General features: G+C 74.3%; 42 protein-coding genes (2 of these 42 only partly in view). 21 read left to right on the top strand and 21 right to left on the bottom strand.

The window, feature by feature from the left end:
* The 3 genes from BLR33_RS16125 to BLR33_RS36140 all read right to left on the bottom strand — a co-directional run.
* On the bottom strand, nucleotides 1-14 hold the start of the coding sequence (locus tag BLR33_RS16125; protein WP_093785134.1) for a vWA domain-containing protein. 1,234 nt of this gene lie to the left of the window's left edge; the window shows 14 of its 1,248 coding nt (coding positions 1-14); its start codon is at nucleotides 12-14; its stop codon lies beyond the left edge, outside the window.
* A complete protein-coding gene (locus BLR33_RS16120) occupies nucleotides 11-1,231 on the bottom strand; it encodes an AAA family ATPase (RefSeq protein WP_093785133.1) in 1,221 nt (406 codons plus the stop codon). The genes BLR33_RS16125 and BLR33_RS16120 overlap by 4 nt, the downstream gene beginning before the upstream one ends.
* 282 nt (nucleotides 1,232-1,513) lie before the next feature.
* Nucleotides 1,514-3,253 carry a hypothetical protein gene (locus tag BLR33_RS36140; RefSeq protein WP_245771435.1) on the bottom strand — a complete coding sequence of 580 codons (1,740 nt, stop codon included), beginning with the start codon at nucleotides 3,251-3,253 and terminating at the stop codon, nucleotides 1,514-1,516.
* A gap of 451 nt (nucleotides 3,254-3,704) precedes the next feature.
* Here BLR33_RS36140 and BLR33_RS16105 point away from each other — a divergent pair, with 451 nt between their 5' ends.
* The 3 genes from BLR33_RS16105 to BLR33_RS16095 all read left to right on the top strand — a co-directional run bounded on the left by BLR33_RS16105 (nucleotide 3,705) and on the right by BLR33_RS16095 (nucleotide 7,313).
* Complete coding sequence (locus tag BLR33_RS16105; protein WP_093785132.1) at nucleotides 3,705-4,136, top strand: DUF7144 family membrane protein; 432 nt, start codon at nucleotides 3,705-3,707, stop codon at nucleotides 4,134-4,136.
* Nucleotides 4,133-5,533 carry a DUF2252 domain-containing protein gene (locus BLR33_RS16100; protein ID WP_093785131.1) on the top strand — a complete coding sequence of 467 codons (1,401 nt, stop codon included), beginning with the start codon at nucleotides 4,133-4,135 and terminating at the stop codon, nucleotides 5,531-5,533. The genes BLR33_RS16105 and BLR33_RS16100 overlap by 4 nt, the downstream gene beginning before the upstream one ends.
* Before the next feature lie 520 nt (nucleotides 5,534-6,053).
* Nucleotides 6,054-7,313 (top strand): chloride channel protein, encoded by a 1,260-nt coding sequence (locus BLR33_RS16095; RefSeq protein WP_245771434.1) that lies wholly within the window; start codon nucleotides 6,054-6,056, stop codon nucleotides 7,311-7,313.
* A 308-nt stretch (nucleotides 7,314-7,621) separates the two neighbouring features.
* Here the strand turns inward: BLR33_RS16095 and BLR33_RS16090 are convergent, their stop codons facing one another.
* The 5 genes from BLR33_RS16090 to BLR33_RS16070 form a co-directional block, all read right to left on the bottom strand.
* The gene (locus BLR33_RS16090) at nucleotides 7,622-8,851 is read right to left on the bottom strand and encodes a helix-turn-helix domain-containing protein (RefSeq protein ID WP_093785130.1); all 1,230 of its coding nucleotides are present in this window, start codon (nucleotides 8,849-8,851) and stop codon (nucleotides 7,622-7,624) included.
* A gap of 456 nt (nucleotides 8,852-9,307) precedes the next feature.
* Complete coding sequence (locus BLR33_RS16085; protein ID WP_093785129.1) at nucleotides 9,308-10,663, bottom strand: MFS transporter; 1,356 nt, start codon at nucleotides 10,661-10,663, stop codon at nucleotides 9,308-9,310.
* A gap of 187 nt (nucleotides 10,664-10,850) precedes the next feature.
* Nucleotides 10,851-11,528, bottom strand: coding sequence for a hypothetical protein (locus BLR33_RS16080; protein WP_093785128.1), 678 nt, complete (start codon nucleotides 11,526-11,528; stop codon nucleotides 10,851-10,853).
* Between the two features lie 409 nt (nucleotides 11,529-11,937).
* Entirely contained in the window at nucleotides 11,938-12,747 is an 810-nt protein-coding gene (locus tag BLR33_RS16075) for a hypothetical protein (RefSeq protein ID WP_093785127.1), read from the bottom strand.
* A gap of 22 nt (nucleotides 12,748-12,769) precedes the next feature.
* The gene (locus BLR33_RS16070; protein WP_143031701.1) at nucleotides 12,770-12,979 is read right to left on the bottom strand and encodes an MbtH family protein; all 210 of its coding nucleotides are present in this window, start codon (nucleotides 12,977-12,979) and stop codon (nucleotides 12,770-12,772) included.
* 378 nt (nucleotides 12,980-13,357) lie between these two features.
* Between BLR33_RS16070 and BLR33_RS16065 the strand changes: the two genes are divergently transcribed.
* The 4 genes from BLR33_RS16065 to vioD all read left to right on the top strand — a co-directional run bounded on the left by BLR33_RS16065 (nucleotide 13,358) and on the right by vioD (nucleotide 31,528).
* A complete protein-coding gene (locus tag BLR33_RS16065; RefSeq protein WP_093785125.1) occupies nucleotides 13,358-21,673 on the top strand; it encodes a non-ribosomal peptide synthetase in 8,316 nt (2,771 codons plus the stop codon).
* Between the two features lie 35 nt (nucleotides 21,674-21,708).
* A complete protein-coding gene (locus BLR33_RS16060; RefSeq protein WP_093785124.1) occupies nucleotides 21,709-29,031 on the top strand; it encodes an amino acid adenylation domain-containing protein in 7,323 nt (2,440 codons plus the stop codon).
* A gap of 168 nt (nucleotides 29,032-29,199) precedes the next feature.
* The gene (gene gntD / locus BLR33_RS16055; RefSeq protein WP_093785123.1) at nucleotides 29,200-30,312 is read left to right on the top strand and encodes a guanitoxin biosynthesis L-enduracididine beta-hydroxylase GntD; all 1,113 of its coding nucleotides are present in this window, start codon (nucleotides 29,200-29,202) and stop codon (nucleotides 30,310-30,312) included.
* Between the two features lie 22 nt (nucleotides 30,313-30,334).
* On the top strand, nucleotides 30,335-31,528 hold the full coding sequence (gene vioD / locus BLR33_RS16050) for a capreomycidine synthase (protein ID WP_093785122.1): 1,194 nt from the start codon (nucleotides 30,335-30,337) through the stop codon (nucleotides 31,526-31,528).
* A 438-nt stretch (nucleotides 31,529-31,966) separates the two neighbouring features.
* Here the strand turns inward: vioD and BLR33_RS16045 are convergent, their stop codons facing one another.
* Nucleotides 31,967-33,256: a helix-turn-helix domain-containing protein gene (locus tag BLR33_RS16045; protein WP_176930282.1), complete on the bottom strand. Its 1,290-nt coding sequence runs from the start codon at nucleotides 33,254-33,256 to the stop codon at nucleotides 31,967-31,969.
* A 13-nt stretch (nucleotides 33,257-33,269) separates the two neighbouring features.
* Here BLR33_RS16045 and BLR33_RS35230 point away from each other — a divergent pair, with 13 nt between their 5' ends.
* The 5 genes from BLR33_RS35230 (at nucleotide 33,270) to BLR33_RS16025 (ending at nucleotide 38,670) form a co-directional block, all read left to right on the top strand.
* Entirely contained in the window at nucleotides 33,270-33,611 is a 342-nt protein-coding gene (locus BLR33_RS35230; RefSeq protein WP_176930281.1) for a hypothetical protein, read from the top strand.
* Between the two features lie 298 nt (nucleotides 33,612-33,909).
* Nucleotides 33,910-35,001 carry a 3,5-dihydroxyphenylacetyl-CoA synthase DpgA gene (gene dpgA, locus BLR33_RS16040; RefSeq protein WP_245771433.1) on the top strand — a complete coding sequence of 364 codons (1,092 nt, stop codon included), beginning with the start codon at nucleotides 33,910-33,912 and terminating at the stop codon, nucleotides 34,999-35,001.
* 189 nt (nucleotides 35,002-35,190) lie between these two features.
* Nucleotides 35,191-35,886 carry an enoyl-CoA-hydratase DpgB gene (dpgB, locus tag BLR33_RS16035; RefSeq protein ID WP_245771432.1) on the top strand — a complete coding sequence of 232 codons (696 nt, stop codon included), beginning with the start codon at nucleotides 35,191-35,193 and terminating at the stop codon, nucleotides 35,884-35,886.
* Between the two features lie 10 nt (nucleotides 35,887-35,896).
* On the top strand, nucleotides 35,897-37,297 hold the full coding sequence (dpgC, locus tag BLR33_RS16030; protein WP_245771431.1) for a (3,5-dihydroxyphenyl)acetyl-CoA 1,2-dioxygenase DpgC: 1,401 nt from the start codon (nucleotides 35,897-35,899) through the stop codon (nucleotides 37,295-37,297).
* Nucleotides 37,298-37,299: 2 nt separating this feature from the next.
* A complete protein-coding gene (locus tag BLR33_RS16025; RefSeq protein ID WP_093785118.1) occupies nucleotides 37,300-38,670 on the top strand; it encodes an aminotransferase-like domain-containing protein in 1,371 nt (456 codons plus the stop codon).
* A gap of 133 nt (nucleotides 38,671-38,803) precedes the next feature.
* On the opposite strand, the gene BLR33_RS16020 is transcribed toward BLR33_RS16025, so the two are convergent.
* From BLR33_RS16020 to BLR33_RS16005, 4 genes are all read right to left on the bottom strand, one after another.
* Nucleotides 38,804-40,495, bottom strand: coding sequence for an MDR family MFS transporter (locus BLR33_RS16020; RefSeq protein ID WP_107408887.1), 1,692 nt, complete (start codon nucleotides 40,493-40,495; stop codon nucleotides 38,804-38,806).
* Nucleotides 40,496-41,125, bottom strand: coding sequence for a MarR family winged helix-turn-helix transcriptional regulator (locus BLR33_RS16015; protein ID WP_245771430.1), 630 nt, complete (start codon nucleotides 41,123-41,125; stop codon nucleotides 40,496-40,498).
* A gap of 616 nt (nucleotides 41,126-41,741) precedes the next feature.
* Complete coding sequence (ligD, locus tag BLR33_RS16010) at nucleotides 41,742-42,755, bottom strand: non-homologous end-joining DNA ligase (RefSeq protein ID WP_407639685.1); 1,014 nt, start codon at nucleotides 42,753-42,755, stop codon at nucleotides 41,742-41,744.
* A gap of 31 nt (nucleotides 42,756-42,786) precedes the next feature.
* Complete coding sequence (locus tag BLR33_RS16005; RefSeq protein ID WP_245771429.1) at nucleotides 42,787-43,611, bottom strand: DNA polymerase ligase N-terminal domain-containing protein; 825 nt, start codon at nucleotides 43,609-43,611, stop codon at nucleotides 42,787-42,789.
* Nucleotides 43,612-43,823: 212 nt separating this feature from the next.
* Here BLR33_RS16005 and BLR33_RS16000 point away from each other — a divergent pair, with 212 nt between their 5' ends.
* From BLR33_RS16000 to BLR33_RS15990, 3 genes are all read left to right on the top strand, one after another.
* The gene (locus BLR33_RS16000) at nucleotides 43,824-45,122 is read left to right on the top strand and encodes an MFS transporter (protein WP_176930280.1); all 1,299 of its coding nucleotides are present in this window, start codon (nucleotides 43,824-43,826) and stop codon (nucleotides 45,120-45,122) included.
* A gap of 131 nt (nucleotides 45,123-45,253) precedes the next feature.
* A complete protein-coding gene (locus tag BLR33_RS15995) occupies nucleotides 45,254-45,874 on the top strand; it encodes a TetR/AcrR family transcriptional regulator (protein ID WP_093785116.1) in 621 nt (206 codons plus the stop codon).
* 155 nt (nucleotides 45,875-46,029) lie between these two features.
* A complete protein-coding gene (locus BLR33_RS15990) occupies nucleotides 46,030-46,491 on the top strand; it encodes an SPW repeat protein (protein WP_176930279.1) in 462 nt (153 codons plus the stop codon).
* A 202-nt stretch (nucleotides 46,492-46,693) separates the two neighbouring features.
* Here BLR33_RS15990 and BLR33_RS15985 read toward each other — a convergent pair whose 3' ends face one another.
* The 3 genes from BLR33_RS15985 to BLR33_RS15975 form a co-directional block, all read right to left on the bottom strand.
* Entirely contained in the window at nucleotides 46,694-47,419 is a 726-nt protein-coding gene (locus BLR33_RS15985; RefSeq protein WP_245771428.1) for a response regulator transcription factor, read from the bottom strand.
* The gene (locus BLR33_RS15980) at nucleotides 47,416-48,588 is read right to left on the bottom strand and encodes a sensor histidine kinase (protein WP_093785115.1); all 1,173 of its coding nucleotides are present in this window, start codon (nucleotides 48,586-48,588) and stop codon (nucleotides 47,416-47,418) included. Before BLR33_RS15980 ends, BLR33_RS15985 begins: the two co-directional genes overlap by 4 nt.
* A 104-nt stretch (nucleotides 48,589-48,692) precedes the next feature.
* Complete coding sequence (locus tag BLR33_RS15975) at nucleotides 48,693-49,409, bottom strand: hypothetical protein (RefSeq protein ID WP_093785114.1); 717 nt, start codon at nucleotides 49,407-49,409, stop codon at nucleotides 48,693-48,695.
* A 423-nt stretch (nucleotides 49,410-49,832) separates the two neighbouring features.
* Between BLR33_RS15975 and BLR33_RS15970 the strand changes: the two genes are divergently transcribed.
* Together BLR33_RS15970 and BLR33_RS15965 are read left to right on the top strand one after the other, a co-directional pair.
* Nucleotides 49,833-50,354: a hypothetical protein gene (locus BLR33_RS15970; RefSeq protein ID WP_093785113.1), complete on the top strand. Its 522-nt coding sequence runs from the start codon at nucleotides 49,833-49,835 to the stop codon at nucleotides 50,352-50,354.
* Nucleotides 50,355-50,517: 163 nt separating this feature from the next.
* On the top strand, nucleotides 50,518-51,414 hold the full coding sequence (locus BLR33_RS15965; protein ID WP_093785112.1) for a sigma-70 family RNA polymerase sigma factor: 897 nt from the start codon (nucleotides 50,518-50,520) through the stop codon (nucleotides 51,412-51,414).
* Between the two features lie 34 nt (nucleotides 51,415-51,448).
* Here the strand turns inward: BLR33_RS15965 and BLR33_RS15960 are convergent, their stop codons facing one another.
* Together BLR33_RS15960 and BLR33_RS15955 are read right to left on the bottom strand one after the other, a co-directional pair.
* A complete protein-coding gene (locus BLR33_RS15960; RefSeq protein ID WP_093785216.1) occupies nucleotides 51,449-53,071 on the bottom strand; it encodes an MFS transporter in 1,623 nt (540 codons plus the stop codon).
* 112 nt (nucleotides 53,072-53,183) lie between these two features.
* The gene (locus tag BLR33_RS15955) at nucleotides 53,184-53,666 is read right to left on the bottom strand and encodes a MarR family winged helix-turn-helix transcriptional regulator (protein WP_093785111.1); all 483 of its coding nucleotides are present in this window, start codon (nucleotides 53,664-53,666) and stop codon (nucleotides 53,184-53,186) included.
* Nucleotides 53,667-53,716: 50 nt separating this feature from the next.
* Here BLR33_RS15955 and BLR33_RS15950 point away from each other — a divergent pair, with 50 nt between their 5' ends.
* The 3 genes from BLR33_RS15950 to tatA all read left to right on the top strand — a co-directional run bounded on the left by BLR33_RS15950 (nucleotide 53,717) and on the right by tatA (nucleotide 55,224).
* Nucleotides 53,717-54,472, top strand: coding sequence for a dienelactone hydrolase family protein (locus BLR33_RS15950; RefSeq protein ID WP_093785110.1), 756 nt, complete (start codon nucleotides 53,717-53,719; stop codon nucleotides 54,470-54,472).
* 2 nt (nucleotides 54,473-54,474) lie between these two features.
* Nucleotides 54,475-54,741, top strand: a complete 267-nt coding sequence (locus tag BLR33_RS15945) for a DUF6295 family protein (protein WP_093785109.1) — start codon at nucleotides 54,475-54,477, stop codon at nucleotides 54,739-54,741.
* A gap of 204 nt (nucleotides 54,742-54,945) precedes the next feature.
* Nucleotides 54,946-55,224: a Sec-independent protein translocase subunit TatA gene (gene tatA, locus BLR33_RS15940; protein WP_093785108.1), complete on the top strand. Its 279-nt coding sequence runs from the start codon at nucleotides 54,946-54,948 to the stop codon at nucleotides 55,222-55,224.
* Between the two features lie 343 nt (nucleotides 55,225-55,567).
* On the opposite strand, the gene BLR33_RS15935 is transcribed toward tatA, so the two are convergent.
* Nucleotides 55,568-56,062 carry a MarR family winged helix-turn-helix transcriptional regulator gene (locus tag BLR33_RS15935; RefSeq protein WP_093785107.1) on the bottom strand — a complete coding sequence of 165 codons (495 nt, stop codon included), beginning with the start codon at nucleotides 56,060-56,062 and terminating at the stop codon, nucleotides 55,568-55,570.
* 102 nt (nucleotides 56,063-56,164) lie between these two features.
* On the opposite strand from BLR33_RS15935, the gene BLR33_RS15930 reads away from it, so the two are divergent.
* Nucleotides 56,165-56,713: a YceI family protein gene (locus BLR33_RS15930; RefSeq protein WP_093785106.1), complete on the top strand. Its 549-nt coding sequence runs from the start codon at nucleotides 56,165-56,167 to the stop codon at nucleotides 56,711-56,713.
* Nucleotides 56,714-56,826: 113 nt separating this feature from the next.
* On the opposite strand, the gene BLR33_RS15925 is transcribed toward BLR33_RS15930, so the two are convergent.
* The gene (locus tag BLR33_RS15925; RefSeq protein ID WP_093785105.1) at nucleotides 56,827-57,210 is read right to left on the bottom strand and encodes a rodlin; all 384 of its coding nucleotides are present in this window, start codon (nucleotides 57,208-57,210) and stop codon (nucleotides 56,827-56,829) included.
* A 319-nt stretch (nucleotides 57,211-57,529) separates the two neighbouring features.
* Nucleotides 57,530-57,671, bottom strand: partial view of a phosphatase PAP2 family protein gene (locus BLR33_RS15920; protein ID WP_093785104.1) — the 3' end only. Its footprint extends 461 nt past the window's final position; only the last 142 of its 603 coding nucleotides appear in the window; the start codon falls outside the window, past its right edge; its stop codon occupies nucleotides 57,530-57,532.

The raw sequence follows: 57,671 nt of genomic DNA, 5'->3' as shown, positions 1-57,671 counted from the left end.
GCGCGGGCGGTCATCGACGGATGCCCCTTCCCGAGCCGGCGAACCGGGCGGTGCCGAGGGTGCGGGCCGCCGCCTCGTCCGCGCGGCGGGACAGCGCGGCCGCGCCCGCGAGGCGGTCGATGGCAGGCGGGACCGTCCAGTCCTGGGTGCGCAGGGCGGCCAGGGTCTGGGCGGGGACGACCACGAGGTCGGGGGCGCCGGTGTCCAATGCCCTTACCAGCACCGCCCATGCGGCTTCCCACCGCTCCCGCGTGGGCCGGGCCCGCACGGCGGCGACCACCGCGTCGAGTACGGCCTGCCGCAGGTCGCCGCGCTCGGGCAGTTCGGCGGCGGCCGGGTCGGCGAGCAGCGCCTCGGGGTCGGGCAGGTCCATCCGGTCCATGCTCGCCAGCAGTTCGAGCCCTGGGCCGTCCCCGACGGTCCCGCGCACCAGCAGCGAGAGCACGTCCCTGGGCACGTCGGCCGCGGTGGCGAAGGCGACCAGCCGCAGCGTCATCTCCCAACTGCGCGGCGACGGCCACGGCCCGCCCCTGCGCGCGTCGTTGCCCGGCAGCCGGTGGACGAGGCCGGGCCGCGCGGCCAACAGCCCCGTCACCGCGCGGCGGGCGAACTCCACAGCGCCGGGGAGCCGTTGGGGATCGAGCCGGGGCAGTTCCGGGCGCGGCCAGACCCCGCCCAGGCCGCGCACCACGACCTGCGGGTCGTGTGCCCACTGGAGGTGGACGAAGCGGTTCGCCAGCGGCGGGCTCAGCTCCCAGCCGTCCGCCGCCGAGGACGGCGGGTTCGCCGCGGCCACGATCCGCACGCCGGGCGGCAGTTGGAGCGCGCCGACCCGGCGCTCCAGGACCAGCCGCAGCAGGGCCGCCTGCACGGCGGGCGGCGCGGTTGACAGTTCGTCCAGGAAGAGCAGGCCCCGGCCGGCCCGGACCAGCCGGACCGCCCAGTCCGGCGGGGCCATCGGTACGCCCTGCGCGGCGGGGTCGTCCCCCACGACGGGCAGGCCGGCGAAGTCCGAGGGTTCGTGCACGCTGGCGATCACGGTGGTGAGCGGCAGGTCCAGCGCTGCCGCGAGATGCGTGAGCGCGGCCGTCTTCCCGATGCCGGGTTCGCCCCACAGCACCACGGGCAGGTCCGCGGCCACCGCCAGGGTCAGAGCGGCCAGTTGCTCGTCCGGGCGGGGCTCGCTCCTGCGCTCCTTGAGCATCCGGCTCAGCTCGTCGGCCAGCGCCATCTGCGAGCTTTCTGCGAATACGGTCACATGTATCACCTTTCGTGTGAGGAGGTTCGGTTCTTCGGTTCGCAAGAGCCCCGGGGTGGTAACGGGGCTTGCTGTGCGCGGCAAGGCAAGTTGAGTAGAGGCGCTGGAGGACCCCCAGGCGAAGCTCTGGGGGTGGGGGTACCTCCCAGGCGAAGCGCTGGGGGAGAACTGCGCGACCAGCGCAACGCCGGGCCTGGCGGCCTGATACAGCCGGGTGGGCGGACGGGACGGAACCCCCGTAGGACGGGGAACCGTTCAGGCGCGGAGGGTCCGCCCCCGTACGTGGCCCGCGCGCGGGCGCGGAGGGGGAGCCGCCCGTAGGGAGCCGGGCGAACCCCCGCGTGAATGCGGCAGCGCGCGTACGGAGCCGGCGGTGCCCGGGGGCGTACGGGGAACCCCCCGTACGGAAAGGCCCGCGCGGAAGAGGCCGTAGGCGACGCGGCCGCGCGCGGCCCCCGCCAAAGCCTCCCGCAGGGACCCGTTCCGCAGCACCGCCCCGCGCCCCAGCAGGGACTCGACCACCGCGAGCGCCCCCGCCACGTCGCCGTGGTCGAGCCGCGCCCGTACGTCGTCGAGCGCTTCCGGCCGCCGGTGGACGGCGTCGATCGCCTGGAGGCAGGGCATCGGCGTCCCCGTCAGCTCGGCCAGCAGCTCCTCGCGGCGGATCTCCTCGGGTGTGTGGTCGAGCGGTACGAGTACGTCGTCGACCAGGCCGATCCGGTGCCGGGCCCCGTGGCATTCCACGAACCGAGGGCCGCCCGGCGGCTTCGGGCCGGGCCGCGGACGAGTCGGCCGGTACCCGGGCACCAGAGCCTCGGCCACCAGCGGATGCAGCTCGCCGGGGGTGAGGAGCCCGGCCCGCAGCAGCTCCAGGTCGGGCAGCACCCAGGTCGCCGCGTCGGGCAGCACCGGCAGGCCGTGCGGGTGGCCTGCGGCGGGAGCGGCCGCCCGTATCCCGCCGGCGTCCACCTCCCGCAGCAACCACCGCCCGGCCCCGAGCCGTACGGCGACGGCCCCCACCGAACTCCCCCCGGCGGCCAGCAGGATGCGAGCCTCGTCGGCCCAACGCCCCACCGCCCAACCCGGATCCGGCAGCGGCAGAGTGCCCTCGCCCCATGGAAGCCACCCGTCGCGCGGCGGGTGCGCCCAACTGCCGTCACCCCGAGCCCCGTCGAGAGCCGGCCCCCCGAGGCCGTCCCCCGCGGCACCGCTCTCGCGGGGGCAGGTGAGTCCCCAACCGTGAGTGAGGCCAGCGGCGTTCGGGGGGAGCGCCCCCAGGCCGAATCCCGCGGCGCCGTTCTCGCGGGGGTGCGAGCCGTCCGGGCCCCACCGCCGGTTCGCCTCCTCACCCCTTCCGCGGGGGATCGCGACGCCCCAACCGGCCTCCCAACCGGCCTCCCCCGACCGCTCGTTCGTCGGCGTACCGCTCTCGTGGGCGCTCCATGTGCCCGCGCGGTCGCGCAGTTCCTGGGTGTGGGAGGCGTCCCACAGGTGGCGGTGGAGGTCGAGGCGGAAGCGGGGGCGGGGGTGCGGGTGGGGGTGGAGCGGCGGGGCGGGTGAAGGGCTCTCGCGGGAGGGGTCCCACAGGGCGAGGCTGATGCGCTGGCCCGCGGCGGCCCACGCGGGTGGGGTCCGGGCGACGAGGTGGACGGTGGCGCGGCCGTCGTAGCCCGCGTCCTCGTACCGCGCCAGCGACACCGTCAGCGCGGGTCGCAGCAGCCCGTCGGCCGCTCTCGGGAAGTGCCAGCGCAGCAACTCGGGTGCCAGCAGGCGGAGATCGGACCGTACCCGGTCGGCCAGGTCGCGGCCGCGTGCGCGGGCGACGGCCCGTGGGGTGAGGTCGGTGTCGACGGCCGCGGCGGCGCAGGCCCCCGCCCAGTCGCCGGCAAGCCGGCGGGCGGTCGCGGTCTCGATCATGGTGGCCGGTACGGCGTAGCGCCGCACACGCAGCCAGGCGGTGAGCCGGGTGTCCCCGTACGCGTCAGGAGTGCTCATCAGCACTCACCTTGCGTGGACGGGTCCCCCAATCTGTTGCCAGAAGGAGTAGTCATCGGCGAGAGCGTAGCTCCCTCGCGGCCACCCGCGCCAGAGCCGACCAGCGGCGTACGGAACGGGACGCGGCGGTGGCCGGCCGACGGATGCGGCCCTTTTCCAGCTGCCGGGATTATCCGGAACCGCACCTGCAAAACCCGCGTACGCGTAATTCCGTATTCGGCTACGGGAAGGGCGTACAAGGGGCGGCGGGGAAGGCGCGCACCGGCAATGACAGGGCCGGAAAACCCTTTGTGTCCGAGGCGTGCAACCGGGTCGGCGGCCGCTCTGACCTGCTGCTTCGCCGACTGTATCGCGTCGCGCTGCCGAACCGGGGCGGCCGTGGCACGCTGGAGGTGGTGAGTCGCCCCGGCCGGTCCAGGCCGGTGCCGTGGGCTCTGCGAGAGGAATCGACATGACCTCCTCCGACGTCCGGCGCAATTCCGGGTACAGTAGCGGTCCCCCGATGTGGCGATCCGGCTGGATACTTTTCGCCGCCGTCATGATGATCTTCGGCGGGGTGATGTCGATCCTGGAGGGGATCGCCGCGATCGCCCATGACGACGTGCTGGTCGTCACGCACGGCTACGCGTACCAGTTCAACGTCACCAGTTGGGGCTGGATCCACCTCGTCCTCGGCTGCCTGGTGGTGCTGGCCGGTCTGTCGCTGATCCGCGGGGCCCTGTGGGCCCGGCTGCTCGGCATCTTCTTCGCGGGCCTGTCGGTCGTCGCCAACTTCATCTGGCTGCCGCACTACCCGCTGTGGGCGATCGTCCTCATCGCCATCGACGTCTTCGTCATCTGGGCGCTGGCGACCGCGGACTCGCACGGGCACCAGACGAGGTGACCACTCAGGCGCCCTCGCGCACCCCGCAGGAGCGGGCCGCCCTCGGGCGGGCGGCCCGCGCCGTCGCGCCCCGCTCCAGCCACGCCGAGTACGCCCCGGGGCCCGGCCGCCGCGACCCGGTCGACCTGCTGGAGGAGCAGTCGGCCAGCCGCGTGCCCGAACTCGTCCCGATCCGCTACGGCCGGATGACCGAGTCGCCCTTCCGCTTCTACCGCGGCGCCGCCGCCCTCATGGCCGCCGATCTCGCGGACACCCCGCGCACCGGTGTCACCGCCCAACTCTGCGGTGACGCCCACATGCTGAACTTCCGGCTGCTCGCCTCCCCGGAGCGCCGGATGATGTTCGACATCAACGACTTCGACGAGACGCTGCCCGGCCCCTGGGAGTGGGACGTCAAGCGCCTCGCCACCAGCCTGGTGATCGCCGGGCGGGCCAACGGCTGGGACACCAAGGAGCGGGCCGCGGTGGTACGGGCCACCGTCCGCTCCTACCGCGAGCAGATGCGGCAGTACGCCGGGATGGGCAACCTCGCGGTCTGGTACGCGCGCTTCGACGAGGAGTGGGTGCGGCAGCGGTTCGCGCCGCGGGTCAGCGCGCGGGCCCGCGGCCGCTGGCAGCGCGAGGTGGACAAGGCGCGCGGCCGCGACACGCTCCAGGCGTTCGGCAAGCTCACCGAAGTCGTGGGCGGCGAGCGGCGGATCGCGGCCGACCCGCCGCTGATCGTGCCGCTGCAGGACCTGCTGCCGGACGTCGAGCGCGGCGACCTGGAGGAGGGCATCCGCCTCCTGCTCGACCGCTACGCCCGTACGCTCCCCTCGGACCGGCGGTTCCTGCTCCGCCAGTACCGGGTGGTGGACATGGCGCGCAAGGTGGTCGGGGTCGGCAGCGTCGGCACCCGCTGCTGGATCGTGCTGCTGCTCGGCCGCGACGACCAGGACCCGCTGCTGCTCCAGGCCAAGGAGGCCGACACCTCGGTGCTCGCCGCCCACCTCGGCGGCGGCGACCACGCGACCGAGGGCGAGCGGGTGGTCTCCGGGCAGCGGCTCATGCAGGCCACCAGCGACATCTTCCTCGGCTGGGAGCGGGCGGACGGGATCGACGGGAAGCGGCGCGACTTCTACGTCCGGCAGTTGCGGGACTGGAAGGGCATTCCGCAGCCGGAGGTCATGGTGCCGGCGGGGATGCGGGCCTTCGGCGAGCTCTGCGGGGCCACTCTGGCGCGCGCGCACGCGCGCTCCGGCGACCGCGTCGCGATCGCCGCCTACCTCGGCGGCGGGGAGGTCTTCGACCGAGCGGTCTCGGCTTTCGCCGAGGCGTACGCGGATCAGAACGAGCGCGACTTCGCTGCGCTCCGCGAAGCGGTGCGCAGCGGAAGGGTCCTCGCAGCTTCTGCTTGAACGGGGGTGGCTTCCCGCCGCGGGGGTTCGCCGCCGTTGCCGCCTGCACCTCGCCGTGGGCTTGTCGCGCAGTTCTCCCCCAGCGCTTCGTCTGGGAGGTACCCCCACCCCCAGAGCTTCGCCTGGGAGGTACCCCCAGCGCCCCTTTCGGGCTCCCGTCTGCCCCACGGGGTTCGATGCCGTCCTGAGGCCGGTGGCCGCTTGCTCGCGCAGTTCCCCGCGCCCCTGAAGAACCTTGCCCTTCGCGCGTGAGGCGAGCCCCGTACAACCCAGGGGCGCTGGGGGAGGAACTGCGCGACCAGCCAAGGTCCCGCCTGCGGCCGGGAACGCGGAGAACCCCCTGCGGCGGGTTGCCGTTTCTTGGGGGCGCGGGGAACTGCTCCCCCGGAGGGCGCGCCCCCAGACGAGGCCACCGGGTGGTGGCCGGGAATGGTGGGGGCCGCGACGGCGAGTGGCCGTTCCCGCAGCAAGCGCAGCGAGGTAGTTTCGGGGGGTGACGCACGGTGAGGGTGGAGTGACTGTGGGTGCGGGGGACCCGCTGGGCGAGGTGGTGCGCAGGAAGCCGTATCAGCGGGGGCTGGTGTTCTGCGGAGTCATCGGCATCCCCGTCTCGCTCGCGGCATTCTGGTTCCTCGCCGGGCTCCACGAGCTGGAGCACCTGTTGTGGCAGGCCTGGCCGAAGTCGCTCGGGTGGGACCAGCCGCCGTGGTGGTGGCCGTTCCCGCTGCTCGGGGTGGGCGGCGTGGTGGTCGCCGCGGTGGTGACGCGGCTGCCGGGGCGCGGCGGCCACGTACCGGCCCAGGGGCTGCAGCCCGGCGGCGCCTCCGTCGCGGCCCTGCCCGGCGTCGCCCTGGCCGCGGTCGCGAGCTTGCCGATGGGCGCCGTCCTCGGCCCGGAGGCCCCGATGATCGCGCTCGGCGGCGGGCTGGCCCTGCTCTTCCGCGACTTGGCCCGCGCCCCCGCCACCGAGCAGGGCAACGCCGTGGTGGGCGCGGCCGGCTCCGCCTCGGCGATCGCCGTGATCTTCGGCAACCCGGTAGTGGCCGCGGTGCTGCTGATGGAGGTCTCGGGGATCGGCGGCCCGCAGCTGCTCGCGGTGATGCTGCCCGCGCTGCTGGCCAGCGGCGTGGGCGCGGTGCTGTTCACCGGGTTCGGGCACTGGACGGGGCTCAAGACCGACAGCCTGGACCTCGGCCTGCCGGCGCCGCCCCTGCTGGACTGGGGCGACGTGGTGTGGGGCATCCTGCTGGCCGCCGCGCTCGGGGTGCTGCTCAACAGGGTCGTGCTCGCCGGACGGTTCACCGCGCGGCTGGTGGAACGACGGCCGTTCCCCGTGATCGTGGGGTGCGCGCTCGCCGCGGCCGCGTGCGGGGCGGTGTACGCGGCGGCGACCGGCCGCTCGCCCGCGGATGTGATGCTCTCCGGGCAGGCCGCGCTCGGCGAACTCGGCACGCACCCGCACGCCTGGTCCGTGGGCGCGCTCGTCGCCGTCCTCGCGTTCAAGGGCTTCGCCTACGCGGTGTGCCTCGGGGGTCTGCGGGGCGGGCCGGTGTTCCCCGCGCTGTTCCTGGGCGGGGCCGCAGGGGTGTTGCTCGCACCCCTCCCGGGGTTCGGCCTCGTCCCGGCGATGGCCGCGGGCATGTCGGCGGCGGTCGTCTCCGTCCTACGGCTCCCCGTCAGCTCCGTGATCCTCGTCGCTCTCCTCCTGGGCCACCCCGGCTCCCTCCCCATCGTCGTCCTGGCCGTGGTCGTCTCCCTGGTCACCACCGAACTCCTCTGACGGGACCCAGCCTTCGCCACGAGGGTTCCTCTACGGTGCCGGGTGCTGCGCCGTCGTGGCTGGTCGCGCAGTCCCCCAGCGCCCCCAAGGTGCTCGCCCTGCGCGCGAAGGGCGAGGTTTTCAGGGGCGCTGGGGGTACCTCCCGGGCGAAGCTCTGGGGGAGGAACGGCGCGCGCAACAGGCCATCCGGCCGGCCATCGGCGACGAGACAGGAACCGCTGCGGCGGGAAGCCGCCCCGTAACGACAGCGGCGCGGCCATCGGCGACGGGCCGGGAACCCCAGCGGCGGGAAGCCGCCCCGTAGCGAATCAGCCCGCGTTGACGAGGGCGTCGGCCAGCGCCTTCCACGCCTCCGTCGCCAGGTCCAGGTTCCCCGAGGACTGCAGCGACTCCGCCACCGAGCGCAGCGCAGCGACCGGCTGCTCCGAGCTGCCGAGCACGATCTCGGCCTGGTGGAGCAGGATCTCCGTGCGCATCCGGTCGTGGTGGGCGAGCGCGTCCGGTTCGGCGAGGACCTTGCCGGCCAGTTCGGCGGCCCGCCGGGCGTCCCCCTGGATGAAGGCCATCCGCGCCTGGATGGCGAGCAGTTCCGCCTGGTGCACCCGGTTGCCGATCAGCCCGACCACCGTCTCGGCCTCGCGGTACCACTGGGCGACCTGGTCGGTGACCTCGTCCTGCAGCCGCAGCCGCAGGCTGACCGCGGCGAGCCGCAACCGGCCCCACGTCAGCAGGTCGTCCTTGCGGTCGGCCACCTCCAGCGCCTCCTCCAGGAGTTCGAGGCCGCGCTCACCGGAGCCCTGCCGTACCGCGACGGTGGCTGCCGTCCACAGCACCCGCACCCGCAACGGGCCCAGCTCCTCCGCCGGGATCCGCTGGGCGAGTTCGGCGTGCCGGACCGCCTCGGCGAGCCGCCCGGCCTCGGACTCGGCGGCGACCAGGGCGAGCAGGGTGCGGGCGACATCGGCGCGGGGGATCTGGGCGTGCTGCTCGCCGAGCGCGAGCGCGCGGGCGGCGAAGGCCACCGACTCCTCGACGTCGCCGGCGACGCGTGCGCACACGGCGAGTTCGACCAGCGCCTTGACCTGGAGCACGGGGGAGTCCAGCACGTCGCCGACCTCCAGGGCGCGGGTCAGCACCTCGCGCTGCTCGGTCCGCTCGCCGAGCTGCTCGTGGGCGCGCGCGAGGTTCCACAGCACCTGCCACAGCAGCTCGGGTGCGGCGTCCTTGGCCTCGACGGCGGCCACCCGCAGCGCCTCGACGGCGGCGCGCGGCCGGGAGTCCTCCAGCGCGGCGGTGCCCTCGGCCTGGAGGGTGGCGACGACCTGGGGCGATCTGGCCTGGAAGGTGTCCTCGGGCACCCCGAGCCGCGCGGCCAGGTGCCGCACCGCCTGGGGGGTGGGGGCGCGGTGTCCCGACTCGAGCCGGGAGACGTAACTGGAGGAAACGCCCTCGCCGGAGATGTCCGCCTGGGACATCCCCCGCTCACGGCGCAGGCTGTTGACGAGCTTTCCGAAGGCGGGCTGCTCCAGGTACTGCATGCGAACCACTTTCCTCGCTCATCCGCGAACAGGAGTCCGGGGTGTCGGCGCGTCCCCTCGGGCCCCCGATGGCCGCGTCGTCGTGCTGTGTGCTCGGGCAGGTCCCCGCTGCTCGACCACGGTGTCATCATACTTGACTGGATGCTATGAGTCATGACTAAAGTTGCCAAAAACCGTGATGGCCTTGTGAGGGGCGTCTCCATCGACCCCTCACCTTGTGTGGTCCAACGGTCGCCCGCTGCACAGGAATCCGCCGGGCGAAGTGGCGCACTCCACTTGTCATCAAGGTTGTCAAAATATGTAGCGGTGCAACCATGTCGCGGCGGCCCCATGGGGGCTGTGACCTGCGGGTCTGCGGTGACGAGTGGGTCACGTTTGGCGTGTACAGGTAAATGACAGGCCCCCGGCGCCCTGTCACGGACGGCGGGGGCCTGCGGTACGGGGCGGTGAAGGCTCCTACTCGGGCCAGGCCGCCCGCGCGATCTGCGGGTCGCGGACGCCGTAGAGGGTGACCGCGCCCTGCACCACCGCCAGCACCAGGATCGCCCAGTCCACGCTCGCGAACTGCATGAGCAGACCCGAGGCGAGCGTGCCCAGCGGCGGGCCGACGCTCAGCACCGTCATGGTCGCCACGATGGTGCGGCCCCGCCGGTCCTCCGGCACCTGGCGCAGGATCATGATGTCGATCAGCACCCGCAGCGCCGGCAGCGTCAGGTGCGCGAGGAGCAGCACCACGAAGACCCACCAGGGGCCCCACGGCAGCGCGAGCAGAGCCACGCAGACGGCCGCGACCGCGGAGACGGCGACCAGCAGCCGGCCCGGCTGCAGTGCCGCGTGCAGCCACTTGACCAGCAGCGAGCCGGCCAGCATGCCCACCGCGCCGCCGGTCAGCGCGAGGCCGACGGTGCCGGCCGAGGCGTGCTGGTCCTCGCGCAGGCTCACCACGACCACCAAGGTCACCGCGGTGACCACCAGGTAGAAGGTGGCGATCAGGGTGAGCGCCCCGCGCAGCGCAGGCTGCCGCCACAGCTCCAGCACGCCGGCGAACATCCCCCCGGCGCCCGCCTCTTCGCCCTCGGCGGCGTCCTCGGCGCCCTCGGAGCCCTCGGTGGCGGCCGACTCGTCCGCTTCCGGCTCGTCCCCGGCCCCGACGGCCCCCGCGGCAACGCCCGTTGCCCCGGCCTGCGCGCCCTTCGGGGGCAGCCGGATGACGAGCGCGCACAGCAGCGAGAAGACGAAGGTGGCGGCGCCCACCACGAACGGCAGGGTGCGGGTGATCCCGTAGAGCACGCCGCCGATCGCCGGACCGGCCAGCGCCGCCGTGCCCTCGCGGACCTCGTCCTGGGTGAGCGCCTGCGTCAGTTGCTCCTTGGGCACCACGCTCCGGACCAGCAGCATCCGCACCGGGCCGCCGATGGCCGCGCCGGTGCCCAGCACCGCTGCCACGACCATCAGATGGACCATCGTCACCCCGCCGAGCGCCAGCGCGAGCGCCACCGAGCCGGTGGCGGCCGCGCGGAAGCCCTCGGCGAAGAGCAGGGTCCTGCGGTGGTCGAGCCGGTCCACGAGCTTGCCGATGGGCAGCCCGAGCAGCACGTTCGCGGCGGCTTGGACGAAGGCGAACAGGCCCGCCAGGCCCGGCGATCCGCTGATCGCCAGCACCAGCAGCGGGTAGGCGACGTCGACCGCCTCCACCCCCAGCGTCATGCTGGTGGCGCCTATCCACAGCACCTGGAAGTTCCAGTTGCGGCGCAGCGGCGGCGGTGCCGCGGGCGCGGTCGAAAGGGCTTCGGCGACAGGTGAGTTGGCCATGGGGGAGACCTCCGGTCCGGGCGGCGGTGGGCGCGGGGCCGTGCGGGTGCGGGCGGGGCCGGCTGCCGGTCGTCCGGCGGGCTGCGCCGAGGACCGGCACCGCGGCCGGGGAACCCCCGCGCACGGCGGGGGCGTTGTGCCGGGAGCGGCCGGCCGGCGGGATCCGCCGGCCGGGCCCGCGGCGGGGTCAGACGTGGGCCGCGTCGTAACCGACGCGCAGCCGCCCGGACTTGACCTTGATCGAGCGGATCGAGGCATCGGTGAGCAGGGACAGGTCGCGCACGTGGGTGCCGCCGCAGGGCTCGGAGTTCAGGCCCTCGATGGTGACGTGCCGGACGCCGTCGCGGTAGCCGGCGGTCACCGGCAGGGCGGCGCCGACGGACTCCGCGAGGTGCTTGCCGAGCTGCTCGGTGAGTTCCGCGCGGTCGATCGCGCGGTCTTCGACGAGGTAGTCCACCCGGGCCTGGCCCGGGAAGTGGCTGTTGCCCGCGTGCGGGAGGCCGAGCCTGCGCACGTAGGCGTCGATGAGGTGGCCCGCGGTGTGCAGGGCCGCGTGCAGCCGCCGCGCCTCGGCGTCGATCCGCGCGGTCACCGCGTCGCCGACCGCGAAGGGCTGCTCGGCGGTGTCGGAGCCGTCGGGTGCCAGCAGGTCGACCACGACCCAGCCCTCGTCCTCGCCCTTGCGGCCGCGGCCGGCGTGGCCGTCCACGGTGCCGAGGTCACTGGGCTGGCCGCCGCCCTGCGGGTGGAAGATGTTGTCGGCCAGGGCGATCCACGGGCCGCCGTCCTCCCCGCGGCCGACACGCGCCACGGTGGTGGCCTGCTCGGTGAGGTAGGTGTCGGTGAAGTAGAGATGGCGCTGCACGGCGGTGCCTTCCTTCGTCTGCTGGGATCGCCGGGTGTGCGGGGCGGTGCGGGCGGTACGGGGTGGTGCGGGCTGAACCGGGCGGTACGGGTGGTACGGGCCGTGCGGGTGCGGGCGGGGCCCGCGTGCTGCGAGGTGGTGCGCGAACGAGTGCTGCGTGCGGTGCCGGTCGGTCCATTCCGGTCCGAACTGCGGCCGTACACCCCGGTGTTGAGGGTTCCGGCGATCGTACGGGCGGCGCGGCCCCCGGCGGGAGTACGCCGGGGCGCCCGGGGCGGGTGGTGCTCGCCCGGCCCCTCGACCGGCGATGCGAGCGGCCCGTCCGCCCGCCCCGCCCGCCCCGGCGCTCCCGGTGGACCTGCGGCCGGGAACGCCGGGCGGGGCAAGCCCGGCACGGGCAGGTACCCGTTCAGGACCAGACGACGAGCGGGCCGCGGGCGGTGACGCCGATGAAGAACGACAGCGTGACCCGCCGGCCGCCGCCCTGGACCGGCCGCACCAGGTGGTAGTTGCGCGGGTCGAAGAAGACGGCGTCGCCCAGGCCCGCGCGGACCGAGGCGGCGGGCTCGCCCGCCACCAGCGACCGGTCGTAGCCGTAGCCGTCGCGGTGCTCCTCGTCCCCGGGGTGCCAGCGGCGCCGGTAGGCCACCGCCTCGCCGCCCTCAAGACCTGTGGACAGGTGGCAGTTGAAGGCGATCTGGGCGATCGGCTGCTGGTCCAGCACACCGTTGAACTCCCGTATCACCTCGTCGAAGTGCATCCGGGCGCCGTTGTTGATCTCGCGGATCATGCCGGCGAACAGCGGGCGGCCGCCGGAGGTGGCGGGGTCCACCCGGTCGCCCCAGGCGGCCGCGATCAGCCCGGTGGCGGCGTCGAGCGGGTCCTCGCCGTGGAGCAGGCCGGAGCGGGCGGCGGCGGACTGGGCGGCGTGCTCCCAGTACTCCCGGCGCAGCCCGCCCTCGCCGTAGAAGTCGTAGGCGGCGGGGCCGAGTTTGGCGATGCGCGGCTGGACCAGCTGCTCGTCGTAGCTGCCCATCTCGCAGGTCTCCAGCGCCCGCATGATCTCCATGCACTGGTCGACGCCGAAGAAGTCGGGGATGCGGACGGAGCCGACGGAGCCGGCGGCGAGCCGGGTGAGGTGGTCGGCGGTGAGGTGGTCGGCGGTCTCGCTGTCGAACAGGGTGGGTACGGCCGGTGCGGCGATAACGGTGGTGCTCACGGTACGGGTCCTCCTTTCGGTCTCAGCGTGCGGCGGCGACGAGGCTGAGCGGACGCAGGTCCGACCAGTGCTCCTCGACGTAGGTCAGGCACTCCTGTCTGGAGGCGCCGGACAGGACCGGGGTCCAGCCCGCCGGCACCTCGGCGAAGGAGGGCCACAGCGAGTGCTGGCCCTCGTCGTTGACCAGGACCTGGTAGCGGGCCGAGTCGTCCTCGAACGGGTTGGCCACGATCGTCCTCCGGGTGTGTGCGGCCCCGCTGGCGAAGTGGGTTGCGACGGGTGCGGGGGTCCCGCCTGCCGCGCCCACGCTACCCGTACTTGACAAGTCATGTCCAGCTTCTTGTCAAGGTGATGGATGTGACGTGGCAAGTCAGGAGTGATGATTGGCTACGATCTTGACGGCCATGACAGTCATGAAGGAGTGGGAGTTCTAGCAAATCAGCAGCTCACAGCACGTTCGGTCGCTGCGCCATGACGAGCTTGTCATCAAACTTGCTCGTGTTTGACAAATTCTCTGGACTGGGGTGGTCGGTGGCGGCTACGGTGATGACAACCGCGAGGGCGCCGGTTCTCGTGCTTTCCACCGTCCACGTCGATGGAGTGACCGAGCATGTCCCACCTTCCCGAGCTCCCCCCGACCCGCTGGAACGCGACCGCCGCCGACGTACCGGACGCCGGTCTCGCCGCCCTCTTCCGGGCCCGCGTCGCGGCCCACCCGCAGGCGCTCGCCCTCGTCGGCGACCACGTCGAGCTGACGTACGCCGGCCTCGACGCCCGCGCCAACCGGCTCGCCCACCGCCTGATCGCCCTGGGCGCGCGGCCCGAGACCTCGGTCGCCGTCCTGATGGCGCGCTCGGCCGATGTCGTCGCCGCCACCCTCGCCGTCGTCAAGGCGGGCAGCGCCTATGTGCCGCTGCCCGCCGGATACCCGGTCGAGCGGATGCGCCTGGTGATGGCCGGCACCGACGCCCGCATCCTGCTGGTGGACCGCGCCAACGCCGCCCACCCCGCCGCCGAGGCCGCCCGCGCGGCCGGGATCGCGGTCCATCTCGTCGACGGCGAGGCCGGGTTGGCGGACGAGCCCGCGCACGACCCCGCGGTCCGCGTCGACCCGGCGCACCTCGTGTACGTCATCTACACCTCCGGCTCCACCGGCGTGCCCAAGGGCGTGGCCGTCAGCCACCGCAACGTGGCCGCCTTCGCCGCCGACCCGCAGTGGAGCGGCCCCGCCCAGGCCCGCGTGCTGCTGCACTCCGCGCACGCCTTCGACGCCTCCACCTACGAGCTGTGGGTGCCGCTGCTCACCGGCAACCGCATCGTGCTCGCCCCGCCCGGCGCCCTGGACACCGCCGACTACGCGCGCGTCATCGAGCAGTACGGCGTGACCTGCGCCTTCTTCACCACCGCGCTGTTCAACGTGCTGGTCGAGGAGGCCCCGCGGGCGCTCGCCGGGCTGCGCGAGCTGTGGACCGGCGGCGAGGCCGTCTCGGCCCGCGCGATGCGCCGCCTGCTGGCCGCGGCCGGACCTGACCTGCGGCTCTTCCACGTCTACGGCCCCACCGAGTCCACCGTCTACGCCACCCGCAGCCAGGTCCGCGAGGTCGCCCGGGACGCCGCCCCCGTGCCGATCGGCGGCCCGATGGCCAACACCCGCCTGTACGTGCTGGACGACCGGCTGCGGCAGGTGCCCGTCGGCGCGGCCGGCGAACTCTACATCGCGGGGGAGGGCCTGGCCCGCGGCTACCTCGGCAGGCCCGGCCTGACCGCCGGCCGCTTCGTCGCCGACCCCTTCGCCGAGGTGCCGGGCGCGCGGATGTACCGCACGGGCGACGTGGTGCGCTGGACGCCCGGCGGCGAGGTGGAGTTCGTCGGCCGGGTGGACGGCCAGGTCAAGCTGCGCGGCTTCCGGATCGAACTCGGCGAGATCGAGGCCGCGTTGGCCGCCGACCCAGGAGTGGCCCAGGCGGTCGCCATGGTCCGCGAGGACCGGCCGGGGGACCGGCGGCTGGCCGGCTACGTCGTGCCCGCCGCGGGCCGCACCCTCGAACCGGAGGCGGTGCGTGCCCGATTGGCCCGCTCGCTGCCCGACTACATGGTGCCGCAGGGCCTCGTCGTCCTGCCCGCGCTGCCGCTCACCCCCAACGGCAAGGTCAACCGGCAGGCGCTGCCCGCCCCGCAGTACGCCGCGGGCACCGGCCGGGCGCCGCGCACGCCCCAGGAGGAGCTGCTGTGCGGGCTGTTCGCCGAGGTGCTGGGCCTGCCCGGCATCGGCACCGAGGACGACTTCTTCGCCCTCGGCGGCCACTCGCTGCTCGCCACCCGCCTCGCCAACCGCATCCGGGCCGCCCTCGGCGCGGAGGTGGGCGTACGGGACGTGTTCGCCGCGCCCACCGTGGCCGCCCTCGCCGCGGTCCTCGACCGCCCGCGGCAGCAGGCGGCCCGCCCGGTGCCCACCCGCCGGGAGCGGCCCGCACGGTCCCCGCTCTCGCCCGCCCAGCAGCGCGTGTGGTTCCTGGAGCGGCTGGAGGGCCCCGGCGCCACCTGGAACATCCCGCTCGTGCTCACCCTCGCCGGCCGGCTCGACCCCGAGGCGCTGGCCGACGCGCTGGCCGACGTCGCCGACCGCCACGAGACGCTGCGCACCCTGGTCCGCGACGCCGAGGGCGAGGACGCGGCCCGGCAGGTCGTGCTGCCCGCGGGCACCGCCCGCCCGCCGCTGGAAGTGACGGACACCGCGGCAGCCGACCTCCCCGCCGCCCGCACCGCGGCCGCCCGCCGCCCCTTCGACCTCACCACCGAACTCCCCTTGCGGGCCCACCTGTTCAGGACCGGGCCGGACGAGGCGACGCTCCTGCTCGTAGTGCACCACATCGCCGCCGACGGCTGGTCGCTCGTCCCGCTGGGCGCCGACCTCGGCACCGCCTACACCGCGCGCCTGGCCGGATCGGCGCCGCGGTGGACCGAACTCCCGGTCCAGTACCGGGACTACGCCGACTGGCAGCAGGAGCTGCTGGGCGCCCAGGACGACCCCGGCAGCCTCGCCGCCGACCAACTCGCCTACTGGCGCGAGCGGCTGGCCGGCCTGCCCGAGGAGATCGAGCTGCCCCGCGACCGTCCCCGCCCGGCCGCCCCCACCCGCGAGGCCGGCGTGGTGACCCTCGACCTGGACGCCGAACTCCACGCGCAGCTGCAGGAGTTGGCCCGCGACCGCCGGGCGACCCTGTTCATGGTCCTCCAGGCGGGCCTGTCGGCCCTGCTGAGCCGTCTCGGGGCGGGCACCGACATCCCGCTGGGCTCTGTGGTGGCCGGCCGCACCGACGAGGCACTGGACGACCTCGTGGGCTTCTTCGTCAACACCCTGGTGCTGCGCACCGACACCTCCGGCGACCCCACCTTCGCCGAACTCGTGGACCGGGTCCGGGAGTCCGACCTCGCCGCCTTCGCCCACCAGGACCTCCCCTTCGACCAGGTGGTCGAGGCGGTCAACCCCGAGCGCGGCCGCGGCCGCCACCCGCTGTTCCAGGTGGCGATGGTGCTGCAGAACAACGCGGCCGCCCGCTACGACCTCGGCCGCGACGCCCGGGTGACCGCCGTGGACGTCCCGGCCACGGCGGCCCAGTTCGACCTGTGCGTCAACGTCCTGGAGCGGCACGGCGAGGACGGCGCCCCCGCCGGCCTGCGCGCCGAACTGGAGTACGCGGCCGAGCTGTTCGACCGTGACAGCGTCGAGGCGCTGGGCGGCCGGCTGGTGCGGCTGCTCGGCCGGGCCGCGGCCGACCCGGACCGGCCGGTCGGCGCCGTCGACCTGCTCGACCCCGCCGAACGCGCCCTGCTCCTCGACGGCTGGAACGACACCCGCGCGGGCGCGGCGGACGAGCGGCGCACCGTGCCCGGCCTCATCGCCGAGCAGGCCGCCCGCACCCCGGACGCGGTCGCCGTCGAATGCGGCGGGCGGACCCTCACCTACGCCCGGCTGGAGGCGGACGCCGCCGAGGCGGCCACCGTGCTGCGCGAGCACGGGGTGGCCGCGGGGGACACGGTGCTGCTGGCCGCTCCGTCCTCCGAGCAACTGGTCGTCGGCGTCCTCGCGGCCATGAAGGCCGGTGCCGGTTTCCTGCCCGTGGACCCCGAACTGCCCGCCGCCCGGCTGCGGGTGATCCTCCAGGACGCCGCCCCGGCCGCCGTCCTGACCCTCACCCGGCTGCGCCCCGCCCTCGCCGATGCGCTGGACGGCACCGCCGCCCCCGTGCTCGACCTGGACGCGATGCCCGCGCGGAAGGGCCCCCTGCTGCCGCCCGCGCAGCCCCACCCCGAGGCCCTGGCCTGCGTCTTCTACACCTCCGGCTCCACCGGCCGGCCCAAGGGCGTGATGTTCGCGCACGGCCCGCTGCTCAACTACACGCTGGCGATGGCCGACGCCTTCGCGCTGACCGCCGCCGACCGCATCCTCCAGGTCGCCTCCGTCGGCTTCGACGTGCTCATCGAGGAGCTGCTGCCCACGCTCGCTGCCGGCGCCACCGTCGTCGTCCCCACCGCGCCCGTCCTCACCTCCGGGGCCGACCTCGCCGACTACGTCGCCGAGCACCGCGTCACCGGCCTGGAGCTGACCACCGCCTACTGGCACGAGTGGGCGCACGAGCTGGAGACCTCGGGCCGCACCCTGCCGAGCGGCTTCCGCTTCACCGCGATCGGCGGCGAGCGCATCCTGCCCGAGCGGATGGCCGCCTGGCAGCAGCAGCCCGCCGAGTTGATCCACGTCTACGGCCTCACCGAGGTCACCTGCACCTCCACCACCGCCCTGCTCGGCCCGGCCGCCGGGCGCCGCGAGCCCTTCGCCGCGCCGATCGGCCGCCCGCTGCGCAACACCCGCGCCTATGTGCTCGACCCGCGGCTGCAGCCGGTGCCCGCGGGCGTCGCGGGCGAGCTCTACCTCGGCGGCGGCGGCCTGGCCCGCGGCTACGTCGGCCGGCCCGCCCTGACCGCCGAGCGGTTCGTGGCCGACCCGTTCGCGCCCGAGCCGGGCGCTCGGATGTACCGGACGGGCGACGTGGTGCGCTGGACGCCGGACGGCGAGCTGGAGTTCGTCGGCCGCGCGGACGAGCAGGTGAAGATCCGCGGCTTCCGGATCGAACTGGGCGAGATCGAGGCCGCGTTGGGCCGGATCGAGGGCGTGGCACAGGTCAAGGCCGTGGTCCGCGAGGACCGGCCGGGCGACAAGCGGCTCGCGGCCTACGTCGTCCCGGCCCAGGGCGCCGCCTTCGACGCCGGGGCCGCGCGCGGCGCGCTGGCCGCGGTGCTGCCGCCGTACATGGTGCCCGACGCGCTGGTGGTGCTGGACGCCTTCCCGATGAATCAGAACGGCAAGGTGGACCGCGGGGCGCTGCCCGTCCCCGAGTACCCCGCGAGCGCGCCCGGGCGGGCCCCGCGCACCGCCCAGGAGGAGATCCTGTGCGGGCTGTTCGCCGAAGTGCTGGGCCGGCCCGAGGTCGGCGTGGACGACGACTTCTTCGCCCTCGGCGGCCACTCCCTGCTCGCCACCCGGCTGGTGAACCGGGTGCGGGCCGCCCTCGGCGCCGAGCTGACCCTGCCGGTGCTCTTCGAGGCGCCCACCCCCGCCGCTCTGGCGGCGGCGGCCGCCGGCGACACCGGCCGCCCCCCGCTGCGGCCCGCCGTGCGGCCCGAGCGGCTGCCGCTGTCCTACGCCCAGCAGCGGCTGTGGTTCCTGACCCGGATGGAGGGCCCCGCGGCGACCTACAACATCCCGCTGGCGCTGCGGCTCCGCGGCCCGGTCGACTCCGAGGCGCTCGCCGCGGCGCTGGCCGATGTCGCCGACCGGCACGAGAGTCTGCGGACGGTGTTCCGGGAGGTCCGAGGGGAGGTGCAGGGGGAGGCCCCGGCGGAGGCGCAGGGGGCCGTCCACGGGGAGCCGGTGCAGACCGTCCTGCCCGCCGGCACCGCCCGCCCGCCGCTGACCACCGCCGCGCTCTGCCCGGCCGAACTGCCCGGCGCGCTGCTGCGCGCGGCCCACCGGCCCTTCGACATCGCGACCGAACTCCCGCTGCGGGCCTGGCTGTTCAGCACGAGCCCGCAGGAGTCCACGCTGCTGCTGGTGCTGCACCACATCGCCGGCGACGGCTGGTCGATGGGCCCGCTCGGCACCGACCTCGGCACCGCCTACACCGCCCGGCTGGCCGGAGCGGCCCCGCAGTGGCCCGAACTGCCGGTGCAGTACGCCGACTACGCCCTGTGGGAGCGGCGGGCACTCGGTGCGGCCGACGACCCGGAGTCCCGGTTCGGCCGCGGACTGGCCTTCTGGCGGGAGCGGCTGGCCGGCCTGCCCGAGGAGATCGAGCTGCCCCGCGACCGTCCCCGCCCGGCGGTGCCCAGCCACAAGGGCGCCTTGGTGCGCACCGAACTGGACGCCGAACTCCACCACAGACTCGCGGAGTTGGCCCGCGAGCGCCGGGCGACCCTGTTCATGGTCCTCCAGGCGGGCCTGTCGGCCCTGCTGACCCGTCTGGGGGCGGGCACCGACATCCCCATCGGTTCGGTGGTCTCGGGCCGCACCGACGAGGCGCTGGACGACCTGGTGGGCTTCTTCGTCAACACCCTGGTGCTGCGCACCGACACCTCGGGGGACCCGTCGTTCGCCGAACTCGTGGACCGGGTAAGGGAGTCGGACCTTTCGGCCTTCGCGCACCAGGACCTGCCCTTCGACCAGGTGGTCGAGGCGGTCAACCCCGAGCGCAGCCGCGGCCGCCACCCGCTGTTCCAGGTCGCCCTGTGCCACGAGGACACCGCGGACCTGGAGATCGGCGGCCTGGCCGCCGAGGCCGTCCCCGTCGACTACCGCGCCGCCAAGTTCGACCTCACCTTCTTCGTCCGCGAGCGCCGCGGCCCTCAAGGCGCCCCGCTCGGCATCGACGTGAGCGTGGAGTACGCCGAGGACCTGTACGACCGCGGCACCGCCGAGCAGTTCGCCGCGCGCTTCGGCCGGCTGCTGGCCGCCGTGTCGGCCGCGCCCGCCCGGCCCGTCACCGCCGCCGACGTGCTCTCCGCGCAGGAGCGCACCCTGATCGTCGAGGACTGGAACGACACCGCCGTGGCCTACGAACAGGCCGGCCTCGCCGAGCTGTTCGCCCGCCGGGCCGACGCCCGGCCCGACGCCCCCGCCGTCACCGGCGGCGGCACCACCTTGACCTACCGCGAGCTGGACGCGCGGGCCAACCGCCTGGCGCACCGGCTGATCGCGGCCGGGGTGCGGCCGGACAGCGCGGTGGCCCTGCTGCTGGACCGCTCGCCCGACCTGCTGGTCGCCACCCTGGCCGTCGCCAAGGCGGGCGGCGCCTATGTGCCGCTGCCCGCCGGCTACCCCGTGGAGCGGATGGACCTGGTGCTCGCCGAGACCGGCGCCCGCGTTCTGCTGGTGGACCCCGCCCACGCCGGCCACCCCGCCGCGACCGCCGGGGAGCGCGCGGTGCTCGTCGTGGACGGCACGGCGGGCCTGGCCGACCAGCCGGCCGCCGACCCGGGCGTCGCCGTCCACCCCGACATGCTGGCCTACGTCATCTACACCTCCGGCTCCACCGGCGTGCCCAAGGGCGTGGCCGTCTCCCAGCGCGCGGTGGCCGCGCTCGCCGCCGACCGCCGCTTCGCCGGACCCGGCCACGACAAGGTGCTGCTGCACTCCGCGCACGCCTTCGACGCCTCCACCTACGAGCTGTGGGTGCCGCTGCTCACCGGCCGGCATGTCGTCGTCGCCCCGCCCGGCAGCCTCGGCACCAGCGCCTACGCCGAGGTGATCGAAGCCTCGGGCGTCACCGGCGCCTTCTTCACCACCGCGCTGTTCAACCTGCTGGCCGAGGAGATCCCCGACGCGCTCGGCCGGCTCCGGGAGATCTGGGTCGGCGGCGAGGCCGTCTCGGCACGGATCATGCGCCGGCTGCGCGAGCGCCACCCCGGCCTGCACCTGGTCAACGTCTACGGCCCCACCGAGGCCACCACCTTCGCCCTGACCGCCCCCGTGCGCGCCGGCGAACGCGAGGCCACGGTGCCGATCGGGCGCCCCATGGACACCATGCGGGCCTACGTCCTGGACGACCGGCTGCAGCCGGTGCCCGCAGGGGTGCTCGGCGAGCTCTACCTGGCCGGCGACGGGCTGGCCCGCGGCTACCTCGGCCGGGCCGCCCTGACCGCCGAGCGGTTCGTCGCCGACCCGTTCGCGGCCGTCCCCGGCACGCGGATGTACCGCACCGGCGACGTGGTGCGCTGGACACCCGGCGGCGAGGTGGACTTCGTGGGCCGCGCCGACGGCCAGGTGAAGATCCGCGGCTTCCGGATCGAACTCGGCGAGATCGAGGCCGCGCTGGCCGCCGACCCGGCCGTCTCCCAGGCCGCGGTCGTGGTCCGCGAGGACCGGCCCGGCGACAAGCGGCTGGCCGGCTACGTCACCGCCCAGCCCGGCATGGTGCCCGACCCGGCCGCCCTGCGCGACCGCCTCGCCGCCACCCTGCCCGACTACATGGTGCCGCGCGCCCTCATGGTCCTGGCCGCGCTGCCGCTCAACCCCAACGGCAAGCTCGACCGGCGGGCGCTGCCCGAGCCGGTGTACGAGGCCGCCGCCGAGCGGCGCGCTCCGCGCGACGACCGCGAGGCCGCGCTGTGCCGCCTCTTCGGCGACGTGCTCGGCGTGCCCGAGGTCGGCATCGACGACAACTTCTTCGCCCTCGGCGGCCACTCGCTGCTCGCGACCCGGCTGGTGGGCCGCATCCGCGCGGCGCTGGGCGCCGACCTGCCGGTCAGCGCGCTCTTCGAGACGCCGACCGCGCTGGCGCTCGCCGAACGGATCGCCGCCGCCCCGCCCCGCCCCGCCGCGGCCCGCCCGCCCCTGACCCGCCCCGCGCTGCGCCCGCGCGCCCGGGCGTGACGCGCGCTCGCGAAGACCCAAGGAGACCGATCCCGATGACGACGCTCCCGCTCTCCCACGCCCAGCAGCGGCTGTGGTTCCTGCACCGCCTGGAGGGGCCGAGCCCGACCTACAACCTCCCGCTCGCCCTGCGCCTGCGCGGCCCGCTCGACGTCGCCGCCCTGACCGCCGCACTCGGCGACGTCGTGGACCGGCACGAGGTGCTGCGCACCGTCTACCGTGAGGCGGACGGCGAGGCCGAGCAGATCGTCCTGTCCGGCGTCCGCCCGGGCCTGACCGTCCAAGCCGTCGAGGACGAGGCGGAGTTGGCCGCCCGCATGGAGGAGGCCGCCGGGTACGCCTTCGACCTCGCGGCCGAGATACCCCTGCGCGGCACCCTGCTGCGGCTCGGGCCGGCCGAGCACGTGCTGCTCCTGCTCATCCACCACATCGCCGCCGACGGCTGGTCGCTCGGCCCGCTCGCCCGCGACCTCGGCGCCGCCTACACCGCCCGCCTCGACGGCCGCGCCCCCGACCTGCCCGAACTGCCCGTCCAGTACGGCGACTACGCCCTGTGGCAGCGCGAACTCCTCGGCGACCCGGACGACCCGCGGAGCGTGGCGGCCACCCAACTCGCCTACTGGCGCGAGCACCTGGCCGGCCTGCCCGAGGAACTGGAGCTGGACACCGACCGGCCGCGGCCCGCCGTGCCGAGCCACCGCGGCGAGATCGTCCGCCTCGCGGTGGACGCGCCCACACACGCCGGGCTGCTGGCCGCCGCCCGCGAGCGCGGCGCCACCTTGTCGATGGCCGTGCAGGCCGCCGTCGCCGCCCTCCTCACCCGCCTGGGCGCGGGCACCGACATCCCGCTCGGCTCGGTGATCGCCGGCCGCACCGACGAGGCGCTGGACGACCTGGTCGGCTTCTTCGTCAACACCCAGGTGCTGCGCGCCGACACCTCCGGCGACCCCACCTTCGCCGAACTGCTGGACCGGGTCCGCACCACCGCACTGTCCGGATACGACCACCAGGACCTGCCGTTCGACGCCCTGGTCGAAGCCCTCAACCCGGCCCGCTCCCTCGCCCGCCACCCGCTCTTCCAGACCATGGTCGCCCTGCAGAACACCGCGCCCGCCGACTTCGGGCTGCGCGGCCTGGAGGTCACCGCCGAGGACGTCCGCCCGGCCATCTCGCAGTTCGACCTGTCGGTCACCCTGCACGAGAACCACGGCGAGGACGGCGAGCCCGGCGGCCTCACCGGCTGGATCGAGTACAGCACCGACCTGTTCGACGCCGAGCGCGCCGAGGCGCTGGCCGGGCGGCTCACCGCCCTGATCCGCGCGGTCGCCGCGGACCCCCGGCTGCCCATCGGCGCGGCCGGGATCCTCACCGACGGCGAGCGGAGCAACCTGCTCGCCGGCTGGCAGGGCCCCGCCGCCGCGCCCACCCCCCACCCCACCGTCACGGCCGCCTTCGCCGCCCAAGCGGCGGCAACCCCCGAGCGCACCGCGGTCAGTTGCGGCGACCGGGCGCTGACGTACCGCGAACTCGACGCCGCCGCCGACCACTTGGCACGGCACCTGCGCGGCCTCGGCGTCACCCCGGACAGCCGCGTCGCCGTGCTCCAGGCCCGCTCGGTGGACCTGGTCGTCTCCCTGCTGGCGATCCTGAAGGCCGGGGCCGCCTACGCACCCCTCGACCAGCGCGCCCCCGCCGCCCGCATGACCGCGGTGCTCACCGGCACCGGCGCCGCCGTCCTGCTCACCGACCGGGCGAGCGCCGCCGCACCCGTCCTCGCCCAACTCCCGCCCGGCGTACGGCACACCGTGGTCGTGGACGGCCCGGCACCGGCCGGCCCGCAGCTGCCGCCACCCGCGGAGATCCACCCCGAGCAGCTGGCGTACGTGATGTACACCTCCGGCTCCACCGGCACCCCGAAGGGCATCGGCATCACCCACCGCGACGTCGTCGCCTTCGCCCGCGACGGCCGCTGGCTGGAGCGGCCCGCCGAGCGCGTCCTGCTGCACTCCCCGGTCGCCTTCGACGCCTCCACCTACGAGCTGTGGGTGCCGCTGCTCACCGGCGGGCAGATCGTCGTCGCCCCGCCCGGCGAGCTGGACGCGGCGGCGTACGCGGCGCTGATCCGCGAGGAGCGGCTGACCAGCGTGCTGCTGACGGCCGGGCTGTTCCGGGTGATCGCCGAGGAGGCCCCCGAGACGTTCGCGCCGCTGCGCGAGGTGCTGACCGGCGGCGACGTCATCCCGCCGGGCGCGGTGCGGCGCGTCCTGGACGCCTGCCCCGGCACCCTCGTCCGTCCCACCTACGGCCCCACCGAGACGACGCTGTTCGCCACCCAGCACGTCCTGCGCGCCCCGCACACGACCGGCTCCACCGTGCCGATGGGCCGCCCGATGGACGGCATGCGCGCCTACGTGCTCGACGAGCGGCTGCGCCCGGTGCCGCCCGGCACCACCGGCGAGCTGTACCTGGCCGGCGCGGGGCTGGCCCGCGGCTACCTCGGCCGCGCGGCCCTGACCGCCGAGCGGTTCGTCGCCGACCCGTTCGCCGCCGCCCCCGGCACGCGGATGTACCGCACCGGCGACCTGGTGCGCTGGACCGCGGACGGGCTGCTGGACTTCGTCAGCCGCGCCGACGGCCAGGTGAAGATCCGCGGCTTCCGCGTCGAGCCCGGCGAGATCGAGGCGGTGCTCGGCCGCGTGCCGGGCGTGGCGCAAGCCGCGGTGCTCGCCCGCGAGGACCGCCCGGGCGACAAGCGGCTGGTCGCCTACGTGGTGCCCGCCCCCGGCGCCGCCCCGGACACCGACCGGTTGCGCGCGGCGGCGGCCGCTGCCCTGCCCGAGTACATGGTCCCCGCGGCCTTCGTCGTCCTCGACACGCTGCCACTGACCGCCAACGGCAAGCTGGACCGCAGGGCGCTGCCCGCGCCGGGACCGGCCCCCTCCGCCGCCGGCCGCGCCCCCGCCACCGCGCTGGAGCGGCAGGTGGCCGCGCTGCTCGCCGAGGTGCTGGGGCTGCCCGCGATCGGCGCCGACGACGACTTCTTCGCCCTCGGCGGCCACTCGCTGCTCGCCACCCGGCTGGTCGGGCGGATGCGCACCGCGCTCGGCGCCGACCTCGGCATCAGGGCCGTCTTCGAGGCCCCCACGGCGGCGGGCCTGGCCGCGCGGATCGAGGCGGCCAGAAGCGGGGCCGGCGTCGAGGGGACCGGCGCGCAGGCGCACGGGGCCGAGCAGGCAGGCGCGGCCCGGCGCCTGTCGCCCGCCCGCATGGTCCGGCCCGAGCGGCTGCCGCTGTCCTTCGCCCAGCAGCGGCTGTGGTTCATGCACCGGCTGGAGGGCCCGAGCGCCGTCTACAACCTTCCGATGGTGCTGCGGCTGTCGGGCCCGCTGGACCGGGCCGCGCTCACCGCCGCGCTCGGCGACCTCACCGCCCGGCACGAGGTGCTGCGCACGGTGCTGGCCGAACACGAGGGCGAGGCCCACCAGGTCGTCCTGGCCGATGCCCGGCCGCAGGTGACCGTGCACCACTTCTGGTCGCAGCCGCTGGCCGACGTCCTGGCCGCGGCCGCCGCCCACCCCTTCGACCTCGCCGGCGAACTCCCGCTGCGGGTGGACCTGTTCGAGGTCGGCCCGCAGGAGCACGTGCTGCTCCTGCTGGTCCACCACATCGCCGCCGACGGCTGGTCGATGGGCCCGCTCGCCGCCGACCTGGCCACCGCGTACGCCGCCCGGCGGGACGGCTCGGCCCCGGACTGGGCCGAACTTCCCGCGCAGTACGCCGACTACGCCCTGTGGCAGCGGCAGCTGCTCGGCTCCCCCGAGGAGCCCACCGCGCTCGCCGCCGCCCAGGCCGAGCACTGGCGCACCGCGCTGGCCGGCCTGCCCGACGAGCTCGAACTGCCCCTGGACCGGCCCCGCCCGGCCGTGCCCAGCCACCGCGGCGACCTGGTCGAGTTCGCCCTGAACGCCGAACTCCACGCGAAGCTACTGGAGTTGGCCCGTAAGCAGCGCGCGACCCTGTTCATGGTCCTCCAGGCGGGTCTGTCGGCCCTGTTCACGCGGCTGGGCGCCGGAACGGACATCCCGCTGGGCTCGGTGGTGGCCGGCCGCACCGACGAGGCGCTGGACGACCTGGTCGGCTTCTTCGTCAACACCCTGGTGCTGCGCACCGACACCTCCGGCGACCCCACCTTCGCCGAACTCGTCGACCGGGTACGGGAGTCCGACCTGGCCGCCTTCGCCCACCAGGACCTGCCCTTCGACCGGCTGGTCGAACTCCTCAACCCCGCGCGCAGCCGCGCCCGCCACCCCCTCTTCCAGACCACGCTGGTGCTGCAGAACAACGCCGCCGCCGACTTCGCCATGGCGGGCCTGGAGGTCGCGGCCGACAGCGTCGGGGTGGACACCGCGCAGTTCGACCTGCAGTTCAACCTCACCGAGAACGTCACCGGCGACGGCCGCGCCGCCGGTGTCGAGGGCGGACTGGTCTTCGCCACCGACCTGTTCGACCGCGAGAGCGCCACCGCGCTCGCCGGCCGGCTGGTGCGGCTGCTCACCCACGCGGCCGCCGACCCCGGCGCCGCCCTCAGCGGGCTGACCCTGCTCGCCCAAGCCGAACACACCCTGGTCACCCGTACGTTCGCCGGCCCCGCCCGCCCGGTCGCCGACCGCGGCCTCGCCGAGATCTTCCAGGCGCAGGCCGCCCGCACCCCCGGCGCCGTCGCGGTCACCGCGGGCGAGCGGCAGCTGACCTACGCCCAGCTCAACGCCCGGGCCAACCGGCTCGCGCACCACCTGCGGTCCCTCGGCGTCGGACCCGACCGGCCCGTCGCCACCCTGCTGCAGCGCTCCGCCGACGTCGTGGCCGCCACCCTGGCCGTGACCAAGGCGGGCGGCGCGTACGTCCCGCTGCCCTCCGGCTACCCGCTGGAGCGGATGGCCTTCGTCCTCGACGGCACCGGGGCCGACGTCCTGCTGGTGGACGCCACCACCCGCGACCACGACCTGGTCGCCCGGCAGCGCGCCCGCGGCACCCGCGTCGTGGACGTCGGCGACCTCGACACCGCGGCGCTCGCCGCCCTCCCGGAAGGAGACCCCGCCACCTGGACCCATCCCGACGACCTCGCCTACGTCATCTACACCTCCGGCTCCACCGGCACCCCCAAAGGCGTCGCGGTCACCCACCGCAACATCGCCGACCTGGCAGCCGACCGCTGCTGGGCCGGGGGCGCCCAGGAGGCCGTCCTGATGCACGCCCCGCACGCCTTCGACGCCTCCACCTACGAACTGTGGGTGCCGCTGCTGACCGGCGGCCGGATCGTCGTCGCCCCGCCCGGCGGGCTCGACTCGGCCGACTACGCCCGCCTGATCACCGAACACGGCGTCACCTCCGCCCTGTTCACCCCGGTGCTGTTCAACCTGATGGCCGAGGAGGAGCCGGCCGCGCTGGGCCGGCTGCGCCAGGTGTGGACCGGCGGCGACAACGTGCCGGCCGCCGCGGTCCGACGAGCCCTGGACACCTGCCCGGACACCGAGGTCGTGGCCACCTACGGGCCGACCGAGACCTCGGTGATCTGCTCCTGGCACCCGATGCGCGCCCCGCACACGGTGGGCAGGTCCGTGCCGATCGGCCGGGCCATGGACAACACCCGCCTGTACGTGCTGGACGAGCACCTGGCGCCGGTGCCGGTCGGCGTCCCCGGCGAGCTCTACATCGCGGGGGAGGGACTGGCCCGCGGCTACCTCGGCCGCCCCGGGCTGACCGCCACCCGGTTCGTCGCCGACCCGTACGCCGGCGAGCCCGGCGCGCGGATGTACGCCAGCGGCGACCTGGTGCGGTGGCTGCCGGACGGGGCACTGGAGTTCGTCGGCCGGGCCGACGGGCAGGTCAAGGTGCGCGGCTTCCGGATCGAGCTGGGCGAGGTCGAGCAGGCGCTCGCCGCCGACCCGGCGCTGGTCCAGGTCGCCGCCGCGGTCCGCGAGGACCGCCCCGGCGACCGCCGGCTGGTCGCCTACCTGGTGCCCGCGCCCGGCGCCACCGCCGACCCCGCGGCCGCCCGCGAGCGGCTGGCGGCCCGCCTGCCCGACTACATGGTCCCCTCCGCCTTCGTCGTCCTCGACGCGCTGCCGCAGACCCCCAACGGCAAGCTCGATCGCAGGGCGCTGCCCGCGCCGCCCACCACCGCGGCCGCGGGACGCCCGCCGCGCGACGCCCGCGAGAAGATCCTCTGCGAGCTGTTCGCCGACGCCCTCGGGGTGCCCGAGGTCGGCATCGACGACGACTTCTTCGCCCTCGGCGGCCACTCCCTGCTCGCCACCCGGCTGGTGGGCCGCATCCGCCGCGCGGTGGACGGGAAGATGGCGGTCAGCACCCTGTTCGCCGCGCCCACCGTCGCCGCCCTGGCCCAGGCCCTCGGCAGCTCGGCGGGAGCGGAGGACCGGCAGGGCGGCGGGCAGGACGCGACCGGGCCGGGCGACGGGCAGGACCCGGCCGAGGACGGCACCTTCGCCACCGTCCTCGCGCTGCGGCCCGAGGGGACGGGCACCCCGCTGTTCTGCGTCCACCCCGGCGGCGGCATGGGCTGGTGCTACGCGGGACTGGCCCGCCACCTCGACCCGGCCACCCCGCTGTACGCCTTCCAGTCCCGCGGCCTGGCCCGCGCGGTCCGGCTGCCGGACAGCGTCGAGGAGATCGCCGCCGACTACCTGCGGGAGATCCGCCGCATCCAGCCCACCGGCCCCTACCAGCTGGCCGGTTGGTCCTTCGGCGGAGCGGTGGCGCACGCGATCGCGTCGCTGCTGCACCGCGCGGGGGAGGAGGTGGCCCTGCTCGCCCTGCTCGACGCCTACCCCGGCGGCAGCAACGGCGAGCACGAGGTGATGGACGAGCGCTCGGTGCTCACCCTCGCCTTCGACGGCGTGGACGTCCTGGAGGGCACCGAAGGGGCGGACCAGGAGCGGGGAGGGGCCGGCCTGCCGGTCTCCCCGGCCCTGGTGCTGGCCCGGCTCCGCGACCGCGGCAGCGCGCTGGCCGGGCTCGACGAGCGGGCCGTCACCGCGCTGATGGCCGTCACCGTCAACAACGTCCGCCTGATGCGGGCCTTCACCCCGCAGCCCTACCCCGGCGACGTGCTCTTCTTCCAGGCCGGCCGCGAGGAGCTGACGCCCACCCAGGCCGCCGCGCTCTGGCGCCCGTACACCGGCCGGCTGGAGCACCACGTCGTCGACGCGAGCCACGCCGGGATGACCGGCGCGGCCGCGCTGGAGCTGATCGGCCCGGAGATCGCCCGCCGCACCGGCCCGCGGGCGGCGGACCGGGAGCCGGCCCCGGCGGCGCCCGGCCTGGTCCTGACCGCCTGACGGCCCCTGACCACCCGGACTCCCGGCGCACCGGCGCCCTGAATCCGTGCCGCCTCCGCAGTCCGCAGGTCCGTACGTCCGCACGTTCTTCACGGGCCGGGGGCGCGACCGCCCGCGCCCCCGGCACCGCACCCACCTTCCGCACGTCCGAATCGGAGACGCATACCCATGTCCAGCCAGACCCTGCTCGCCCCCGCCCCGGTGCGCGTGGCGCCGATCGCGCCGTTCGTCCCGCAGGTCGCCGAAGCCCCCGCACCCCGCCGGGCGGCCGTGCACCGCTATCACCTCAGCCCCGCCGAGGCGAAGGCGGCCCTGGCCCTGGCCGAGCGGTGCCTGGCGGAGTACCAGCGGGTCACCGACCCGCGCTTCCTCGCCGAGGCCTCCGTGCTCGCCCACGAACTCCCGCGCGGGCTGCGGCTGGCCGTCAACGCGGCCCGGCTGGACGACCGCAAGCACGGCCTGGTGGTCGGCGGCAACCTCGTCGACGACGCCGCGCTCGGCCCCACCCCGCTCGGCTGGCAGCAGGCCGACACCGACGCCAGCCGCACGTACGCCTTCCTGATCATGCTCTACGGCGCGCTGCTCGGCGACGTCATCTCCTGGGCCACCCAGCAGGACGGCCGGGTCGTCACCGATGTGGTGCCCGCGCCCGGCATGGAGCACAGCCTGGTCAGCTCCAGCAGCACCAGCGAGCTGGGCTGGCACACCGAGGACGCCTTCTCGCCCTACCGCGCGGACTTCGTCGGCCTGCTGTGCCTGCGCAGCCCCACCCTGACCGCCACCACCATCGGCCACCTGGACCTGGCCGCCATGCCCGACCGGGTCGGCCGGGTGCTGCGCGAGGCGCGCTTCCACATCCTGCCCGACACCTCGCACGAGGCCGCCCTGAACACCGATCCGGGCGAGGACGGGCGGGCCGAGGCGTTCGGCCGGCTCGCCGAGGTCCGCAGAAAGCCACCGCTGATCGCCCTGCTCGAAGGGCACCAGGACGCGCCCGTGCTGCGCATCGACGGCGACTTCGTGGCCGCCGCCGACGGCGACACCGAGGCGGCCGCCGCGCTCGCCTGGCTCGTCGACCACCTGGGCACCAGCCTCTACGACTTCCCGCTGGCGCCGGGCGACATGGGCTTCATCGACAACCGCAACGTCGTGCACGGCCGCCGGCCCTTCACCCCCCGCTACGACGGCACCGACCGCTGGCTGAAGCGGGTCAACGTCGTGGCGGACCTGCGCCGCACCCGCCCCGGCCGCGCGTCCGCGGCGACCCGCGTGATCGGCTGACCCAGACCCCTCCGGAGGACCAGTGACCAACGAACCGACCCGCGGCGACGGCGACGTCCCCGCCGCGGCCGCCCAGGCCCTCGGCGACATCGAACCCGCCCTGCTGGAGGACTGGTTCCGCACCCGCTACTTCGACGCCCGCATCGACATCTCCAGTTCGGGGATGCAGAACTACTCGCTCGGCCGGCTGCGCGCCATGCTCGGCATCGACGTGGCGGACCTCGACCGGCTGCCGTTCCGGGACAGCCCGTCGCTGGGCTGCGAGCCGCTGCGCGCGGCCATCGCGGCCCGCTACGCCCCCACCCGCCCGGAGCGGGTGATGGTGACGCACGGCTCGACCGAGGGCATCTTCCTCGCCCTGTCGGCGGTCGTCCGCCCCGGCGACGAGGTCGTGGTGCTCAGCCCCGTCTACCAGTCGCTCTCCTCGGTCGCGGCCGCGCTGGGCGCCAGGCTGCGGGTGTGGCGGCTGTCCGGCGAGCAGGACTTCGAGCCCGATCTGGCCCACCTGGCCGCGCTGATCACCCCGAAGACGCGCGCGGTGGTGGTCAACTTCCCGCACAACCCGACCGGCGCCATGCCCGACCTGGACGGCTACCACCGGCTGCTGGCGATGGTGGAGCAGGCCGGCTGCTACCTGTTCTGGGACGCCGCCTTCGGCGAACTCGTCTACGAGCGCAGCCCGTTGCCCGACCCGGCCGGCTTCCTCGACCGGTGCGTCTCCTTCGGCACCATGTCCAAGGCGTTCGGCCTGCCCGGCCTGCGGATCGGCTGGTGCGTGGCGCCACAGGACGTGCTGGCCGCCATGGTCAGGCTGCGCGACTACGTCACCATCAGCACCTCGCCGCTGAACGAGCTGCTGGCCACGCGGGTGATGGAGCGGGTGGATACCGTCGTCGGCCCGCTGCGCGAGCAGGCGCGGTTCAACCGGCTGCTGCTCACCTCGTGGGCGGCCGAGCACGCCGGGCTGGTCCGGCTGCCGTTGCCGCACGGCGGGGTGAGCGCCTTCCCGGCCTTCCCCGGGGTGGACGACACCGTGGCGCTGTGCGACAAGCTGCTCGACGAGCACGGCGTGCTGCTGGTGCCCGGGGTGTGCTTCGGCCACCCGGACCGGGTCAGGCTCGGCTTCGGCGGCCCGACCCAGGACCTGCAGGACGGCCTGGCGGCGGTGGCCCGGGCGGTGGGCGAGCTGAGCCGGCCCGCGCTGGACGTGAGGTGACGGTCCGGTGACGGGCACCCGGCGAGCGGACGGCCGGGCCCGTCGGCGGGCAGGTCAGCGGCCCGGTCGGCAGGTCCGCGGCAGGCGCATGACCGCCGTGTGGTCCGCCTCCGGCACCCCGCCATGACAGCGAACCGGGGTGTCATGCCAAGCCTTGTCATGACGCATTGCCTGGTCCATCCGCACCATTAGAGCAGCAGAAATCCGGATATCCACCCCCGCCGAACCTCCCGCCAGGAGGTGCCGGCGGGGGAATCTGGCATGTCCGCCAAGAAAATTTGTCAACTGACGGCATCAAGCTTGGCAAGCTGTGCTTAGATAGTTGTCATCGCAAGGGCGGGCCGCCCGGGGAACCGGGCGGCTCTGCCATCGGCGGACGGCGATGCCACCCACGGAGGACTGAAGATGAACCAGGACACGGCGACGGCCCGGGCGGAGTCACTTCCGGGTGAGCACCAAGGCCTCGGCGAGGGCCTTCCACGCCTCGGCGGCCAGGTCGAGACTGCCGGCCGCGCGCAGTTCCTCGGCGAGGGCGCGCAGGGCGGCGAGCGACTCGCCGGACCCGCCGTCCCCGCCGGCCCCGCCGCCCAGACCGGCCCGGACCTGGTGCAGCAGGATCTCGGTACGGGTCCGGTCGTGCAGGGAGAGCGCCGCGGCCTGGTCCAGCGCCTTGGCGGCGAGCTCGGCGGCACGCTGCCGGTCGCCCTGGTGGAAGGCCAGGCGGGCCGCGACGGCCTGGAGCTCTGCCTGGTGGCCGGCGGTGCCGACCAGCTCCAGGACGGTCTCGGCCTCGCGGAACCAGCGCAGGACCTCGACCCCGGCGACGGGGCGGACCCGCAGGCTCAGCGCGACGGCCGCCAGCCGCAGCCGGCCCCACGTGAGGACCGGGACGCGGGACTTCAGGGCGAGGGCCTCCTCCAGCAGGGCGAGGCCGCGCTCGCCGGCCCCCTGGCGGACGGCGACCGCGGCCGCGGTCCACAGCACCCGGACCCGCAGCGGCCCCAGTTCCTCTGGCGGGATCTGCTGGGCCAGCTCGGCATGGTGGGCGGCGTCGGCGAGACGGCCGGACTCGGTCTCGGCGGCGGCGAGGGCGACCAGGGCCCGGGCCCGATCGGCCCGCGGGACCTGCGGGTCCTGCTCGCAGAGCGCGAGCGCCCGTCCGGCCTCGGCGACCGCGGCCCCGACATCGCCGACGAGCCGCGCGCAGACCGCTGACTCCGCCAGCGCCTTGACCTGGAGCGTCGCGGAGTCCAACTGCTCCGCGACGGCCAGGACCCGGGCCAGCACCCGCCGCCGCGCGGCGTGCTCGCCGAGCTGCTCGTGGGCCCTGGCCAGATTCCACAGCACCTGCCACGCCATCTCCGGCGGTGCGTCCTCCGCGTCCTGCGCCGTCCCACCGAGCACGGCGACCGCGGTCTCGTAGTCCATCTCCTCCAGAGCAGCCACCCCTTCCGCCAGCCGCGCCGCGACGACCTGCGGCGAGCGTGCGGCGAAGGTCTCCTCGGGAACTCCCAGCCGCTCGGCGAAGTGCTTCACCGCCTGCGGGGTCGGCGCACGAAGGCCCGCCTCCAGCCGCGACACGTAACTGGACGACACGCCCTCGCCGGCTATCTCGATCTGCGACAGGCCCTGCCGGCGCCGCAGCCGGCTCACCAGCCGCCCGAACGCCGGCTGTTCCAGGTAGCCATTCACGTGGCCCACGCCCTCACCGTTTTCCTGCCAAGACATAAGGAGCAATGTCATGAACCGCTCGCTGCGCACCTTCGCCGTCTCCGCCGTGGCCGCCCTCGCCGTCGCCGGGGTCGGCGCGGTCAGGGCCGGAATCGAGTGGCCGGTGCCCCCCGCCTCCAACTCCGCTGCCGCAGTATGGGTCACGGGGGAGGGAAGTGACACGGGTAACATCGAGTGGCCTGTGACACCCGCGGCGGACGCGGTCGTCGCGGCCGATGACAGCGAGGGCATCGAGTGGCCGGCCGCCCCCGCCGGGATCGAGTGGCCGGCCGTGCCCGGTACCGGCGCGGCTGTGCAGGCCGACGACGGCACGAGCACGACGGGCGGCACCGGTGACATCGAGTGGCCGTAGCCACCACCCGGTCACAATCGCTCGACCAGGCGCCTGACCTTCTCGGCCACCTGCTATGACTTTACCGTCCAGCAGCTTGACTCTGATGTCAAGTCAGCATGCACGGTACATATTCCCGAACTCCGGTCGCCACCAACCCCGTTGACGATCCATCTGCCAGGCTCTCGCACGTCCCGCTACTTGCCAAAAACTGCCAGAGTGATTGACAACATCTGTCATGAACGGATAGTGTCCCCGCCAGATGAAGTCAGATCAACCGCCGACCGTCCTCGCACCACCCGTCCCGAGGGGATCAGCAATGCTCGACCACGGCAGGGCTCCCGGCGCCGGCACCGTGTCCTTCCCCCGACTGCTCGGGGTGGGCACCGCCAACCCGGCGACGAGCTACACGCAGGAGGACATCCTCAGGATCTACGGCATCGACGACCCGACGATCGTCTCCGTCTTCCGCAACAGCCACATCGCCAAGCGCCACCTGCAACTGCCGCCGCCGGGACCGGACGGCGCCCCCGTCCAGGAGACCCAGGCCCAACTGCTGCGCAAGCACCGGGACAAGGGCATCGAGCTGGCCGCCGAGGCGCTTCGCGCCTGTCTGGCGGAGATCGGCGCCGGCCTGGACGACCTCGGCTACCTGTGCTGCGTGACCTCCACCGGACTGCTCACCCCCGGCTTCAGCGCCCTGCTCATCAAGGAGCTGGGCATCCCCGTTACGTGCAGCCGGCTCGACGTCGTCGGCATGGGCTGCAACGCCGGGCTCAACGGGCTGAACCCCACCGCCGCCTGGGCCGCCCGCAACCCCGGCCGGCTCGCGGTGATGATCTGCGTGGAGTCCTGCTCGGCCGCCTACGTCTTCGACGGCACTATGCGCACCGCGGTGGTCAACGGGCTGTTCGGCGACGGCGCCGCGGCCGTGGCCGTCCGCTGCGACGAGGAGCCGCAGCAGCAACCCGGGCCGCAGGTGGTGAAGTTCACCAGCCTGATCATCCCCGAGGCGGTGGACGCCATGCGCTTCGACTGGGACGAGGACCACGGCAAGTACAGCTTCTTCCTCGACCGCGACGTCCCCTACGTCGTCGGGGCCCACGCCGAGCAGGCGATCGGCAACCTGCTGGCCGGCACCGGACTGCGCCGCAGCGACATCGCCCAGTGGATCGTCCACTCCGGCGGCAAGAAGGTGATCGACGCGGTGAAGATCAACCTCGGCCTGACCTCCCACGACGTGCGCCACACCACCTCGGTGCTGCGCGACTACGGCAACCTCTCCAGCGGCTCCTTCCTCTTCTCCCTCGACCGGCTGCGCGCCGAGGGCCGCGTCGAACCCGGCGAGTACGTGGTGCTGATGACCATGGGCCCCGGTTCGACGATCGAGAACGCCCTGGTCCGCTGGTAGCCGCCCGCGTCCCCCCGTAGCCGCCCGCAGTCCCCACGTCCCCTTGCGTCCCGCTCCGCGTCTCTACGCGTCCCTTCGTATCCCCCCCGCGTCCCCCTGCGTCCCCCTTCGTCCCCTCGGCACCCCCGGCGCCCGCACGCCCCGGCATCCACTCCTTCCCGGACACCTCGCGACAGGACGGTACTTGTGATGGCTCCCCAGATTCAGATCGCCCCCGCGCGGGCCCACCTCACGCTGGCGATCGACGGCGCCGACCCGCTCACCCCCGAACTCGTCCGCACCGTCACCGAGGCGTGCGGGCGGGCCGAGGACGCGCCCGACGGCGGCGCCCTGCTGATCCGGCTGACCGGCCGCCGGCCGCTCGACGCCGGCCCGGCCGCCCCGCACTACCCCGCCGTCCACCTGGTCAACAAGTGGGAGCGGGCGCTGCGCCGGCTGGAGCAGCTGCCCACCGCCACCGTGGCCACCCTCACCGGCGACTGCTTCGGCCTGGCCGCCGATGTCCTGCTCGCCACCGACTACCGGATCGCGGGCACCGGGTTGCAGCTGCGGTTGGCCACCGCCGGCGGGACCACCTGGCCCGGCATGGCGCTCTACCGGCTGGCCCAGCAGATCGGCGTCGGCCGGGCCCGCCGGATCGCGCTGTTCGGCGGCGAGCTGTCCGCCTGGCAGGCGCTGGAGCTGCGGCTGGTGGACGAGGTCTCCGACGACGTCGAGGCCGCGCTGGCCGCCGCGCTCGACGGCCTGACCGGCCCCCGCGCGCACGACGTCGCCGTCCGCCGCCGGCTGCTGATGGACGCCTCCTCGATCAGCTTCGAGGACGCCCTCGGCCCGCACCTGGCCGCCTGTGACCGCGCGCTGCGCCTGACGGCCGCGGCCTCGTGAGGCGCCGGCCATGCCCAGAGACCTGGCAGAGCAACTGAGGGAGAACATCATGGCGGCCAGCGGCCACACCCCGCCCCGCACCGCGGCCGGGCCCCTCCGGCTGAACGGGGTCTTCGACGCGGACACCGCTGCCCTGCGCGCCCACCTCGCCCGCCACCAGGAACGCGTGGACGCCCTTCCCGCCCGCCCCGACCGCGGCTCGGAGCAGCAGGCGGCCGCCGAGCGGCACCTGACCGCCGGCCGCACCGCCCGGATGGCCTTCATGCGGGTGCACGGCGAGCGGCTGCACCGCGAACTCACCGACGACGGGCGGCAGTCGGCCCGGATCGAGCAGCTGGCCCCGCTGGCGGCGGAGCTGGTGCCCGGTCTCGCCCCCGGCCCCGAACGGCTCGCCGCCGAGCGCGCCAACTCCCAGTCCGGCAAGGACGGTTACGAGGTCGACCAGGGCATCCTGCTGTGGGGGATGCTGCGTTCGCCCGTCGCCGGCGGCCGCATCCTGGACGCCATGCTGGCGCCCACCGTGCGGGCGCTGGCCGCACTGCCGGCCTTCCGCCGTACCGGGGTGCTCGACCTCGGCACCGTGCACCTGGCCCGCGAGGGCGGCGCCGCCCACCTGACCGTCACCAACACCCGCTACCTCAACGCCGAGGACGACACCCTCGCCGAGGACCTGGAGACCGCCGTCGACCTCGCCCTCATGGACGAGCAGGTGCACGTCGGCGTCGTCCGCGGCGGCGTCATGGACCACCCCCGCTACGCCGGCCGCCGCGTCTTCAGCTCCGGCATCAACCTCACCAAGCTCTACCACGGCCGGATCTCCTTCGTGGACTTCCTCATCCGCCGCGAACTGAGCTACATCCACAAGCTGATCCGCGGCATCCGCTGGCCCGAGGGGGCCGAACCGCTCAGCGCCGACGGCGTGGTGGAGAAGCCCTGGATCGCCGCCGTGGACGGCCACGCCATCGGTGGCGGGATGCAGCTGCTGCTCGCCTTCGACCGGGTGATCGCCGACACCGGTGTCCACTTCAGCCTGCCCGCGCTGCAGGAGGGCATCGTGCCGGGCGCCGCCAACCTGCGGCTCGGCCGGATCATCGGCCCGCGCCCGGCCCGCCAGGTCGTCCTCGGCGGCCGCCGGATCGAGGCCGACGACCCCGCCGCCCGGCTGATCTGCGACGACATCGTGGCGCCCGAACTGATGGACAAGACCGTCGCCGGTGCCGTCGAGGCCCTGGACGACCCGTGCGTGGTGCCCAACCGGCGGATGATCAACCTCGTGGAGGAACCGGTGGACCAATTCCGCGCCTACATGGCTGAGTTCGCCCTGGAACAGGCCAAGCGCCTCTACAGCCGGGACGTGCTGGCGAACATCGAGCGCACCTGGCTCAGCCGCAAGCGCCGGGCGGTGGACTGACGATGACCACCGCGACAACCACCGCAACAACGCCCGCGCGCACCACGGACGTCACCGGCTTCCCGGCCACCGGCTCCCCGGTCGTCCTGGACCGCGCCGAACTCCACGCGGCCGTCGGCGACCCCGTGCTGACCTCCATGAACTTCCTCAACGAAGTGATGGGCCGCTTCCCCGGCGCCATCTCCTTCGCCCCCGGCGCCCCGCACGACAGCTTCCTCGCCGACGTGGACGCCGGCCGGCACATCGCCACCTACCTGGACCACCTCCGCCGCACCGCCGGCCTGCCCGAGGGCGAGCCGGAGCGCCGGCTCTACCGCTACGGGGCCGCCGCCGGCCAGATCAACGCGCTGGTCGCCCGCCAACTCCGCCTGGACGAGGGCATCATGGCCGCCCCCGAGGCGGTGGTCGTCACGGTCGGCTGCCAGGAGGCGATGTTCATCACCCTGCGCGCCCTGCACGCCGGGCCCGACGACGTGCTGATCGTCCCCGAGCCCTGCTACGTGGGGGTGATGGGCGCGGCCAAGCTGCTCGGCATCACCGTACGCACGGTCGACCAGTCGGAAGGGACCCTCGACCTCGACCGGCTCGCCGCGCTCTGCGCGGAGATACGGGCCGGGGGCGGGCGCCCGCGCTCCTTCTACCTGGTGCCCGACTTCGCGAACCCCTCCGGCGCCCGGATGGACCTGCCCGCCCGCAAGGCGCTGCTCGCCCTCGCCGAGGAGCAGGACCTGCTGCTCCTGGAGGACAACCCCTACGGCTTCACCGCCGCCCCCGGCAGCGAACTGCCCACCCTCAAGCTGCTGGACCGCTCCGCCCGGGTGGTCTACCTCGGCACCTACGCCAAGGTGTGCATGCCCGGCGCCCGGGTGGGCTTCGTCGTCGCCGACCAGCAGGTCCGCGACGCCGACGGCGGCACCCGGCTGCTGGCCGACGAACTCACCGCGATCAAGAGCATGGTGACCGTCAACACCTCGCCGATCAGCCAGGCCGTCATCGGCGGCATCCTCGTCGAGAACGGCGGCTCCCTGCGCGAACCGGCCGCCCGCAAAGCCGCGTTCTACCAGCACAACCTCGCGGTGCTGCGGCGCGCGCTCGAACGGCACTTCCCCCGGTCGCTGCGCCGCCGCGCCGGCATCGACTGGCACGCGCCCGACGGCGGCTTCTTCCTGATGATGGACGTCCCCTTCGACGCCGACGAGGACCTCCTGGAGGTCTCCGCCCGCGAGTTCGGCGTCCTGTGGACCCCGATGCGCCACTTCTTCGCGGGCCCCGGCGGCACCCACCGCCTCCGCCTCTCCTCCAGCTACCTCGACCCCACCCAAATCGAAGAGGGCACCACCCGCCTGGCCGCCTTCATCCAAAGCCGCCTCTGACACCCAACGCCCCAAGGGGCGCTGGGGCACCCCCAGCCGAAGCTCCGGGGGAGGAACTGCGCGAGAAACCCAGACGGTGCGGCACCCGGCACGCGGGGCGAACCCCCGCGGCGGGCAGCCGCACCGTAAAAACTTAAAGCTCCGCCTGGGCCTGTGCCTCGGCCTGCGCCCTGGCCTGCGCCCCCGAAAGCCTGCGCAGCGGCACCTCCTTGATGGTCAGCATCAGCAGGAACGCCAGCGCCGCGACCCCGGCCACGATGATGAAGACCAAGTGCATCGACGAGGCGAACCCCTGCTTGAAGGGCGCGGCCAGCGCCGGATCCAGCTTCTGCAGGAACGACGAGTCGCTGATCACGCTCTTCGCGCTGTCCGGCGAGATCGCGTGCGGGTGCGCCCTGCGCGCCGCCTGGAACGCCGGGTCCGACTGGGCCTTCCCCAGCGCCGTGGTGATCTTGCCGCCCACCGTGCTGAAGAGCACCGACAGGAAGATCGCGGTGCCGGCCGTACCGCCGAGCTGCCGGAAGAACGTCGCCGAGGCGGTCGCCGTACCCATGTCCTGCGGCGGCACCGCGTTCTGCACCGACAGCACCAGCGTCTGCATGGTGAAGCCGAGGCCGACGCCCATCAGCGCCATGAAGACCATGGTCTTGGGCAGCGGGGTGTTCCACTGCACCTGGTAGTGGAAGAGCAGCATCGTCACGCACATCAGCGCGGTGCCGATGACGGGGAAGATCTTGTACCGCCCGGTGCGCGAGGTGACCTGGCCGGTGGCGATCGAGGCGACCATCATGCCGAGCATCAGCGGCAGCATCAGCAGACCGGACTTGGTGGGGCTCGCGCCCTTCACGATCTGCAGGTACTGCGGGATCATCAGCAGCCCGCCGAACATCACCATGCCGACGATCAGGCTGAGCAGACTGGTGCGGCTGAAGACGTTGTTGCTGAACAGCCGCATCGGGATCAGCGCCTCGTCACCCATCCGCTTCTCCACCAGCACCCAGGCGATGACGCCGAGGACGCCGATGACATAGCAGGAGACGGCCGCGGCCGACAGCCAGCCCCACGACTCGCCCTGCTCGGCGACGAGCAGCAGCGGCACCACGCCCAGCACGATCGTCACCGCGCCCCACCAGTCGATCCGGTGCTCGCGCCGGCTGTGCGGGACGTTGAGCACGCGGGCGACGACGAAGAGCGCGATGATGCCGATCGGCACGTTGACCAGGAACACCCAGCGCCAGCCGGCGATGCCCAGCACGCTGGACTGCCCGGCGAGGAAGCCGCCGACGAGCGGCCCGGCGACGCTGGAGGTGGCGAAGACGGCGAGGATGTAGCCCTGGTAACGGGCCCGTTGGCGGGGCGGCACGATGTCGCCGATGATCGCCAGGGCCAGCGACATCAGACCGCCGGCGCCGATGCCCTGGAAGGCGCGGAAGACGGCCAGCTCCACCATCGAGGTGGAGAAGGTGCACATGATCGAGCCGACGACGAAGATGCTGATCGCCGCGAGGAAGAACGGCTTGCGCCCGTAGATGTCGGAGAGCTTGCCGTACAGCGGGGTGGCGATCGTCGAGGTGATCAGGTACGCCGTGGTGGTCCATGCCTGCTGGTTCAGGCCGTGCAGGTCGTCGGCTATGGTCCGGATCGCGGTGCTGACGATGGTCTGGTCGAGCGCGGCCAGGAACATGCCGAGCATCAGGCCGCTGAGGATGGTCAGGATCTGGCGGTGGGTCAGGCCGCCGGGTGCGGTCTCGTCCCCGGCGGAGGCGCTGCCGCCCGGGCCCGATTCCGGCCCGGACGCGGGTTGGGTCCGGCTGCTGGTGCTCACTTAGGGGTTCTCCTGGGTCTGACCCGGCGTGCGGGCCCTGCGGTGGTGCGGAAGCGGACGGGTGTCCTCGGGCGGGTGCGGTCCGTGCGCCCCGTTCGGGGGCACCCCGCACACGGCGCGGACGCGCTGCTCGGCGAAGTCGTCGTTGAACCGGCCGAGCAGCCGGACGAGGGCGTGCCGGTCCTCGGCGGGCCAGGCGGCCAGGGCCTCGGCGAGCATCCGGTCGCGCTGGGCGCGGTAGCGCTCCACGGCGGCGAGGCCGAGGGCGGTCGGCGAGAGCAGGGCGCCACGGCCGTCCTCGGGGTCCGGTCGGCGCTCCACGAGCCCGCGCTCGACCAGGGAGCGGATCTGGCGGCTCACCGTGGACAGGTCCAGCAGCGTGTCGGCGGCGAGGTCGGTGGCCCGGCGCGGCCCGCTCTCGGCGAGCCGCCCGAGCAGGACGCGGTCGCCCCAGCTCTCGTCCTTCACCCGCTGCTTCCAGGCGGCGGCGAGGCGGATGAGCCTGTTGATTTCGTCCCCGATGGCCCGAGCGGTGGGCTCCGCCGGTTGCGGGGGTTCCGGGGTGCGTTCTCGCGTGTGCGGCCCCGTGGATTCCGCCGGTTGCGGGGTGCGCTCCTGCGTGTTGGGCACTGTCGCTCCCGCCTCCTTCGTCACCCTATTTGCTTGCCTACGGCAACTTATATTACTTGCTTCGCCCAAGCAACTTGATTTTTGGGGTGTTACGGGGCGGCTTCCCGCCGCCTGGGTTCCCGTTTCGTCGCCGCCTGCCGCCCGGCGTATGGCTGGTCGCGCAGTTCCTCCCCCAGGGCATCGCCTGGGGGTACCCCCAGCGCCCCTTTCGGGCACGCGTCTGCCCCCACCCTGCCGTCCCCGTCCGCGCCCCGGTGGTGGGTTGCTCGCGCAGTTCCCCGCGCCCCTTCGGCTACGCGTCTGCCCCCACTCCGCCGCCCCGGCCACAGGCCGGTCGATGCCTGGGCGCGCAGTTCCCCGCGCCCCTGGGTGGTACGGCCTCGCCGTGCGCGCCAAGGGCAAGCTGTATAGGGGCGCGGGGAACTGCGCGCCCAGCAGGCCACCGGCCTGCAGCCGGGAACACGCGGAAACCCCTACGGCGGGTCGCCGTTCTTGGGGGCGCTGGGGGTACCCCCAGGCGAAGCTCTGGGGGAGGAACTGCGCGACAAGCCCAAATGCGGGCGGCAGGCGGCGACGAGACAGGAACCCCCACGGCGGGGACCGGAACCCCGCCTGCTCAGGGGACCGTCTCGCGGGTGATCTCGGTGGGGGGTTTGTCGTCGCGGAGGCCCAGGAAGCGGGGGTGGCGGAGCAAGCCGTCGCGGGTCCACTCGCCGAAGGCGACCTGGGCCACCAGGGAGGGGTTCACCCAGTGGGGGCGCGGCTCGCGGACCCGGTCCGCGAAGGGCGAGGTGTCACGGGTGAGCCCGTCCAGCCGGGAGCGCAGCTCCCTGAGCACCGCCTGGCTGTAGCCGGTGCCCACCTTCCCGGCGTAGCGCAGCTGTCCCGCGGCGTAGTAGCCGAGCAGCAGCGCCCCGAAGCCGATCCGCGAGCCGGCCGGCTCGGTGAACCCGCCGATCACGAACTCCTGCCCGGCCGCGCACTTGAGCTTGAGCCAGTCCCGCGACCGCCGCTGCTGGTAGGTGGCGTCGGCCCGCTTCGCGATCAGGCCCTCCCAGCCGCGCCCGCACGCGTCGGCGAGCAGATCGGCGTCAGGGCGGTCGCGCGGGTGGTTGCGGTGCGGGGTCCAGCGCAGCGGGTCCTCGAAGCCGAGGGCGTCGCGCAGCAGTGACTTGCGGGTGCGCAGCGGCAGCCGCGTGGTGTCCCAGCCGGCCAGCGCGAGGACGTCGAAGACGTAGTAGTGGACGGCGACGGGGCTGGCCCGTACCGCCCGCGGGTCGGTGAGGCCGAGCCGCTGCTGGAGCAGCCCGAAGTCGGTGCGCCCGTCCCGCAGGGCGACGACCTCGCCGTCGACCGTGAAGTCCGCGCAGTCCTGCGCGGCAAGCGCCTCGACGACCTCGGGGTAGGTCGCGCCGATGGAGCGCCCGGTGCGCGAGAGCAGCCGTACCCCGCTCGCGTCCCGCACGGCCAGCACCCGCACCCCGTCCAGCTTGCGCTCGAACAGCCAGCGGTCGTCGAAGTCGCGCCGGTCGCTGAGGGTGGCGAGCATCGGCCGTACGGCCACGTCCGCCCGGTCCGCGGGGGCGGGCCGCAGCAACTCCCGCGGTACGGCGGCCAGCCGGGGGCTCACGACCGTCCTCCCGGCACCGCGCCGGCCGCCCTCATCGGTCCGAGTGCCAGACGGGGCCGCCCGCGCGGGCCACCTGGCGCAGGGTGCGGCCGGTCCTGATCGAGCGGGCCCGGCCCGGGTCGGGGGTGCCGCGGCGGCGCGCCGGTGCGGCCGGGGCGCGGCTGCCGCCGGCCCGGCCGGCGCCGCCCGCCCGCCGCGCGGGCCCGCGCTCCTCGGACCTCACCAGCAGCCACGCCTCGCCCTTGGCGTGCCCGCTCTCGTCCGGCTCGCCCTCGCCCTTGCGGAACCGGGTGAGCGACCATCGCCCGTGCAGCTTGCCGTCGAACAGCCGGAAGGAGGCGTGGCCGCGGCGCAGCGCCTCGGCGAAGGGGATCTCGCGGCCCGAGCGGTCGGTGCTGGCGTTGCGGTAGCGCCCGGCGTCCCAGACGATCACCGTGCCGCCGCCGTACTCGCCCGCCTCGATGACGCCCTCGAAGTCGCGGTAGGCCATGGGGTGGTCCTCGGTCGGCATCGCGAGGCGCTTGTCGTGCGGGTCGTCCGAGGGGCCCTTGGGCACCGCCCAGGACTTCAGGACGCCGTCGACCTCCAGCCGGAAGTCGAAGTGGAGGCTGCTGGCGTCGTGGATCTGGATCACGTACGAGGGCGTCCCCGCCCCGTCGGCGCCCGGCGCCTCGTCCCCGCTCGGCTCGGCGGTACGGGCGAAGTCCCGCTTGCGCCGGTACGTGCCGAGCGGGTCCTTGCCCGCCCGGCCCGAGCTGGTGCCCGAACTGTTGCCCGAACTGGCCGCCGGCTTCCCGCCCGGCTTCCTGCCCGGGGTCCCCGCTGCGGCCCGGGCTCCCTTCGCGGCTGCTGACACGGCTGCCCTCCTGCTCCGGACGTTCTCCGGCGCGGGCCGCGCGGGCCCGCTCCGGGCGGTGGCCCGGGACCGTACCACCGCCGTACGGGCCCGGGAAGCGGACACCCCACGGCTCACCCGTAGGGGGCGCGGCAAACCACCGGTTGACTTGAACAGACAGGTCTGTCTAATGTAGATGCTCGCACCACACATCCGTCCCAGGGGAGCATGCCATGTCCGTCGCACAGACCACTGACGCCACCCGCCGAAGGCCGAGCCCGAAAGAGGCCGCCACCGGTCCGGCGGGCGCCGGCGCGGCCGCCGGGCGGCGCGGGCTCGGTCCCGGCGCGGCCATGGCGCTGCTCGCCTCGATCGTCGTCACCCTGCTCGCCGCCTCCAGCGCCCCCACCCCGCTCTACGCGGTCTACCAGCGCGAATGGGGCTTCTCGCCGATCACCACCACCGTCGTCTTCGGCGTCTACGCCCTGATGGTGCTGGTCGCCCTGCTGATCTTCGGCAAGATCTCCGACCACGTCGGCCGCCGCCCGATGCTGCTGGTGGGCCTGGCCGGCCAGGTGGTCGCCATGGTGGTCTTCGCCAACGCGGGCAGCGTCGCCCTGCTGATGACCGGCCGCGTGGTGCAGGGCGTGTCCACCGGCGCCGCGCTCGGCGCCATCGGCGCGGGCCTGCTCGACATCGACCGGGCCAAGGGCGCGCTCGCCAACTCCTTCGCCCCGCCGATCGGCACCGCCACCGGCGCCCTGGTCTCGGGCCTGGTCGTGCGCTACCTGCCCGCGCCCACCCACTTCGTCTACTACGCCCTGCTGGCGATATTCGTGGTCCAGGCCCTCGGTGTGCTCGTGCTGCGCGAGACGGTGACCCGCAAGCCGGGCGCGCTGGCCAGCATGGTGCCCGAGATCAAGCTGCCCAAGGCCACCCGGGGGGCCGTCGCCGTCGCCGTGCCGGTGCTCTTCTCGGTGTGGGCCCTGGCCGGCTTCTACGGCTCGCTCGGCCCGGCCCTGATCGACGGCCTCGCCCACTCCGACTCCGTGGTCTACGGCGGTCTGCCGCTGTTCGTCCTCGCGCTGCCGGCCGCCCTGTCGGTGCCGCTGCTGCGCCAGGTCGCCTCGCGCACCGTCATGGTGGTGGGCGTGGCCGCCCTGATCGTCGGCGTCGGCCTCACCGTGCTGGCGATCGGCTCCGGGGGCGGCGGCACCGGTCCCGAGACGCTCTTCCTGATCGGCAGCGCGGTGGCCGGCTTCGGCTTCGGCGCCGGCTTCCAGGGCGGCATCCGGCTGGTCGTGCCGCTGGCCGAGCCGCACGAGCGGGCCGGCGTGCTCTCCTTGCTCTACGTCGTCTCCTACCTCGGCATGGGCCTGCCGGCCGTGATCGGCGGCGTGCTGGTGGTGCACGGCGGCGGGCTGCTGGACACCGCCCGCGAGTACAGCGCGGCGGTCGTGGTGCTGGCCGCCGGCGCCCTGGCCGCGCTGCTGCTCGGCCGCCGCACCCCGCAGGCTGTCCAGGAGAGCTGACGTTTCCCGGACGGTCCCGAGTGCTCGTGGACGGTCCTCTCGACGGCGCCCGCCGGGAGACCCTGGCCCCCGGCGGGCGCCGTCGAGAGGACAGCCGTACGATAGACAGACCTGTCTGAGAGGGATCGACGATGATGCCGAAGTCTGCGGCCAAACCGTCCGCGCGTGAGCGCCTGCTGGCGGCGGCCAACGAACTCTTCTACGCCGAGGGCGTGCAGTCGACCGGTATCGACCGGGTCATCGAGCGCGCCGGCGTCGCCAAGGCGTCGCTCTACAACAGCTTCGGCAACAAGGACGGGCTGGTCCGCGCCTACCTGGAGCTGCGCCGCGACAACAACCTCGCCCGCATCGACCGCGCGCTGACCCGTTTCCGCACGCCGCGCGAGCGGCTGCTCGGCGTCTTCGACGCCCAGGGCGAGCAGATCACCGACCCCGGCTACAACGGCTGCGCGTTCATGGCCGCCTGCTCCGAGGCGCCGCACGGCAGCACCGCCGAGGAGGTCACCGCCGTCTACCGCGGCCGGATCCGCGCGCTGTTGACCGAACTCGCCGCCGACTGCGGGGTCGCCGACCCGGCCGGCCTCGCCCGCAAGCTGCACCTGCTCTACGACGGCGTCACCTTCTCCGGCCGGATGGACCACGACCCGACCGCGTCCTCCTTCGCCCGCGAGGCCGCGGCCGCGCTGCTGGACGCCGCCGAGAAGGCCCCCGCGGAAGCCCTGCCGGCCTCGCAGGCGCCCGCCGCCACCTGAACGGATGCGCGCACCTGGACAAAACGTCCCGCTTCGGGTGGCACCAAGGCGGTCAGCGGTTTTACGCTGAGTAAGGATGCGGCAGCTTCGGAATGGAGAACCGAAGGACATCCGGCGTAAGAAGCGACTGCACATGCGAAAGGGAGGTGGCTTAGATGGCCACCGATTCGACTCATTCGCCGACTTCTCCGTCGACGCACTCCGCCATCGACCAGCACCCGGACATCATGGGGCTGCGGGCCCGGTACGCGGAGGTCTCCGACAAGCCGTTCGCGGGCGTGATCGAAGGACTGTGCCTGCTCACCGGCCTGTGGCTGGCGATCTCCCCGTGGGTGGTGGGTTTCGACAACATCGCCAGCCTGCGTGTGAGCAACCTGGTGGTCGGCCTTGCGCTGGCCGTACTGGCCATGGGCTACGGCTCTGTCCTGGAGCGCACCCACGGCCTCGGCTGGGTGGCCGTGGCGATCGGCATCTGGACCATCATCGCGCCATGGGTGGTGACGGGGAACGCCAACACCCACGACACGATCTGGAACAACTGCTTCACCGGCGGTGCCGCGTGCTTGCTGGGGCTGCTCACCATGGGCCTCGGCTTCATGCGGCGGCGCGCCCGCTGAGGGGCGCGGCCCCGCCGCAGGCAAGGCCCGAAGGGGCGGCTCCCACTGCCGGGACCGCCCCTTCGGCGTGTCCGGAACCGCGCCGCGATCCTCAGCCGGCACGGGCGGCGTCAACCGGCGCCGGGTCGCTGCTGATGCGCGTCGGCCCGCGTCGGTCTGCGTCGGCCCGCGTCGGTCTGCATCGCCCTGACGCGCCCTGCCGCTAGTCGAGGCCGTGCTCGCGCGCGTAGCGGGCGGCGGCCGCGCGGTCGCGTGAACCCGTCTTCGCGAAGACCCGGTTGATGTGGGTCTTCACGGTGTTCGCGCTCAAGTAGAGCTCGGCGGCGATCTCGGCGTTGTTGCGGCCGCGGGCGATCAGCGCGAGGATCTCGGCCTCGCGCGGGGTCAGCCCGTCGGGCAGCTCCTCGCGCCGGGGCGGCCCCGGCCGGTCGGCCGCCGCCGGCTCCGGCTCCCGGCCGCCCGCCGGGCCCTCGGCGGCCGCGGCCAGCAGCGCGGCCTGCACCTGCGGATGCAGCACCGTCAGGCCCGAGACGGCGCTGCGCAGTGTCTGGGCGATGTGCAGCCGGTCGGCGTCCTTGGTCAGGTAGCTGCGCGCGCCGGCCCGCAGCGTCTCCAGCACCGAGCGGTCGTCGGCGTACGTGGTGAGCACCACCACCGCCACCTGCGGGTGCTCGGCGGTCAGCCGGCGGGTGGCCTCGATGCCGTCCATCACCGGCATGTGCAGGTCCAGCAGGATGGCGTCGGGCCGCTGCTCGGCGACGACCTCCAGCGCCTGCCGCCCGTCGGCCGCCGAGCCCACCACGTCGATACCGGGCAGCAGGTCGAGCAGCAGCACCAGCCCCTCGCGCACGGCGGCCTGGTCGTCCGCGACCACCACCCGCAGCGCGGGCTCGCCGCCGCCCGCGGCCCCCTCCTCGCTCGTGTTCACGCGGTGGGCCGCCCGTTCGCCGGCACGCTCGCGGTCACCGTCCAGGTGCCGCCGGAGGCGCCCGCGGTCAGGGTGCCGCCGAGCAGCAGCAGCCGCTCGCGCATGCCGGTCAGGCCGTAGCCGCCGTCGACCGTGGCGAAGGCGGCCCCGGGCGGGGGCGCCCCGTCGGCGAGCGGGTTGGCGAGGGTCAGGGTCACGGTCTCCTCGCCGTACTCCAGGCCGACGGCCACCGGGCGCCGGGGCGCGTGCTTGGCGGCGTTGGTCAGCGACTCCTGGGCGGTGCGGACCAGGGCGAGCGCCTGGTCCGGCGGCAGCGGCAGCGGCTCGCCGGCGACGGTGAGCCGCACGGTGCCGCCGTGCCGCTGCTCGTGGATGGCGGCCATCCGCGTCAACTCCTCGGTCAGGGGCGGGGTGTCGGATCGCAACGCGTGCACCGCGCGGCGGGTCTCGGCCAGGCCGTCGGAGGCCATCCGCTGGGCGACGGTGAGTACCTCCACCGCCCGGCCGGTGTCCTGATGGTCCGTCAGCAGGGCGCGGGCGGCCTGGATCTGGATGCCCAGGGCGCCCAGCGAGTGCGCGAGCACGTCGTGGATCTCCCGGGCGAGCCTGGCCCGCTCGTCCAGCACCGCGCCGCGGCGCTGCTCGGCCCGCAGCTGCTCGGCCTGGGCGAGCAGGACGGCGCTCTGCTCGGCCTGCGCCCGGTACGCCCGCCGGTTCAGGCCCACCAGCAGGCCGGCGACGAGCAGCAGCGGCACCCCGAGCAGCGTCGCGGTGTCGGCGCCGACCACGGCCGAGGCGACCAGCGAGGCCGCCGCCGCGATCCCGTACACCGCCCAGGCGGCCGCCCGCCGGGAGTGCACGGCCATCTCCAGGACGGCGATCGTGCCGAGCGCGGCCAGCGAGGTGAGCCCCGGCTGCACGGCCACCACCGCGGAGACCACGGCGATGCCGCCGAGCACCGCGGTCCTGGTGACCTCCCCGGCCACCGCGCCGGACCGCTGCCGCCGCAGGTCCAGCAGCCCCCACACGGCCAGCAGCAGGCCGCACAGGGCGTACGCCGCCGTGGTCACCGGCAGCGCGACAGGACCGAGCGGGCCGCCCGCGAAGACGTCGATCCCGATCACGACGTACGCGCACGACCGGACCAGCCACGAGACCGCCTGGAGCACGAGAGCACGATAGCCCCGCGGCGCCGGCCGGGGCGCGGTCGCTCCGGCCGGCCTGTGGACAACCGCGCGTCCGACCCGGCGCAGCCCGTACGTGGCCGGGCCTGTCACCGGAACCGCCGGGAGCCGCGGCGGCGGTCCGTCCCGCGGTCGCGGCCGCGCGGAGAGGTGCCCAGGGGGCCGTTCTGCGTCCCGTTGCGCACGCCGTCGAGGAGCCCGTCCAGAAGACCGCCGCGGCGGCCGCGGACACCCGAGAGGCCCGACAGGTTCGAAGGGCGCGGGTGCGAAGTGCCCGAAGGGTTCGCCGTGTTCGCCGTGCCGGGGGAGAGGCGGTCGGCCAGGAAGACCGAGCCGTCCTTCTCGCGGGCGAAGGGGATGCCCGCGCTCCACGCCCGGTAGGTGATGGCGGCGGCCTGCCCGAGCCGGTTGACGCCGAGCAGGAACACGATGGGCGCGCTGGATGCGGCGACGTGCGCGCCCATGGCGCCGGCCAGCAGCGTGCTGAGCAAGCGGACGGCGACCAGCGCGACCCACAGCAGCAGCCCGCGGACCGGCATCCGTCCCCACAGGCCGCCCTCGCGCGCCTCCAGCCGCATCATCGCGCCCTGCCCGGCGCCGATGGCGGCGGCGACCAGCGCCCCCGCGGCGAGGAAGGCGACGTCCAGCGGCCGCACCGGGTGGCCGCTGCTGCCGAGCCGGGTCAGCCCCACGACGGTGAGCACCAGCGGCAGCACGACCACCCGCTTCCCGCGCAGCGACTCCCCGAGCAGCTGGCGGCCGATCACGTACGCCACGATCGCGATCACGGCCAGGACTTCCAGCATGGCGTCCTCCTCCTTCTACGGGGTTCGACGGGGGTTCGACGGGGTGGGACGGGGTTCGACCGGGGTCTGCGGCGGGCCCCGCACGGGCTGCCACCGGGGTCTTTCGGCCGGGCCCCGATCCGCGGCCCGGCCGCCGGTCCCCGTGGGGTCCCGGCTCCGACGACGCTACGGAGCGGGGCCGGAGGCGGGCGTCACACCGCGGGGTGAGGCGCGGGGTGATCCGCCCGGCACGACGGGCCCCGCCAGGGGTGACGGCCCGGGGTGAGGACGCCCGGCGGCGGGGTGAGGGGCCGCCGGCGGGTCACCCCGGAAGTCGCCCCCTGCTACGGCGCCCCGGCACCCCCCGCGGCCGGACGCTGTGCGAGCCGGGCGAGACGGCCCGGCCGGCCCCGGCCGCGTCCCCGACCCGTGAGGGAACCGCTCATGTCCACGCTCACCCAGGCCCTGGTGATCAACGTCGCCGTGCTCTTCGCGGTCCTGGAGGCCGACCTCGGCCCGCACCGCAAGATCGGCCCCTTCCGCCTGCTGCGGCCGGTGGTGCTCGCCGGGACGATCGTTCCCCTCTTCGCCAAGGCCCTGGTCACCCAGGGCGACGGCCTGCGCATCGAGGTCGGCGGCACCCTCGCCGGGATCGCCTGCGGCCTGGCGGCGGCCGGCCTCACCCACGTCTACCGCAGCCCGCGCACCGGCCGCCCGGTCAGCCGGGCCGGCCTCGGGTACGCGGCCCTGTGGGTGGCGGTGGCCGGCGCCCGCACGGCGTTCTCCTACGGCTCCGAGCACTGGTTCTCCGCGCAGCTCGGCCGCTGGATGGTGCGCCACGCGGTCACCGGCGACGCCATCACCGACGGGCTGGTGCTCATGGCGGTGGCGATGACGGTCACCCGCACCGCCGCGCTGGCCGCCCGCGCCTACGGGGTCCGGCGGAGCGAGCCGGTGACGGCCTGAGCCCCCGGCAGTCCCGGCGCAGTCCCGCCGAAGCGCCGAATCCCCGCCGCAGTCCCGCCGACGCGCCCGCGCAACCCCGCCGCAGCGCTCCACCGTCCTGCACAACGTCCCCGTGCGGCCGTCACATTCGCGTCCGCCGCTGCGTCAGAGGAGGGTGATCCCCATGACGAGTGACGACGTGGAATCCCTGGCGGCGCGGTTCGAGGAGCACCGCGGGCACCTGCGGGCGGTCGGCTACCGGATGCTCGGCTCGGTGAGCGAGGCCGAGGACGCCGTCCAGGAGGCGTGGCTGCGCCTGGACCGCACCGGCGCGGAGGGCATCGGCAACCTGGGCGGCTGGCTGACCACGGTCACCGCCCGGATCTGCCTGTCGATGCTGCGGGCCCGCGGGCAGCGCCGCGAGGAGCCGCTGGAGATCCACGTGCCCGACCCGCTGCTGACCGCGCCCGCGGCCACGGGCCCCGAGGAGCAGGCGGTGCTCGCCGACGCGGTGGGCCTGGCCCTGCTGGTGGTCCTGGACACCCTCGGCCCGGCCGAGCGGGTCGCCTTCGTGCTGCACGACATGTTCGGCGTGCCCTTCGACGACATCGCGCCCGTCGTCGGCCGCAGCCCGAGCGCCGCCCGGCAGCTGGCGAGCCGGGCGCGGCGCCGGGTGCAGGAGTCGGGCACCGAGCCGGACCGGGACGCGGCCCGCCAGCGCGCTGCGGTGGACGCCTTCCTCGCCGCGGCCCGCGGCGGCGACTTCGAGGCGCTGATGGCCGTCCTCGACCCGGACGTGGTGCTGCGGGCGGACGCCGGCACCCGCGGGCTCGGCTCCTCGCGGGTCGTCCGCGGCTCTGGCGAGGTCGCCCGCCAGGCGATGCTCTTCCGCACGCTGGCCGAGACCGTCACCGCGCGCCGGGTGCTGGTCGGCGGCACGGAGGGGCTGCTCGGTGTGGCCGGCGGCACCCCGGTGTCGGTGATGTCCTTCACGATCAGGGACGGCCGGATCACCACCATCACGATCCTCGCCGACCCCGACCGGCTGGCCGCGCTCCCGGTGCCGCCGCTGGAGCCGTAGCAACCGCCGCTCCTGCGCGGCCGGTTCGGGGGATTCAGCGCCCCGCGTCCTCGGCCGGCGGGGTGGGGACGCCGCGCAGCGCGGAGGCGGTGGCGGCCAGCAGCGACATGACCGCCGCCGTGGCGAAGACGATCACCAGGCCGTGGTGGAAGGGCGAGGAGATCAGATCGGGGAAGAACTCCTTGCCGGTGAGCACCGCCCGGTTGTGCGCGGGCAGGGTGGGCAGCGTGCCGGACGGCTTGAGCAGGGTCTCCACCGGGTTCACGCCGAGGAAGGCGGAGAAGACGGTGGAGACCGGCGGCAGGGTGGCCGCGTGGTGCGCGACGCCCGCGGGGACGCCCTGGGCGCGCAGCCCGGACTCCAAGGTGCCCGGCAGCCGGTCGGCCAGGCCGATGATGAGCAGCGAGAAGAACACCCCGATGGACAGCGAGGTGCCCGAGTTCTGGAACGTCGAGCGCATCCCGGAGGCGGCACCGCGGTTGGCGGCGGGCACGCTGCTCATGATCGCCGAGGTGTTGGGCGCGGAGAACATGCCCGAGCCCATGCCGTTGAGCAGCACCAGCAGGGCGAACGCCCAGTAGGGGAAGTCGATCGGCAGCAGGAGCAGCCCGACGAAGCTCAGGCCGAACAGCACCAGCCCACCGGTGGTGAACCAGCGCACCCCGAACCGGTCGGACAGCGTGCCCGAGACGGGCCCGGCGAGCAGGAAGCCCGCGGTCAGCGGCAGCAGGAAGATGCCGGCCCACAGCGGCGCGTCGGCGTAGTCGTAGCCGTGCAGCGGCAGCCAGATGCCCTGCAGCCAGATGATCAGCATGAACTGCAGGCCGCCGCGGGCCACCGAGGCGAGCAGCGCGGCCGCGTTGCCCGCGGCGAAGTGCCGGTTGCGGAACAGCCCGAGGTTGAACATCGGCTGCCGCACCCGGGTCTCCACGAAGCCGAACACCACCAGCAGCACCGCGCCGCCGATCAGGCCGGCGAGCACCTTGGGGCTGGTCCAGCCCATGGTGTGACCGCCGTAGGGCTGGATGCCGTAGGTGATGGAGACCAGGATCAGGCCGCAGCCCAGGGCGAAGGTGAGGTTGCCCCACCAGTCGATCCGGGCGGGGTTGCGGGCGGAGATCTCGCGCAGCGAGCGGTAGGCCCAGATGGTGCCGAAGACGCCGACGGGGACGTTCACCCAGAACACCGCCCGCCAGTCCCAGGCGGACAGCAGGCCGCCGAGCACCAGGCCGATGAACTGCCCGGACAGCGCGGAGATCTGGTTGACGCCCAGCGCCATGCCGCGCTGGTGGGCGGGGAAGGCGTCGGTGAGGATCGCGGCGGAGTTGGACATCAGCATCGCGCCGCCCAGCGCCTGCACGATCCGCCAGCCGATCAGCCACAGGGCGCCGTGCACCCCGTGGAAGGGGTCGAAGGACAGCGCCACCGAGGCGAGGGTGAAGACCACGAAGCCCAGGTTGTAGATGCGCACCCGCCCGACGATGTCGCCGAGCCGCCCGAGCGAGACCACCAGCACCGCGGTGACCAGCAGGTAGCCCATGATCATCCACAGCAGGTACGTGATGTTGCCCGGCGCGAAGGGGTCCAGGTGGATGCCGCGGAAGATCGCCGGCATCGAGATGATCACGATCGAGGCGTCCACCATGGCCATGAACATGCCGAGGCTGGTGTTGGACAGCGCGAGCCACTTGTAGCGGTCGGGCCGGCCCTGCCCGCCGGGGGCGCCGTCGGCGGCGGCCGGGTGGGCGCCTGCGGACCGCGCGGGCTGCTCAGACACGGCGGGTGATCCTCTCCAGCAGCGGGATCGCCGCCGCCAGTTGCTCCTGCTCCTGCTCGGTCAGCTCCTCGGCGATGGCGGCCGTCAGCCGCCGCGCCCGCTCCTGCCGGGCGCCGTGCAGCCCCGCGCGGCCGGCCGCGCTCAGCGCCACCACGATCCGCCGGCCGTCCGCCGGGTCCTGCGTGCGCTCCACCAGGCCGCGCTCCGCGAGCACGCCGACGATCGTGCACATCGACTGCGGCCTGATGCCCTCGCGCGCCGCCAGCTCCGAGGCGGTCGCCGGGCCCTCGCGGTCCAGCAGCACCAGCGCGGACGTCTGGGACAGCGTCAGCTCGCCGCCGGGCCGGTACTGCCGCAGCCGCCGCACCAGGGGGCCCAGCGCGGCCCGCAGGTCAGTGCCGAGGCGGGCGGCGCCCCCGGCGGGGTCCGGGGCCGGTGCGGGGCCTTGTGCGCGCTGCTCTCCCGTGGATGACATGATCTTCAGTATAAACTGATCAGTCCAGGCTTATGGTATAGCTGAGGCTCATGAGCGCATCCCCTTCCGGATCAATGACCGCCACCACGATCACCATCGCCGGGCACGGCGGCGACGAGATCGAGGCGTACATCGCCCAGCCCGAGGGCGACGCCGCACGCGGCGGAGTCGTCGTCATCCACCACATGCCGGGGTACGACCGGGCCACCAAGGAGATCACCCGCCGGTTCGCCGAACTCGGCTACGACGCCATCTGCCCCAACCTGTACTTCCGCGAGGCGCCCGGTGCCGCGCCCGACGACGCCGCCGCGGTCGCCCGCGCGCAGGGCGGCGTGCCCGACGAGCGCCTGATCGGCGACGTCGCCGGCGCCGCCGCCTACCTGCGGGCGCTGCCCACCTCCAACGGCAAGGTCGGCACCATCGGCTACTGCTCCGGCGGCCGCCAGTCCGTGCTGTCCGGCACCGCCCTCGACGTGGACGCGGTCGTCGACTGCTACGGCGCCTTCGTCACCGGCACCGTCCCCGAGGGCTTCCCGCTGAAGGTCACCAACCTCGTGGACCGCCTGCCGGGCCTGAAGGCGCCGGTGCTCGGCCTGTTCGGCGCCGAGGACCAGTACCCGAGCCCGGAGCAGGTCGACGAGTTCCGCCGCATCCTCACCGAGCAGGACACGCCCTTCGAGTTCCACTCCTACGAGGGCGCCGGCCACGCCTTCTTCGCCGTGGACCGGCCCAGCTACAACGTGGCCGCGGCGAACGACGGCTGGGAGCGGATCGAGGCCTTCTACGGCGAGCACCTGGGGAGCTGACCATGTGCACCTACACCACGGTCCGCGACACCGTCGACGGCAGCGCCAAGGGCCCGGGCGGCTCCTGGTTCCACGTCACCGACATCACCGTCTACTTCGACCACCCCTTCCACGCGATGGCCGAACACACCCTGAACATCGACTTCGCCGCCCCGGAGAAGGGCCCCGCCGCCCGGGTGGCGGTGGAGCTCACCGCCGACTCGGCGAGGCGGCTCATGGCCGCGATCCAGGAGGCGCTGGACGCCGTTCCCGTGGAGATGCAGGCCTGACACGGGACACGTGAGGCATCTCACCCGGGGCGCCGGAGGGCCACCTCCGGCGCCCCTTCGTGTGATCGGCACGGTGGGAGGGTCTTCCCGTTCACGAGCTTTTTGCGCATGCTTTGAGTACCCGGGTTGCCGCCGACGCGGCCTCGCGGGTGACAATGCGACAGTCGAAGCGTTGAGTTCGGCCTGAGAAATGAGGATGGTCCCATGTTGCGAAACGGGCTGGAGCCCTGGCACCTGATCGTGGTGGCGATCGTCGTCATCGTGCTCTTCGGTTCCAAGAAGCTGCCGGAGGCCGCGCGCGGGCTCGGCAAGTCGATGCGCATCCTGAAGTCCGAGGCCAAGGCGATGAAGAACGACGACACGCCGGCCGGCGGCACCACGACCGCGAGCGCCACCCCGACTCCCGAGGCCATCACCCCGACCGACGTCGTGACGGCCACCGAGGCCCAGCAGCCCGCCCCGGCCACCGGCTCGGTCAAGTAACCCGGCCCCGCCCCGGAGGCGCCCACCCCGGCGCCCCCCGGGCCCGCCGGGCCCCACGGGGGCACTGGGCGCCGGCCTGCGGCCGGGATGAGGCGGAACTGTCTACGGCGGTAGCCCGCAGGGGCGCTGGGGGTACCCCCAGGCGAAGCTCTGGGGGCGGAACTGCGCGCTCAGCAGGCCACCGGCCTGCGGCCGGGAACGGCGCGGGTGGGGGCAGACGGTCTGCCGTTCTTGGGGGCGCTGGGGGTACCCCCAGGCGGAAGCTCTGGGGGCGGAACTGCGCGACAAGCCCCCACCGGCCTGCGGCCGGGAACGAGACGGAACCCTTACACCGAGGAACCCTTCACTCGCATTCTTCGGCCTCGCGCCGAGCCTCGGCGCACTCCGTACGCAACCCCGCCGTGATCGCCCGCCCGATCTCCCGCAGCGCATCGAGCTGCTCAGCCGTCAGCACGTCGAACAGATGCGCCCGCACCGTACTGACATGCCCCGGCGCCGCGGCCGCCAGCGCGGCGAACCCCTCGTCGGTGAGTTCGCACACCCACCCCCGGCGGTCCGCGTCGGCGGGCCGCCGCACCACCCACCCGTTCTTCTCCAGCGCGGACACCGCGTGCGACAACCGGCTCCGCGAGAAGAGCGAGACCTCCGCGAGGTCGCTCATCCGCAGGCACCGCTCCGGCGACTCCGAGAGCCGCACCAGGATCTCGTAGTACGCCATCGGCATGCCCGCGTCCCGCCGCAGCTGCCGGTCCACGTGCGCGGCGAACTCATTGGTGGCGGTCATGTACGCCCGCCAGATCTCCTGCTCCGCCGCCGTGAGCCACCGCACCTCGTCCATAAACCCAGCATAAGGGTGGTTGAAGTTTCAACTCCAGAGCGCTAGGGTCTGTGAAAGCTCAATCATTCTCGCGATTCGCCGTGCACCCGCAAGGAGCCCCACATGACCACGCAGACCGAAACGATCGACGGCTACGTCGCCGGCACCTGGACGATCGACGCGGTCCACTCCGACGTGTCCTTCTACGTCCGCCACCTCGGTGTCTCCAAGGTCCGCGGCCACTTCGCGACCTTCGAGGGCACCATCGTGACGGCGGAGAACCCGCTGGAGTCCACCGTGAACGCCGTCATCAAGACGACCTCGGTGAGCACCAACAACGAGATGCGTGACAACCACGTGCGCGGCGAGGACTTCCTGGACGTCGAGAAGTTCCCGGAGCTGACCTTCTCCTCCACCGGTATCCGGCAGAAGACCGCCGAGCTGTTCGAGGTGGACGGCGACCTGACCCTGCACGGCGTGACCAAGCCCGTCACCCTGCAGCTGGAGCTCAACGGCTTCGGCACCCACTACGAGGGCCACCCCATCGCCGGCTTCTCCGCCGCCACCGAGATCAGCCGCTCGGACTTCGGCGTGACCGGCGGCGCCGCCGGTGCCGCGGTCAGCGACAAGATCAAGATCGCCCTGGAGATCGAGGCCGCGCAGAGCGCCTGACCACCGTCCGGCGCCCGGCGCCGGAGGTACGTCCCAAGGGCCTGGCACGGCGGCCGCCCGCGCGGGGAGCGCGGACGGCCGCCGTGGTGTTTTCCGCCGGGGCGGACGCGGGCTCAGCCGTTGCCGGAGAGCACCGCGTCGTCGGACAGCAGGTGCGAGAGCGGGCCGTCGCCCTGGATCTGGCTGGAGTTCTGGGCGCACTGCTGGTTCTGCGACGAGTCCAGCACATTGATGTCCTGCACGGTGATCGGCACCAGGCCGACCAGCGAGCCGAGGTCGGCGTTGACCGGGACGGCCACACAGGGCTTGTTGAGCGAGCCCTGGACCAGGCCGATCTGCGGGCTGAGGTTGCCGCCTGTCGTGGTGTTGCCGAAGGACTCGCTGGAGCCGTTGCCGTTCACGGTGGTCGGCCCGCTCTGGGCGGTCGCGGCGCCGGCGGTCCCGGCGAGCACGGCGGCGGCGAGGGCGCAGGCGGCCAGTAGGGTGCGGGTGCGCATGGCACTCCTTCTGCTAGGCGTGATCCCGGTAGAGGTGATCCGGAAATCCGACGATCACACCCCCGGGTGGGCGCCCCCCGTCATTGCGCCGAACGGCGGCGCGCCCCCGCCTGCGGTCGGCCGCACCAGCACGCCGAAGGCGCTTGGACGGCACCCGCGCCGGGATCGGGCCGCCGTCGGTCGGCACCTGGCCGGCAGCCGGCCAGCCTTTCCGAAGCGGTCGCCGGGCACTTCGGGCGCACCCGTCCGGCACCCGTCCGGCGCTCCCGAAGCGGTCGCCGATCACTCGGGACGCACCCGGGAGGGACCCGAACCGGGCTCAGGAGTCGGCCAGCACCGGTCGCAGCCGTGTCACCCGCAGCCGCGCCACGAGCGGCGCCGCGAAGTGCGTGAGCGACATCAGCGGCCAGGCGACCAGCACGCCCACGACGATCCCCGCCAGCACGTCGTGCGGGTAGTGC

Source organism: Actinacidiphila guanduensis (assembly GCF_900103985.1).
GTDB classification, from domain to species: Bacteria; Actinomycetota; Actinomycetes; order Streptomycetales; family Streptomycetaceae; genus Actinacidiphila; species Actinacidiphila guanduensis.
Note: the sequence above shows the minus strand (reverse complement) of the source record. Positions and strands in the feature narration are given on the sequence as shown.

What these genes read in the sequence shown, in the direction of transcription:
- BLR33_RS15945 (WP_093785109.1), top strand. Translation starts at nt 54,475, where the DNA reads ATGTGCACCTACACCACGGTCCGCGACACCGTCGACGGCAGCGCCAAG.
- BLR33_RS15960 (WP_093785216.1), bottom strand. Translation starts at nt 53,071, where the DNA reads ATGTTCATGGCCATGGTGGACGCCTCGATCGTGATCATCTCGATGCCG.
- BLR33_RS36140 (WP_245771435.1), bottom strand. Translation starts at nt 3,253, where the DNA reads ATGAGCACTCCTGACGCGTACGGGGACACCCGGCTCACCGCCTGGCTG.
- BLR33_RS16120 (WP_093785133.1), bottom strand. Translation starts at nt 1,231, where the DNA reads ATGGCGCTGGCCGACGAGCTGAGCCGGATGCTCAAGGAGCGCAGGAGC.
- BLR33_RS16000 (WP_176930280.1), top strand. Translation starts at nt 43,824, where the DNA reads ATGTCCGTCGCACAGACCACTGACGCCACCCGCCGAAGGCCGAGCCCG.
- BLR33_RS16025 (WP_093785118.1), top strand. Translation starts at nt 37,300, where the DNA reads ATGACCACCGCGACAACCACCGCAACAACGCCCGCGCGCACCACGGAC.
- BLR33_RS16105 (WP_093785132.1), top strand. Translation starts at nt 3,705, where the DNA reads ATGACCTCCTCCGACGTCCGGCGCAATTCCGGGTACAGTAGCGGTCCC.
- BLR33_RS16060 (WP_093785124.1), top strand. Translation starts at nt 21,709, where the DNA reads ATGACGACGCTCCCGCTCTCCCACGCCCAGCAGCGGCTGTGGTTCCTG.
- BLR33_RS16065 (WP_093785125.1), top strand. Translation starts at nt 13,358, where the DNA reads ATGTCCCACCTTCCCGAGCTCCCCCCGACCCGCTGGAACGCGACCGCC.
- BLR33_RS15970 (WP_093785113.1), top strand. Translation starts at nt 49,833, where the DNA reads ATGTCCACGCTCACCCAGGCCCTGGTGATCAACGTCGCCGTGCTCTTC.
- BLR33_RS15950 (WP_093785110.1), top strand. Translation starts at nt 53,717, where the DNA reads ATGAGCGCATCCCCTTCCGGATCAATGACCGCCACCACGATCACCATC.
- dpgB (WP_245771432.1), top strand. Translation starts at nt 35,191, where the DNA reads ATGGCTCCCCAGATTCAGATCGCCCCCGCGCGGGCCCACCTCACGCTG.
- BLR33_RS15965 (WP_093785112.1), top strand. Translation starts at nt 50,518, where the DNA reads ATGACGAGTGACGACGTGGAATCCCTGGCGGCGCGGTTCGAGGAGCAC.
- BLR33_RS15925 (WP_093785105.1), bottom strand. Translation starts at nt 57,210, where the DNA reads ATGCGCACCCGCACCCTACTGGCCGCCTGCGCCCTCGCCGCCGCCGTG.
- BLR33_RS15930 (WP_093785106.1), top strand. Translation starts at nt 56,165, where the DNA reads ATGACCACGCAGACCGAAACGATCGACGGCTACGTCGCCGGCACCTGG.
- BLR33_RS35230 (WP_176930281.1), top strand. Translation starts at nt 33,270, where the DNA reads ATGAACCGCTCGCTGCGCACCTTCGCCGTCTCCGCCGTGGCCGCCCTC.
- BLR33_RS16085 (WP_093785129.1), bottom strand. Translation starts at nt 10,663, where the DNA reads ATGGCCAACTCACCTGTCGCCGAAGCCCTTTCGACCGCGCCCGCGGCA.
- BLR33_RS16045 (WP_176930282.1), bottom strand. Translation starts at nt 33,256, where the DNA reads ATGTCTTGGCAGGAAAACGGTGAGGGCGTGGGCCACGTGAATGGCTAC.
- gntD (WP_093785123.1), top strand. Translation starts at nt 29,200, where the DNA reads ATGTCCAGCCAGACCCTGCTCGCCCCCGCCCCGGTGCGCGTGGCGCCG.
- BLR33_RS16090 (WP_093785130.1), bottom strand. Translation starts at nt 8,851, where the DNA reads ATGCAGTACCTGGAGCAGCCCGCCTTCGGAAAGCTCGTCAACAGCCTG.
- dpgC (WP_245771431.1), top strand. Translation starts at nt 35,897, where the DNA reads ATGCCCAGAGACCTGGCAGAGCAACTGAGGGAGAACATCATGGCGGCC.
- BLR33_RS15935 (WP_093785107.1), bottom strand. Translation starts at nt 56,062, where the DNA reads ATGGACGAGGTGCGGTGGCTCACGGCGGCGGAGCAGGAGATCTGGCGG.
- tatA (WP_093785108.1), top strand. Translation starts at nt 54,946, where the DNA reads ATGTTGCGAAACGGGCTGGAGCCCTGGCACCTGATCGTGGTGGCGATC.
- BLR33_RS15995 (WP_093785116.1), top strand. Translation starts at nt 45,254, where the DNA reads ATGATGCCGAAGTCTGCGGCCAAACCGTCCGCGCGTGAGCGCCTGCTG.
- BLR33_RS15975 (WP_093785114.1), bottom strand. Translation starts at nt 49,409, where the DNA reads ATGCTGGAAGTCCTGGCCGTGATCGCGATCGTGGCGTACGTGATCGGC.
- dpgA (WP_245771433.1), top strand. Translation starts at nt 33,910, where the DNA reads ATGCTCGACCACGGCAGGGCTCCCGGCGCCGGCACCGTGTCCTTCCCC.
- BLR33_RS15955 (WP_093785111.1), bottom strand. Translation starts at nt 53,666, where the DNA reads ATGTCATCCACGGGAGAGCAGCGCGCACAAGGCCCCGCACCGGCCCCG.
- BLR33_RS15990 (WP_176930279.1), top strand. Translation starts at nt 46,030, where the DNA reads ATGGCCACCGATTCGACTCATTCGCCGACTTCTCCGTCGACGCACTCC.